Genomic DNA, 57671 nt, shown 5'->3' on the forward strand with positions numbered 1-57671 from the left:
TTCGAAGGCCCAGACCCCGCTCGAGAAGATTTCCAAGGAGATGAAGCGCACCGGTGGTTCGCTGCGTCAGAAAGCCATCAAGCTCGGCATTCCGCTCGGTCATCGCCGCCGCAAGGCCAAGAAGGTTGCCACGAAGGCCGCCAAGGTGACCAAGACTGCGAAGGCCAAGAAGGCCAAGAAGTAAGCTTACGTACTGAACGAAGCCGGCCTGAAGCGCGTTAGCGCTTCAGGCCGTTTTCTTGGGTGGAGCGATCGATGAGAACCCTGCTTTTGAAGGTCTTGAAGCGGAAATCCTTCGCCGCTATCGCTATCGCTGTGGCTGCGGTTATAGTAAGCCTCGGTGCCATCGCACCTGCATTTGCGGTTCCTCCGACGGTCACCCCCTCGCCGGGTTATGATGCCCGGCTTGCCGAGCAGCGGCGTGCGGCTGAAGTGCAGGCGCCTGCCCATGCCCGCAAGCCGCTGCCGCGACCTCCTGCGCAACGTCGTCGGTATAGTTATTGAAGCTGACCCGTGAAGCGATTGTCATGAATTACAGCCCCATAAGGTTGTTTGTGCTGTGTGGCGCGTTGATCGCGGCAACCATGGTCGAGGCCAGAGCGGCTGATTATGCGAGCCAGATCAGTGCCTTTCGCCGGGCGCACAAACTCTCCTCTGTCACGCTGGACAGCAAGCTGAATGCGGTCGCGCTTGCTCAGGCGCAGGCGATGTCATCAAGTGGCAAGGTCAGCCACGAGGTCGGCGGTGTTTTCTCCGCGCGTGTGGGGAAGCTCCGCAAATCCAAAGCAGCAGAAAACATAGCGGCGGGCTTCCTGACATTTCCCGAAACGTTGAAGCAATGGGAAGAGAGCGCAGGTCATCGCGAGAACTTGCTCATGCCCGGCGCACGCAAGGTCGGCGTCGCTTACGTCGCCAATCCCAAGTCGCCATACCGGATGTTCTGGGCGATGGTCATCACGGATTGATACTTGACGGGTTTTTATGGCTCAGGTGCGCTTGGTCTTGGCCGGCGCGGGCGTGCCGAACAGCGCGTCCTTGATGTCTTTCAACCCCGATGACAATTTGGACCATCCGCAGGCAAGCGGTTCGATCGCGCAGCCCGGCTCCTTGGTGCGCACTTTGGGCCGAGGCCGAGGTAGCACGACAGGTTTCACGTCGCTTGGGGTTTCCGCGGTCTGCCGAAAGTCCGTTTCGAGCGCAGCCTGGGTTTGCGCCTCGCGCTGCTTTTCAGCGAAGGCCGCGACGATGACGCTGCGACGCTGATTGTCCAGATAGGTCTTGTACTGCTCGTCGATCGCCTTCTGTTCGGTCGTGGTTGGGTTCGGGCCAGCGATATCGAAGCTGCGGTTCTGCATGAAGTCGTGATACGTATAGCCGCCACCGCGCTTGCGCCGTCCCGCGAATTTGCTTTCGCAATCCGACAGCGCCGTAGCCTTGGCGTCTTTTGAAACCGTCGATTTTTCGATGCGCTCGGCGCAATCTTCATAGTCCGCAGGAGCGGCAGTCCACCATTGCGCAAGAGCAGGCGAAGACGCGAGACCGGAGAGTGACGCGGTCGTCAGTAGCGCAAATATGAGTGACTTGTATGCGGACGAATGAGCCACGTGGGTTCCGATGTAGGTAACAAACCCAATTCTCGCCATTTGTGGGCCATTTTTCAACCTCGGATGTGTTACTTCTCCCCGCTTTTGGAGCAAGTGCAACATGACTGCATCAGTGCCGTCATATGGTCAGCAGATCGGTGCTATTTCGCGATACAGCGCTGATATGGAAGTGTTTTCAGGCAGAGATCTCTTGCTGCTCTCATATCACTGAAATTGATGACCTCACAATTTTGAGTCGTTCTTGACAGTAGATGGCGCGTCGCGCTGCTACTCGACGTGCAATCACCTACACGGGACCACACGTAGTTCGCGAAGCGATGGGCTCCGTCCGATGAAACGCTGTCGCCTTTTCGCTTCGTGCGCCTGGGACTCTATCCGATAACAGGCACGAAAAAGGCGGTCCGTTTGGGCCGCCGTTTTTCTCAGCTGTCAGTTATACTACTGGCAGAGATGTCGTCGGCCATCCTCGCCGCGGAACCAGGTTCCCGGCTGACACACGAAGCCCATGCGCTGGGCGTAGGAATCGCGCGGGACGCCATTGTAGCCATCATAGGAATTGTAGCTGTTCCGGAACGGCGCAGTTGCGATGGCGCCGGCGGTGCCCACAGCCGCACCCGCTACACCCACGGCGCCGCCAACCACGCCTGCCGCTACGTCACCCGGCCAGAAGCCCGAATCACGATAGCGTTGGTCGACCGCGCTGGCTCGATATTCCTGCGTGGCCTGTGCGCGGCGATTCATCGAATCCTGTGCCATCGCTGGCGTAGCCATCAAGCCAGAGACCACGGCAGCAGCAGCGAGAAGTTTCATCCTTGTCATGTGGGATTCTCCATCGTTATGACAGCGAGCCAACGATGGGCGGTACGAGACGTTCCGCAATAAATGTCCCGATCTTTTAAGGCATGTGACGCCGGTTCCGGGCCCCGTCCTATTTGAACGGTCAACGGGTAGCGATGATCGAACGGCTCTGGTATGGAACTGTCCATGCCCGGTGTTCCTGACCGGGATCGCGGTCCCGTAGCTCAGCCGGATAGAGCGACGGTTTCCTAAACCGTAGGTCGCATGTTCGAGTCATGCCGGGATCGCCAGCTTTCCTTCCTGTTTAATCCGAAAACGGCCATTTCGCGACGACTTCAGACCTGCTGGCGTCAGGCGACAGCGATCTCGCGCTTCTGGAGCATGGCGCGAATCTCTCGTGACGGCTTGGCGGCACTGAAAAGAAAACCCTGCATCTGGGTACAACCGAGCATACGCAGTGCGTCGAGTTGATCAGCTGTCTCAACGCCCTCCGCCGTGGTGATCATGTTGCGGGCGGCAGCGATGGTTACAACCGCCTGTACGATCGATGACGATCCGCCGGGCGCCACGATGTCGCGGATGAAGCTGCGGTCGATCTTGACCTTGTCGAACGGGAATCGCTGCAGATAGCTGAGCGACGAATAGCCGGTCCCGAAATCGTCCAGCGCAATCCCGACACCGATGCCGCGGAGCTGATGGAGGATCGCGAGCGCCATCTCGTCATCGCGGATCAGCACTGTTTCCGTAACCTCAAGTTCGAGCCGGTGAGCTGGCAAGTTTGCTGCCACGAGGGCTCGAGTGACATTCAAGGCCAGGGTTTGCGTCGTGAATTGAATCGGCGATACATTGACAGCGAGCTTGATCGGCACCGGCCAGGAGGCCGCCTCAGCGCATGCCGTTCGCAATACCCAATTGCCGAGTTCGGTAATTAGGCCGGTTTCTTCGGCGATCGGAATGAACTCTGCCGGTGAAACCATGCCGCGAACCGGATGCCGCCAGCGGAGCAACGCTTCGCAACCAGTAATCTCGTTGCTGGCGATATCGACGACGGGTTGATAGTGAACCTCGAGTCCGTCTTCCGCGAGCGCCTTCCGCAGATCCTGCTCCAGCGCGCGCCGCGCCCTTGCGTCTTCATCCATGGCAGGCTCGAAGAAGCGAAAGGTGCGCCGTCCAGCGGCCTTGGCACTATACATTGCAAGGTCGGCATGTCTCAGTAATTCGTCGAGATCGGAGCCGTCATCAGGGGCTACAGCGATTCCGATGCTGGCATCGGTCGTGATCTGGTGACCAAGGCATTCATAGGGCAGCCGGATGGCGTCATAGAGCGGCACCACCAGGTGGGTGACATCGCTGCGGCGAGCAATTCCCGTATGCACGATGGCGAATTCGTCGCCGCCAAGTCGCGCGACAAAGCCCGCATTACCGACACAGCTGCGCAGCCGCGTGGCCACAATTTTCAGCAGTTCGTCGCCGATCGCATGACCGAGCGTGTCATTGACGCTCTTGAACTCATCGATATCGATATAGAGAATCGCAAATCGCGCGCCGTCATGCAGCGTTGCGATTTCCGCTTCGAGGCGATCACGGAACATCACCCGATTGGGGAGATCTGTCAGAGCATCGTAATGCGCAAGATGGGCGATGCGCTCTTCCGAACGTTTGCGATCGGTGATGTCCTCGAGCGTCGAGGCCCAGCCGCCGTCCCCCGATCTCTGAACGAGGATCTGGATCGAGCGACCGTCAGGCGTAGTCAGCAGCGTATCGTGGACGGGGCCTTCAGCAACGCTTCGCAAGAACGACGTGCAGTATTCGTCGACATCGCCGATGAAGGTTCCGTTCTCCTTGCGATGCTGGATGAGGTCGCGGAAATAGCAGCCTGGCTTCACGATCCTGTCGGATAATCCGAACATGTCGATGAAGCGCCGATTGCAGACGACCAGCCGGCCATAGGCATCGAACAAAAGCAGGCCCTGCGTCATATTGTTGATTGCAGTATCGAGATGTGTCGATTTTTGCGCCAGCATCCGTTCGGCCGAGCGGTGCTGGCGGTTCAGCTGCCGGACGATCAGGAACAGCGTCGCCAGGATCACCAATGCGGCAAGCGTCGCACCGATGATTTGATATTTGGTCTGCTCGCGCCAGTCATGCAGGGCCGCGGGCATACTGGTGGTCGCGACGATCATCACGGGAGCCGCCGCGAGGCGTCTTGCGGAGCCCAATTCGTCTTCCCCGTCGATGGGGCTGATATAGTGCCCCGTCGAGGTTCCGCCCGTCGACCAGAGGTCCTTGAAGACTGAGCTGTTACTGAGGTTCTGGCCGATAACGGTCTCGTTCTGCGGATAGCGAGCAAGCACGGTGCCGTTGCGGTGGATCATCAAGATCTTGGCGCCTTTTTCGAGCGCGAGGGATGCGAAGAAGCTCTCGAAGTGAACCGGCTCGACGCCGCGGCTGATGATGCCCATGAATTCGCCATGGCGTCCGATCAGCTTGCGCGAAAACACGGCGGTCCATGCACCAGTCACCCTGCTGATGACGGGTTCGGCCAATACGACCGTGGGCCCGTTGTCGGCCTGCAGCGTCTGGAAATGCTGACGGTCGGCAATGTCGATGGCAGGCACCGGCCAGGTTTCCGACGAATTGAGCAGCTTGCCTTCGGAATCGAACAGGTTGATGCCGCCGATATAGGGTAGGCTGCTGAGCTTGGTGCGCAGCATGCGGTGGACGTCGATCCCCGACATTAGATGCTGGTAGGCGGCGCTGTTCTGGATGTTGGCCGACTTCATATAGGTGATGACGTCGTTCTGGATGCCCTGCAGGTCTCCGAACTGCTGGTCGAAGTGTCGCGCGACCAGCAGAACCGTGTTGTCCAGTTCGCGCTTCTTGCTCTCGATGGCGCGGTCTCTGAAATGGACGGTGATGTAGGCCGTGCCGATGGCGATGGCGGTAATCAGCAGGCAGCCGCACAGGATGAGGCCTTGGATAGGCCCGCCTTGAAATCGGAAACGGAGCAGCGCGGCGAAGCCAGCAAGGCAGCCAGCGCCATTAGACCGTTCCCCCGACTTTGCGTCGTTTTGCCCCATGCGTAGTTTTGTACCGGGGGGACCGCCAACACGCCGTTACGAACTTCGGTGAACGATGGGTTAAGATGCTGCGCCATCACGACGATTTCGATACGACGGCGGCGGCCTATCCCGCCGCCGAACCGCTGACGATATCGGCCTGCTCGCCGCGCTCGATCAGCGATTTGACCAGCGAGGATTTCACGCCGGAGACGTGTTCGCGCATCAGTACCTCCGCGCGCCAGGGCTCGCGGGCCATAATGGCGTCGTAGATCCGGTGGTGATCATCGTGACGCCGGCGCACGTCGCGATGCTCGAAGGCGACGATGTTGCGGCTCGATGACATCGGCACGTGGTGGCAGATCCGGATCATCTCCGCCAGCATGCGGTTACGGGCGGCGCCCAGCAGGGTGTCGTGGAAGTCGCCGTTGATGCCGCGATAGATGGTGAGATCGCCTTCCGCGAACTCACCGCGCGCCAGCAATTTGTCGCCGGCGACAAGGCTTTCCTCGATGATGGCGCGCTCCTCGGCGCTCAGTCCACGTTCGGCGGCGAAGCGTGCGGCCACGCCTTCCAGCGATGCGCGAATTTCATAAGCATCGACGATGGCGGAGAGCGGGAATTCACGGACGGTGAAGCCGCGATTGGGGGCGTAGTCGAGCAGCCCTTCGCCGGCCAGTGCCTGCAAGGCGGCCCGGACGGGAGTCCGCGAGACCTCCAGCGTCTTGCTGAAGCGAACCTCGTTGATCCGCTCGCCTGCGCTGACCGTGCCATCCAGAATGGCGTCGCGGATCTGATCCGTCACCGACAGCGACCGGTTGGCGACGCGGCCAGGGCCAGTAGCTTCAGGCAGCGGCGAGAGGGATGAGTCGGGCATCGGTGGTGCTCCGCAGCAAAGTGAATACAATTAAATCCGAGTGTGGCGGGTCTTTGCTACTCAGCATACAGGAAAGCGCAATTTTGCTGCATAAATATCGCGCATAAAGGGGAGGCAATTCGCGGAAATGATGAGCATCGGAAAAAGTGTATGTAATTCCGATTGACTCATGACCCGAACCCGCAATGATGCGGTCACGTTCACAAGAAGCAGGCGGTACGCGTCTCATGGCAGCAGGGAAGTCGATCGGCGAAAACGCCATCGAGGAGATCACGGCGGATCGCGCCCCGCACTATGAGCCGTTTGGCTGGCATCACTGGCCCGAGCATCCATGGCTTGCCTATCAATTCCGCCGCGGTCTCGGTGAGACCCAGGAAGGCGGGGGCAGCGTGTCCGAGGTGATGCTGGCCGGTTCGCGGATGATCCCGGGCGATCTCGAAAGCTGGCATAAGGAGTGGATGGTGATCGCGGATGCCAATTGGCGGCGCGGCCTTTCCGAAGAAAAGCTCGGCCACATCCGCACGGCGATGAACTGCTTCCTGCGGGCCGCCGATTACTACCGCCAGGCAGAATTCCATCTCGAGCCGACCGATCCGCGGCGGCTGCCGACCTTCGAGAAGATGGAAGCCTGCTCGCACAAGTTCATTTCCTATCTTAATCCGCCCGGCGAAGTGGTCGAAATCCCTTATGAGCCGGGCAAGCCGATCTGCGGCTACTTCATCCGTGCGCCATTTCCGGGCGACAAGCTGCCGGTGCTGATCTGCATGGGTGGTCTCGACTCCATCAAGGACGAGATGTGGTTCATGCAGGCCCATGGTTGCCTGCAGCGTGGCATCTCGGTGCTGATGGTCGATCTGCCCGGACAGGGCGGTACCTTGCGCCGCCACGGTCTTGCGACCCGCGCCGATACGGAAGTGCCGGTCGGCAAATGTATCGACTGGCTCGAAAAGCGCGCCGATGTCGATAGCTCGCGCATCGCGGTCTGCGGCTCCAGCATGGGCGGTTACTACGCCGCGCGCGCCGGCTGCTACGAGCATCGCCTTGCTGCGGTGATCTCGCACGGTGCCGTCTGGTCCGTCCACGACATGTGGGGTCAGAAGGGCGACGACTTCGGTCTGGCGATGCATATCCGCTGGGTATTTGGCGCCAAGACCATGAAGGAGGCTCATGAGCTGATGAAACCCTTCACGCTGAAGGGCCATCTCGAACATATGAAATGTCCCTATCTGGTGCTGCATGGTGGCCACGACGTGCTCACGGTCACCGCAGCGCGCTCGACCTATGATCACGCGATTGCCAATGGTGTTGATGCGACATTGCGCGTGCTTGAGCCGGACGAGACCGGCGCCGAACATTGCCAGCACGACAATCCGACGATTGGTCAGGAAGTGCTTGCCGACTGGCTCACCGATAAATTCAAGATCGATCAGCGTACGCTGCTGAAGACCTCATTCAACCCGCTGGTGTGATCATGAATCTCGGCGTCAATCAAATCAAGGCAGCCGTCGTTGCGATCGACCTGCATCGCGGTCATCTCGACATGTCGGTGGCGACCATGCCGACGACGCCGGATGTGGCGAAACAGGTCATTGCCTCTAACAAGCGGTTGTTTGACTGGTGCCGTAGTGTCGGCATCCCCGTGATCCATCAGGTCACCTCCTATCGCGACGAAGAAGAAATCCGCGCCAACCCATTCTGGCGGACCCGCGCCGAGGATCCAAAAGCAACGCGCAAGAATGTGATGCGGCACAATATAATGGGCGGCCCCGGCTGTACCGTGATGCCGGAGCTGCTGGACCCCAGCGACTTCATCGTCAACACTAAGAAGCGCTACGACTGTTTCTTGGGCACCGATCTCGATTTCGTGTTGCGTTCGCACGGCATCAACACGCTGCTCGTCACTGGCGTAAACACCAATTCCTGTGTGCTGGCGACGACGACGGCTGCCAATGTGCGCGACTACTCGGTGATCGTCGTCGAGGACTGCGTCGACAGCATGGACGGGCCGGAGTTGCATGCCGCCGGCCTCGCCTGCATCCGCACCGCCTTCGGTTTCGTGATGGATACCGACGCGGTGATGCAGCTCGATGGCCTCAAAGGTGCAGGACGCGCCGCATGATCCCCTGCAATCTCTCACTTTCGAAGGGCATCCAGCCATGACCGCTCCCATGCAGCCGCGCGAGCGTTGCGACTATTCCGCCATCGTCGATCGTCCCAAGCTGAAACTGCCGGGCAACGCCCGCATGATCGTCTGGACCATCGTCAATCTCGAGGTCTGGGATATCGCCAAGCCGATGGCGCGTCAGGTGCTGCCGGCGCCGACCGGCATCCCGCTGCTGCCCGATGTCGCCAATTGGGGCTGGCACGAATACGGCATGCGTGTCGGTGTCTGGCGTTTCTTCGATCTCTACAAGAAGCTCGGCATCAAGCCCACGCTGTCGATCAATGCGCGTGTCTGCGAGGACTATCCACGCGTAGCCCAGCAGGCGAAGGACGCCGGCTGGGAGTTCATGGGCCATGCCTATGAGCAGGGGCCCATCCACAAGGAGGCCGACCAGAAAGCGATGATCAACCGCTCGATGGATGTGATCGAGAACTTTACCGGCAAGCGCCCGGTGGGCTGGCTCGGGCCGGGTCTTACGCAGACGCTGGAGACCCCGGAACTCCTCGTAGAAGCCGGCGTGAAATATATCGGTGACTGGGTTTATGACGACGAACCGACCGTGATCCGTACCGAGAAGGGGCCGCTCACAACGCTGCCTTACACGGTGGAGATGAACGACATCCCGATGATGATGGTGCAACATCACGAGAGCACGCAGCTCCTGAACCGCGCCAAGGACCAGTTTGATCGCCTCTATGCGGAGAGCGTGGAGCGGCCGAAGATCATGTCGATCGCGATCCATCCGTATATTTCGGGTCAGCCGTTCCGTATCAAATATCTCGAAGCGATCTATGATTACGTCAACCAGTTCGAAGGCGTGGTGCATTGGAATGGCGCCCAGATCCTCGATTGGTACAATACCCAGGTGGCGAAGTGAGCGTGACGTCCCAGCAGATGCTGCCTGCAATTCCCGTCACCGGCGTACCGGTCGTGGGTGGTGGTTTTTTCCCTGTCCGCCGCGTCTATTGTGTGGGGCGTAACTATCTCGACCACATCCGCGAGATGAAGGAAGCCGACGAGCGCGATCCGCCGTTCTTCTTCCAGAAGCCGCGCGACAGCGTGGTGCCGGACGGCGCGCGCGTGCCTTATCCGACTTTCACCGAAGACTTCCAGTTCGAGGTTGAGCTGGTGCTCGCGATCGGACGCGGCGGCCGCGATATCGCGGTGGAGAATGCGCTCGATCACATCTGGGGTTATGCCGTCGGCATCGATCTCACCCGTCGCGACCGCCAGCGCGATGCCCGCGATATGCGACTGCCTTGGGAAATGGGCAAAAGCTTCGACGCGTCCGCGCCTTGCGGCGAAATTGCGCCGGCACGTGATGCCCGGCATTTCAACAATTGCGTGATCACACTGTCGGTGAACGGCGTCGAGAAGCAGCGCGGTGATATCGGCCAGATGATCTGGAGCGTGCCGGAGATCGTAGCGCAGCTGTCGAAGCAGATGAAGCTCGAGCCGGGCGATCTCATCTATACGGGAACGCCTGCCGGCGTGGGTCCCGTCGTTCCGGGCGATGTCATCGACGCGCGGATCGAAGGCCTGCCGTCGCTCGGCATCACCATCGTTGCGCCGGAGGCCTGATCATGTTGCCGACCGAGCGCATTTCCTACTCGCCGATTGACGTCCGCCCGCCGCTGAAGCTGCCGAATGGCAAGCGCATGGCCGTATGGATCATCGTCAATGTCGAGGAATGGGACGCCAAGCAGCCGATGCCGCGCACGGTGCTGACACCGCCGGCCGGCGGCTCGCCTTCGCCGGACGTTCCGAACTGGGCCTGGCACGAATACGGCAATCGTGTCGGCTTCTGGCGCATGCTGAAAGTGTTCGACGACTACAAGCTCCCCGCCGCGCTGGCGATCAATGGCTCGGCAATCGCCGCTTACCCGCCCATCGTCGAGGCAGCCAAGGCGCGCAACTGGGAATTCATGGGTCATGGTTTCACCCAACGCAATATGCAGAAGGTGGAGAACGAACGCGAGGATATCCGCAAGACTGCCGAGGTGATCGAGAAGGCCACCGGCAAGCGGCCGCGCGGCTGGCTCGGGCCGGGTCTGACCGAGACCTGGGAAACGCCGGACCTGCTGAAACAGGAAGGCTATGACTACGTCGCCGACTGGGTACTCGACGATCAGCCGGTATGGCTCAAGACCACGACGACACCGATCGTCAACGTACCCTATACGCAGGAATGCAATGACGTCGCGATGATGCTGATCCAGCATCACAAGGCGTCGGAATATTACGACCGGGCCATCGACCAGTTTGAGCAGATCTACGAGGATTCCAAGAACTCGGCCCGGGTCATGGCATTGGTTGTGCATCCCTACATCATGGGGGCGCCGCATCGTCTGAAGCACTTCCGCCGGATATTTGAGACCATCCAGAAGAAATCCGACGTGGCCTTCATGACCGGCGAACAGATTCTCGATTGGTATCTTTCGGTCGGACCGAAAGCGCCAGAAGCATAGATCAGGCAAGCAGCAGGGCATGAGTCTCTTTCAACTCCTCAACGGCCTGACCTTCGCCGCGCTGCTGTTCGTTGTGGCGAGCGGCTTCACGCTGATCTTCGGCCTGCTGCGTATCGTCAATCTCGCGCATGGTGCGCTGTATCTGTTCGGCGGCTATATCGGCTATAGCGTTGCGGTGAAGACCGGCAGCTTCGTCGTCGGTGGTATCGGCGCCATGGCGGCGATCGCGGCCATCGGCTTCGTGCTCGATCAAGGACTGCTGCGCTTCGTGCGCGGCAACGAATTACGACAGGTGCTGCTGACGCTCGGCGTCGCCTTTTTTCTCAACGATCTCGCGCTGGTGATCTGGGGCGGCGACAGCTTCACTGTGCCGATCCCGGAAATGCTGCGTGGCGGCACGCGGGTGTTCGGCACCTTCTATCCGATCTACCGGTTGTTTGTGCTGGGGATGGGCATCTTCGTCTTCATCGGCCTGTGGGTGCTGCTCAATCACACAAGGCTCGGCGCGCTGATCCGCGCCGGCGTGGACGATGCCGAGATGGTCGAGGCATCCGGCGTGAATATCCGCCGTGTCTTCCTCTTCACCTTCCTGTTCGGCTCGGCACTGGCCGGCCTTGGCGGCCTGATGGGAGGCGCGTTCCTGTCGCTCTATCCCTCGGCAGACGCGGAAATCCTCACCTTTAGTCTCGCCGTCGTCATCATCGGTGGGCGTGGCAGCCTCGTCGGCGTCGGTGTCGGCAGCCTGCTGGTCGGGCTTCTGAATACGCTCGGCCAGGTGATGTTCCCCGAGCTCGCTTATTTCGTGATCTTCGGCCCGATGGCGGTGTTGCTCGCATTCCGCCCGCTCGGCCTGTTCGGACGTGCCACATGACGCAGCCCGTATCCAAAACGTCAGTTCTCGCCGGCATGACCAGCCGTGCGCTCGTCATTGCCGGGCTGGTGGTAATCGTCGCGGCCTGCCTGCCCATGGTGCTGTCGAGCTATCAGGTCGGCCTCGCCACCGAAGTGTTGATCTTCGGAGTCCTCGCCATGTCGATCGATATTCTCGCCGGCTTTGCCGGTCGGACTTCCCTCGGGCATGGCGCCATCTTCGGTGTCTCGACCTATGTCGTCGTCTACGCGACTGGCCAGGCTGGCCTGTCGCCTTGGACGGGCTTCGCGCTTGGTGTGCTGGCGGCTACCGCGGTGGCCTCGGTATTTGCGCTGCTCGCGGTGCGCACCTCCGGCGTCTATTTCCTGCTGCTGACGCTTGCGCTCGGCATGATCGTGTGGGGCGTCTGCCTGCGCTGGACGCAGGTGACCGGCGGCGAGAATGGCATGCGCGCCGATGTGCGGCCGGCGGCCCTGATGAGCCACAGCGCGTTCTATTGGGCGGTGCTCGCCGGCGCCGTCATTGTATCTTTTGCCATGTGGCGGTTCGTGCGATCGCCGTTCGGCCTGACGTTGCGCGGTATCCGCGACAGTGAAAGTCGCATGCGCAGCCTCGGCTATAATGTGCCGCTGCATCTGTTCATCGGCTTCACGGTGTCCGGCATCTTCGCCGGCATCGCCGGGGGGCTCTATGCGATGTTCAACAATTTTGTCAGCCCCTCGACGGTTGCGCTCGCGCAATCGGTGGAGGGCGTCTTGATGATGATCGCCGGCGGTGTCGGCACGCTGTTTGGCGCCTTTGTCGGCGCAGCGGCGATCATCGTGCTGGAGAACATCGTCAGCTCCTATACCGAGCGCTGGCTGATGGTGCTCGGCATCACTTTCGTTCTCATCATGATCTTCGCCCCCGAGGGCATCATAGGCAAGCTGCGCGCGATCACCTCGCGCAAGGCGCGATAAGTCGGTTTCACGTTTCAATCGGGTTGCTCACGAAAGGACTTCGAGATGGATCGCAGGCAATTTCTTAAGAACACTACGGCGGCTGTCGCTGCCGCGGGCGTCGGCGTCGCTCCGTGGCGCTCCGCACAAGCTCAGGCCGGCCCGATCAAGATCGGTCTGCTGGCGCCGCTGACCGGCGTTGTCGCTTCGGGCGGCAAGGAAATGGTTGAGGGCGTGCAGTTCTATCTCGATCAGGTGAAGAACGAGATGGGCGGCCGCAAGGTCGAGCTGGTGATCGAGGACGATGCGTCGAATCCCGACACCGCTCTGCAGAAAGCGCGCCGTCTGGTCGAGCAAGGCAATTGCCACATGCTGATCGGCAACCTGCTCGCCAATACCGGCCTTGCTGTCGCCAATTACGTCAAGGGCACCGGCACGCCCTACTTCATTCCGATTATTGCGGCTGACGATCTCACCCAGCGCGCGCGCATCAAAAACGTGATCCGCGTCGCTGGCTATTCTGCCAGCGCCTTCACCCATCCGTTCGGTGATTGGGCCCTGAAGCAGGGCTACAAGAAGATCGCCACCATCAGCCAAGATTACACCTTCGGCCATGAACAGTGCGGCGGTCTCGCCCAGGTCTTCACCGAAGGCGGCGGGCAAATCGTGCAGCAGTTCTGGCATCCGCTGAACACTGCCGACTTCAGCCCCTATCTCGGCCAGCTCGCCGACCTCAAGGTCGACGCGATTTTCGCGATGGAGACCGGCGCGGACTCGACTCGTCTGATCCAGCAATATGCGTCGTTCGGTCTGAAGGCGAAGACGCCGCTGCTGATGGCGATGAACGGCACCGACCAGTCGGTGATCCGTACCATGGGCGACGAATGCGATGGCATCATCGCAGCGGCGCATTTCGCCGAAGGTTCGGACGTCCCGACCACGGCGAAGTTCGAGAAGGATTACGAGGCGAAGTACGGCAAGATCCCGTCGCTCTACGGCTTCTCGATGTATTCCGGCATGATGTGGATCGACGCTGCATTGAAGAAGATGGGTGGCAAGGTCGAGGATCGCGAGACCTTTATCGATACGGTACTGAAGACCGAGCTCGACAATTCGCCGCTCGGCAAGACCGTGAAGTTCGACGACTACGGCAACCCGATCTACGACGTCTACATTCGCAAGGTCGTCAAGCGCGCCGATGGCAAATACTGGAACGTGCCGATCGAGACCTATCCCAATGTCTCGCAATTCTGGAAGTACGATCCGGCGACCTATCTGAAGCAGCCGCCTTACTCGCGGACCTTCCAGGGCATCAAGAAGACCTGATTCAATATTGCTGACATCGAGGCGCGGCCGTGTCGCCGCGTCTCGTTCACTGGGAATTATTCGTGTCCGAACCGATCCTGACGCTGACAGATGTGGTAGTGGCCTTCGATGCCTTGCGGGCGGTCGATGGCGTCAGCCTGATTGTGCCGCGGGGCCAGCGCCGCGCCATCATCGGCCCTAATGGCGCCGGCAAGACCACGTTGTTCAACGCCATCGCCGGTGCGCATCCGCCGACCTCCGGCAAGATCAGGTTCAATGGACATGACGTGTCCAGACTGCCACCACACCGGCGTGCGCAGCTCGGCATCTCGCGCACCTTCCAGATCACCAACCTGTTCCCTACGCTGAGCGTGCAGGACAACATGATGCTGGCGCTGCGCGGATTGAAGCCGAAGAAGTTTTCGCTGTTCGGCTCGCCGGATCCGGACGACAGCGAGGCCGCGCGCATCGCGGCCGCGCTGAACGCTGCGCGGATTGCTGGGCGGGCCGAGATCATCGTCAAGGAAATGTCCTATGGCGAGCAGCGGCAGCTCGAAATCGCGATTGCGCTGGTGACGACGCCGACCATGTTGTTGCTGGATGAGCCCGCGGCCGGCCTGTCGCCGTCGGAGCGCTCGATGATTGCCGAGGTGATCCGCTCGCTCGACCCGGCAATTACCGTGATTCTGATCGAACACGACATGGATCTGGCGCTCGGTCTGGTTGACTACGTCACCTGTATGTTCGAAGGCCGCGTGCTGGTGGAGGAGTCGCCGGAAGGCATTCGCCGCAACGCCAAGGTCCAGGAAGTCTATCTCGGGAAGCCGCGTCATGCTTGAGGTCAAGGATCTGCACAGCGGTTACGGCGACGCGGTCGTGGTGCGCGGCGCCTCGCTTGAGGTGCGTCCTGGCGAGATCGTGGCGCTGCTCGGACGCAATGGTATGGGCAAGACCACCTTCATTCGCTCGATCATGGGCCTGACGCCGCCACAGGTGCGCTCGGGCACGATCACCTGGCGCGACGAGAGCCTCGTTGGTCTGCGTCCTCACGATATCGCCAATCGCAAGATCGCCATTGTGCCGCAGGGCCGCCGGTTGTTTCCGTCGCTGACGGTGACCGAGCATCTGACCATGCTGAAGAGCGCGCGCGCCAAGGATGGCTGGACGCTCGATCGCGTATTCGGCATTTTTCCGCGGCTTGCTGAGCGCCGCTATCACCGCGGCGGTCAGTTGTCGGGCGGTGAGCGCGGCATGCTGGCTGTGGGTCGTGCGCTGATGATCGATCCCGAATTGATCCTGATGGACGAGCCGTCCGAAGGCCTCGCGCCGGTGATGGTGCAGCATCTCGAGAGCATCATTCTCGATCTCAAGAAGGAAGGGCTGTCGATCCTGCTGGTCGAGCAGAATCTCTATAGCGCGCTGGCCGTCGCCGATCGCGTCTACATCATGGAGACCGGACAGATCGTGCATCATGGCACGTCGCAGGAAATGAATGAGCAGACTGATGTGCTGTTCCAGCGCCTCGGCGTGCATTGAGGTGATCATGAGCGAAGACCTGTTGCGTCAAGTCGCCGCCGAATTGAACAAGGCGCCCGGCGCCGCTGAACGCACACCGCGCATGACGGGGCTGGTCGTGGAAAATAACACGCGCGTCGCGACTGCGGCTGTACATGGCATGGCGTTCGATTCGACGCCCTACGCCTATCAGGCGTGGCTCGCTGGCATGGACAAGCGCTGATGCAGAGCGCGATTGCAGCCCTTGATCTCTGCGCCCTCGCGGATGCCGTCGCTAAAGGCGAAGTTACGTCCGTGAAGGCGACAACGGTGGCGCTGGAACGGCTCGATCTGATTGGCCGCAAACTGAATGCCGTGGTGCGGCTTGACGACGAACGGGCGCTGGACGCGGCCGAAGCCGCCGACAAGTTGCGCGCATCGGGAGCGGCATTGCCAGTACTGCATGGCGTGCCCCTTGCACATAAAGACCTCTTCTATCGCGCCGGTGATCTGTCCGGTGGCGGCTCAAAAATCAGAGCGGACTTTCGCGCCGACGTGACAGCCACGGTGATCGCTCGGCTCGATGCCGCCGGCGCGCTCGATCTTGGGCGGCTGCAGCTCGCTGAATTCGCCATGAGTCCGACGGGCTATAACGAATCGCTGGGGCATGCACGCAACCCGTGGAACCCGGCACATGTGCCAGGCGGCTCGTCCTCCGGTTCCGGCGTCGCCGTCGCCGCGCGCCTCGTGACCGGCTCGCTCGGGACTGATACTGGCGGTTCATTACGCCACCCCGGCGCGATGTGCGGCCTGATCGGGTTGAAGCCGACCTGGGGACTGGTTCCGACTGATGGTGTGATGCCGCTATCTGCCTCACTGGATTGCACGGGACCTCTGGCCCGTACCGCGCGGGATGCCGCGCGACTGCTGTCGGTAATCGCGGATCGCGACTATGAAGCGATGCTCGATACGGGTGTGACCGGGATGCGCATTGCAATTCCCGGTGGGTACTACCGCGAGCTCGTGCATCCGGATGTGGCGACTGCGCTGGACGAAGCCGTGAAGACGTTGCGGTTGCTCGGCGTCACCATCGTCGAGACCTCGCCGCCGGACATGGCCTTGATCAACGCGCTGATGCAGGTCGTCATGAGCGTCGAGGCCGCGACGATCCATCGCCGCTGGCTGATCGAGCGGCCGCAGGATTATGCCGATCAGGTACGCTCGCGTATCGAGCCCGGCCTGTTCTATCCGGCGACACGTTATGTGGAAGCGCTGTCGCTGCGTGCGCAGATCACCCAGCAATGGATCGCATCCTGCATCGGATCCGCCGATCTCGCGCTGCTGCCGGCGATCTCGATTCCGGTGCCGACCATCGCGGCGACCACCGAAGGCGATCCTGCCGACGTCGCTGCCGTGATCGGCCAGCTTACCCATTGCACCCGCGGCATCAACTATCTCGGTCTACCCGGAGCCTCAGTGCCGTGCGGCTTCGATGCGGCAGGTCTGCCCATCGCGTTCCAGCTGGTTGGCCGCCCCTATGCGGAGGCCGATATCCTGCGTGCCGCTCACGCCTATCAGGGCGCGACCGACTGGCATCAGCGAGTCCCCGCCGGTGCCGAACTGAACTGAGAAGAGATTCGAATGCCCATCATTGACATGCATACCCATGCTCTCAGCAAGCGCGTCGAGCCGCTGGTGGCCGGACATTACGATCCGATGGACAATCCCTATCGGCGCGACATGTCGCCGGCGAGCCGCGAAACTGATGCAGAACAGGGCAAGCTGCTCCCGGACCTGATGCTCGACATCGCCAAGCGCCGCGAGATGATGGAGAAGATGAGCGTCGATTTTCAGGTGATCGCGCCGGCACCGGCGCAACAGAACTACTGGGCGGACGAAGATTTGCAATGTGCGCTGTCGCGCGTGCAGAACGAAGACATTGCCGCGCTCGTGACGCAGGATCCTGCACATTTCGCCGGGATGGGCACGTTGCCGATGCGGTTCCCCGCGCGCGCGGTGGAGGAGGCGGTTCATGCAGTCGAGCAACTCGGCCTGCGTGGCTTCCAGATCGATACCCGCGTCGAAAACCTCGAACTGTCTCATGCCGCCTTCGATCCACTCTATGCGCGGCTTGCCAATCTGCGCATACCGCTGTTCGTGCATCCCCTGGGCTTCTCTCATGGCCAGCGGCTCAGCGATTTCTTCATGGTCAACAGCGTCGGCCAGCCCATTGAGGAGACCATTGCGATCGCCCACTTCATCATGGGGGGCATTTTAGACCGGCATCCGGATCTCGACGTGGTTATCGCTCATGGCGGTGGTTTCTACCCATTTTACGCAGCCCGACTGGATCACGCCTGGAAGGTGCGTCCGGAAGTACGCCGGCTTACGGCAGATGCGCCGTCGACCTATCTTAAGCGGCTCTGGTTTGACACCTGCGTGTTCTCTGCGGAGCTGATCGAAAATCTCGTCAAGACGGTGGGCGTCGATCGGGTCATGATGGGCTCGGACTACCCGTTCGACATGGGGGACCCCGATCCGGTGGGGCTGGTCAACAAGGCCAAGCTATCGGACACTGATCGTCGGAAAGTCCTGTTCGGCAATGCGAGCCGGCTGTTCAAGATCGGATAAGCTCCTGCCTCGTTGCGGCAAGGTGCAACTGATGAGGCAAGATTGGCGATGGTTCATTTTGACTTTGCGAAGCTCAGTGGTCCCGAGCGTTACAAGTTGTTGTGCGGTCTGGTGGTGCCGCGTCCGATTGCGTTGATTACCACCATCTCAGATACCGGCGTGGTCAATGCAGCGCCGTTCTCGTTCTTCAATGTGTTCTCCGAAAAGCCGCCGTTGGTGGTGGTCGGCCTGCAGGCCAGGCCCGACCTGTCGGTCAAGGACACGACCCGTAATGTGCGCGCCAATGGGTTGTTTGTTATCAACATGGTGGATGAGGCCCTCGCCAACGATATGGTCGATTGTTCGATCAGCTTTCCATCCGACATCGGCGAGCTTGACGCTCTGCAGCTTCCAATGACGGCTGGCATCAATGTGCCAGTGCCGCATTTGGCGAAGACGCCTGCGGCACTGGAATGCCGAAAAGTGACGATGATGAACTTTGGCGCAGAGCGCGACTTACTGGTCGGAGAGGTCCTGGGCATTCAGGTTCGCGATGGTGTTGTCGACCCCGTGACCTTGCGTACGGACTATGACCACTATCTTCCAGTCGCACGCATCGCGGGAACCATGTATGCACGGATGCAAGATCGTTTCGAGATCAAACCCGACAGTTTCGACACCTGGCAACTCCGCGGCGCCCGTTGAGAGTTTTTTTTGTCGGGGAGTGCGTCGGAATGCCGGTGGTAGTTCTCTACGTGTTGGATTAACCGTCAGAGGTGAGAAATTGCCGCTCCTGCGGTTGCATGGGATATGACTGCTGGATGTATCGGAAAACCGTCATTGTTGTCGCGTGGACTACACTTGCATTGATTGCTTTTGCGACTCTGTCACCGATCGGGCTGCGGCCGCATTTTGGCGATGTCAGTCTTGAGCGCTTCGGCGCATTCGCACTTGTGGGCCTTTTGTTCGGTCTCGCTTATCCCCGCCATCTCTGGCTTTTCCTGACGCTCGTTGGCGGGGCGGCAGTCGGGCTTGAGGTGCTGCAACATCTGACGCCTGACCGGCACGGCGAGGCGCGGGATGCGCTGGTCAAACTTGCAGGCGGCGTCACCGGCATCGGGATATCGCTCGCGCTCCATCAGGCTTTAAAGAAATTTATCACCTTAGGTTGAGAATAGCCATCAGCTGTTCCGCGAATCGCGTTTGCTGAGTTCCAGCCTGTGAAGCGCTGTTCTGGATGCTCTGCATCTCGCAGCTTTATAAAATACGCGCAACCACGGTAGCGTTCTACCCGCGTGCCCTCTTTGGGACAGCGAATGGCAGAAATCACACATGCCTCCGCGTGAAAGTACTTGGCATGTGTAAAAGGACACCGATACAACTTGCAGGAAGGTGTGTATCGCGGCGTCTACAATTTCAACGATCCTAAGAAACGCTTCGGTCAGGTTGGTGTAGATGGCCGGTGACTTTGGTGTGACGTCTCGAAGCGGGCAATTCCGTTGCGTGGAGAAGACGTCGATCTCAAAGGACAACGTATTATGCATCGGCGGTACCAGCATTCGAGCATCCCAACCGAAATCATGCGATCGGTTGTTGGTATTTCCGAAGCCGGGAGCATCACCAAGGCCGCCAAGCTGCTCGGCCTGAGCCAGCCTGCCATCAGCTCGCAGATCAAGCGCATTGAGCACGCGGTCGGCGGCAGTATCTTCCAGAAGTCTGCCAATGGCTCATCGACGACAGAGCTCGGAAAGCTCGTTCTGATCCAGGCCAGGAAGATTCTGGAGGCGAACGACCAGTTGCTCTTGCTGCGTGGCGCTTCGCCCGACGATCAAACTATTCGGCTAGGCTTGGCCAACTTCTATTCGCAACGCGCAATGGAAGGGATGAGCAAGGCGGCGATGAGCAATGTCTGCATCTATGCAGATAATTCGGCTGAGATCGCAAAAAGCATGCTCGACGGCTACGTCGATGTCGGCGTGTTCCTCAGTATCTCCAATATGCTCGTGGATGCAGCCGTCGATATCGTCGCGCAACGCGACGATGAATTGACCTGGGTCCGATCTAGGGATTTCACGTTAAGTCCTGGCGCGCCCATTCCGTTGCTGACTTGGCCGGGGCAGATCGCGCATGACGTCATGATTCAGGCGCTTGAGCGCAAGGGTATGATCTATCGCATCGCATTCTCCAGCCCGGACTATCATGCACGGATCGAAGCTGCGAAGGCAGGGGTCGGTTTGACCCTGCTACCAACGGCTCTGATCCCTGCGCCGCTCTTGGCGGCCAATGAGTATTATCTTCCAAAGCTGGCGATACCCAAACTCGTGCTATGCGCGCGCGAGGGCATTCGCAAGAAACACAGCATTCTAATCGAGGAACTGTACGTTAAATTCTTCGGTATATAATTCTCTCATCGGCGCGCGTATCAGAAAACATGATCCCCTCATCAAATCCAATGCCGTCATTCAACACTATCCGGGCATTGGAGATGATCGATACCACCAGGTGGTAACAGAAGTTGTATAGGTAGTTTTCACGCGCTTTTGCGAATCTCAGTGCATGTTGAGATTCGACGCCAGCATGAGAAAACTCCTGTCGTGTCGACGCGGTGCTTCCGCAGTCGAATTCGCGATGCTGCTTCCCGTCTTTCTGTCGATCATTTTCGGCATCGTCGTCTTCGGATCATATCTTGCAGTTGTTCACGGTGTTCAGCAGCTCGCCGCCGAAGCAGCACGTTCCTCTGTCGCCGGACTGACCGAGACCGAACGCGGCTCGATCGCGTCGACCTATGTCACGTCGAACGCAGCGACTTATCCGCTGATCAATGCGTCGAAGCTGAGCGTCAATGCGGCGACATCGTCGTCGAATGCAAACGTCTTCGTGGTCACGGTCAACTACGACGCATCGACCATGTTCATCTATTCGCTTCCTTTCGTGCCGATGCCTCCATCGCAAGTCACGCGATCTGCCGCCATTCCCTACGGAGGGTTTTGAGCGATGGAGCCGATGCGCGCGCTTCTCAAGAAGTTTCGCACCGACCAGCGCGGAAATATTGCCATCATGTCTGCGGGCGGCATGATCCTGGCCATTTGTTGTGCTGCACTGGGTGTCGATATCGGGACCATTGCTGCCGACCGTCGCAAGACACAGGCCGCTGCAGATCTTGCCGCGATCGTTGCCGCAAGCAACCTGAACAATGCGGTGAACGCCGCACAGGCGGCAGTCACCAGCAATAACTATCCGGCCAGTTCCCTCGTCGGTGTAGAACTCGGAACTTACACAGCCAATTCGGCCGTCGCTGCGCAAAGCCGCTTTGTCACGCCAGCGACTGGAACAGCCAATGCGGCGAGGGTCAGTCTTCAGACGGCGACGCCGCTTTACTTCAGCCATTTCTTTACCGGCAGCAACAATTTCACCATCAAGACGACGGCGACCGCAACAACGACGGCCATAGCGTCATTCTCGATCGGCTCGCGGCTGGCGTCGTTAAATGGCGGCTTGTTGAATAGCGTTCTTGGATCGATGCTGGGCACGACCCTGTCGCTGTCAGTCATGGACTACAATGCGCTTCTTGGCGCGCGTATCGATGCTTTCACCTTCCTCTCGGCGCTGGCGACGCGTGTCGGTCTGACCGGCGTGACCTATGACACGTTGCTGAAATCGAACATCAAGATCGGAGATATTCTGTCCGCGGCGTTGAGTGCGCAACAGGCTGCCAATGGCAGCGGGACGGCGACTACCGCGCTCTCGACGATATCGCAGGCTTCGGCATCTGTGATGACCAAGATTGCGCCTGGTACATTGATTGATGCGGGCCCTTACGCGAACCTGATCGTGGGCGTCAAACCAAAAGACGGTGTGAGCGTCTCGCTCTATGACTTGCTACAGGCAACGGCTGGAATCGCTAACGGCACCAACCAGATCGCCGCATCCGTCAATTTAGGTCTGCCGGGTATTGCCAGTGCGTCACTTACGGCGACCATTGGCGCACGGCCACAAGGATCCGGCTGGATTGCCGTGGGTACGCAGGGCGTCAGTGTTCATACAGCTCAGACACGGGTTCTGCTATCCATCCAGTTGATCGGAAGTGGTTCGGCGTCATTGGTCAATCTGCCGGTTTATGTGGAGGTTGCGTCGGGTACAGCGACGCTGAATAAGGTCAATTGCGGCTATCCCAACGTCAATACATCGAGCGTCACGCTTGGCGTCACGCCGGGCATTGTCGATGCATGGATAGGTAACGTCACTGTAGCCGATCTCAACAATGTTACGACCAAGCCGAATCCAGGGCCGGCGCCGCTTGTGAATCTCCTGGGCATTCCAATCGTGACGGCAAAGGCCCATGCGGGCATGGGCAACACCACGCCGGTCAGCGTCAACTTCAGCTATTCGGATATCACGTCGCAGACGAAGAAGACCGTGAACACGACGAACTTTACGTCGTCCCTGACGGGCAGTCTGCTTGGTGACCTCAGCATCAGTGTTCTTGGATTGGGTTTGGCGATCCCGGGTCTCGGCGGACTCGTCACCAGCATCATCAGCGCGGCAACCAGTTCAATCGATCAATTGCTGGCGGCAACGCTGGCAAGTCTCGGCGTCGGAATTGGACAGGCCGATGTGTGGGTATCCGGCATTCGCTGTGACGGCGCAGTGTTGGTGAACTGAATCAGTAACGCGTGAATTTCAATGCCATCTTTAACAGAAGAGGACTGATAAAATGGGATACGAAGCCGCAATGAACCGCCCCAACGTTAACCGCAAGCGCTCGGTTGTCGTCTCGAAGAAGCGCACCAGCGTCAGCCTGGAAGACAGCTTCTGGGCCAGCCTGCAAGCGATCGTTCGCATGGAGAATACCACCATCGAACACTATATCGAGAAGATCGAGCGCAAGCGCGAAACGCCAAATCTGTCGTCCAACCTGCGTATCGCTGTGCTCGAATATTTTCAGCAGATTGCTGCACGCAGCTTGACGGCCGGTACCGCCGATCAGCCTGCTGCGAGCAGCAATGCCAAGCTGCATGACAACCACAACCAGCTGGCTGAAAAGGTCGCGGCCTATTGGGGGCGCGTGGGATCACAGAATCAGCAGCTGGTCGACTAGGTCAGCTGCTCGAACCTTCCAGTTTATTTGATTTGAGGAAACGACGCGCAGTGCCGCGCGACGTCGTATCGCCGACTATTTTACGACAACGGCCGTTTTGGCCACGGAGCGACAGATGTTTAACCGACAGAGCAAGACCGATTTGCAGAATGCATTGGCGCAAGCGACCGCCATCAGTCGCTCTCAGGCCATCATAGAATTCAATCTCGATGGCACGATCATCAAGGCGAATGAAAATTTTCTCAAGGCGCTCGGCTATGCTCTCGATGAGATCAAGGGTAAGCACCACGGCATGTTTGTGGAGCCTGCCGTACGCGAGAGTGCCGCTTATCGGGAGTTCTGGGGTAACCTTAACAGGGGTGAATTTCAGGTTGGGCAGTTCAAGCGGGTCGCCAAAGGCGGCAGGGAGATCTGGATCGAAGCCTCCTATAATCCGGTCATGGACAAGAGCGGAAAGCCGTTCAAAGTCATCAAATTCGCCACAGATATCACGGCGCAGAAACTGGAAAGCCTTGAGGCTTCCGGAAAAGTAGCCGCGATCAGTCGCGCACAGGCGGTTATCGAATTCAATCTTGATGGCTCCATCATTGTCGCCAACGAGAACTTCCTGAACACGGTTGGTTACGCGCTGTCTGAAATACAGGGGCGGCATCACAGCATGTTCGTGGAAACCGGTGAACGCGATGGCGCAGCCTACCGTGACTTCTGGGCGCGACTCGGCCGGGGTGAGTATCAGGCGGCCGAATACAAGCGTGTCGGAAAGGGTGGCAAGGAAATCTGGATTCTCGCGACCTATAATCCGATTCTCAATGATGCCGGCAAGCCGTTCAAGGTCGTGAAATTCGCGACCGACGTGACCCAGCAAAAGCTGCTTGCCGCTGATAGCAACGGCCAGATGGCGGCTATTCGCAAGTCGCAGGCGGTCATCGAGTTTCGCATGGATGGCACCATCCTGACGGCAAACCAGAATTTTCTTGATGCGGTCGGCTACACGATCGACGAAATCCGCGACCGACATCACAGCATGTTCGTTGATCCGGTAGAGCGATCTGGCGCGGCCTATGTGGAATTCTGGGCGAGCCTCAATCGCGGGACCTATCAGGCCGCGGAATACAGGCGTATCGGGAAGGGGGGGCGGGAGATCTGGATTCAGGCATCCTACAATCCGATTTTCGATCTCAACGGCAAGCCGTTCAAAGTGGTCAAATACGCTGCCGATATTACGGCGCAGGCCATGGCTCGCCTGAAAGCGGAGCGCGCTCGTTCTTTGATCGAGTCGGTCGCAGCCGGCAGCGAAGAGATGAATGCATCGATCCGCGAAATCTCCGAGACGATGGTGAAGTCCCGGCAGACGGCAGAGTCCGCGGTGCAACAGGTGGAGACGGCGGACATCCAGGCGCAGCGGCTTACCTCGGCGGCTCATGCGATGGGTGGCATCGTGGGGCTCATCGGCGACATTACCGGCCAGATCAACCTGCTTGCTCTCAACGCGACGATCGAATCGGCTCGCGCTGGTGAGGCGGGGCGGGGCTTTGCGGTGGTGGCGGCGGAGGTCAAGAATTTGGCCAACCAAGCCAAGCAGGCGACCGACAAGATCAGCAGTGAAATCGAGGCCCTGAACGGCATCTCCGGTGACGTGGTTGGCGCGCTGGTCTCGATCAAGCAGGCGATCGAACATGTCAACGAGTTCGTGACTTCGACGGCCGCCGCCGTCGAAGAGCAGAGCACTGTGACCAGTGATATGTCGGACAACATGCAGCGCGCGGCATCCGAACTGGCCTAATGCACTGAATTCTTGCGGCTTTGTCGGATCATCCGTGATTGTGCTATCAATCGTGGATGATCCTGCCGTTCAATGCCGCCACCCGAGAACTAATCGAGACACGCGTCGCCGCATTCACGCGGACCGACGAGGGCCGGTACGCCTCGGGGCTGAAGCGCGCGGCGGTGGCCCTCGTGATGGCTGAGGCGGCGCCCGAATTGGAGACGTCGCTGTTGCTGACGTTACGCGCGTCCGGTCTGCGCGCTCACAGTAATCAATGGGCGCCTCCTGGCGGTCGCTGCGATCCCGGCGAGACACCCGTGCAGGCGGCAATCCGCGAGTTGCATGAGGAGCTCGGTCTGCAGCTCACGCGGGACGATGTCATCGGTGTCCTCGACGATTATCCGACCCGCTCCGGCTATCTGATCACGCCAGTCGTCATGTGGGCGCAAGACAGCGTTCAATTGATGCCGAACCCCGATGAAGTCGCCTCGGTTCATCGCATAGCGCTGTCGGAGCTCGCGCGGCCGCAGGCGTTCGATTTCATTGCCATTCCCGAGAGCGACCGGCGCCTGATCCGCTACAGTCATTTTGGCCACTTTATTCACGCACCGACCGCCGCGCTGATCTATCAGTTCAGCGAAGTTCTTGCGGGGCGCATCACCCGTGTGGCCGAGCTGGAGCAGCCGGTCTTCGCCTGGAAGTGATTCTACCCCCGGCGCGACTTGTCAGCACAGGCAGCGACAGGCCTTGGAAAGACATTGTTCACCAAACTCATCCAACGTCATTTTAAGCGGGTATGTTCGACCCGCCTGGGACGGGCGCGGGGCGGCGTCCCGCCTCATTCCTCCGCATTGCCGGCTATGCCGGCAGCCATCTCGACAGGTCCCATGTCTCGTTTGATTCGCGCCTTTACTGCCACTGTCCCGCTCGCGGCATTTTTGTTCATGCCGGTCGCGTATGCGCTGGATTCTGCCCAATTACCAGCAGGTTTTGCCAATGCGATGGCGCAGGGTGCTTCGCCGCAAGCCATCGCTGAATACCGACGCAAGCTCGCAGAATATCAGGAAGCGCGCGCGGCTTTCGACCAGGAGGCCAGTGCCTATTGGGATGCGATCTCCGAAAAGCGGAAGATCCGTAATGCCAAGCGCCGCGACCGCCAGCAGATCACGCTTAATGACTACGTGCTGGAACAGGCGCCGCTTTATGAAGGACCAAAACGTCCGGTGAATCCGGAGCCCGAGGATAGTGGTCCGCGCGTGCGCAAGGACCTTCCGGTGGTGGCGGATTTCCTCGCGGCGGCGAGGGAGCAATTCCAGTTCGTGCCGCAGCGGCCTGCCAATGAGATGGAGTTCAAGCGCGCTTATGCTCGTGCCGCCCTGCAGGCCGGCCTGACACGCGACATTGCTGTGCGCGTCTATTCCTTCGAGACTGGTGGCAATGGCGGCCATGACATGCAGTCGGGCCTGAACCCGTCACGTCCAGGGTCGCGCGCGATCTCCACCGCTATCGGCTACAATCAGCTGCTCACAGCCAATACGACGACGCTCGTTGCCGAACAGGGGTCTCAGATTTTGAAAGTTCTGACCGAGAAGGCATCGACACTCTCGGGCCCGCAGCGCAAGGCGATGGATCACAAGATTGCGGTCTTCAAGCGCATGCAGGCGACTGTGCGCACTGTTCCGCAAAACTGGAGCGCGCTCGAGAAGCTGGGCACAACCCCACAGGGCTGGGCCATGCATGCGCTGGTGCTGGACATGGATATCGGTCCACAATTGCAGGTCCACAAACTACTGACCTCTGTGATTTTTGCGCGCACCCGTGGCTTCGATCGTCCGCTCAGCGCAGCCGAGCTCGAGATGATGAATCTCACGGGCGACGGCAACGGCTTCGATATGGTGACCATGCCGCTGGCGATGCGTGAACAGGTGCCGACGGCGAACTTCTTCCAGCGTGGCGGCTATGAGCGCAATCCGGTGGCGATTCGCCACAATACCGTAGCCAAGCTGCTCGCAGTCACCAATGCGCGGATGGATAGCAACAGCAATTTGCCAGGCGCAAAAGAATTGGCCGCGGCTTTTTGAGCCACGGCCAATCTACGCCTCGTGATGTGCGCTCTCGCCGGAGAGCGGCTGGGCTTATGAGTTGCCCGGATTGAAATCGTCGCTCGGTGCTTCTGCTGGCGCGCCAGCTGCAGCAACGTCGGGACGAGGACCGTGCGGACGGCGGCGGCGACGCGGCGGGAAGCGCTCTCCACCAGCATTCTGTTCGAAGCCGCCTGGAGCAGTACCCGGCTGAGGCTGCGCACCACCCGTGATGAAAGAAGGCAGACGATCGACACCATCGCCGACCGGCATCATCGGCTGCGGTTGCGGCTGATATTGCGGCTGGCCCTGCGGCTGATTCTGCTGACGGTGTTCGCGATTATTGTTCTCGCGGGGCTGATAGGGCTGTTCGCCGCGCTGCTGATAGGGCTGACCACCCTCACGCTGCGGAGGCTGCTCGCGCTGCGCAAAGGGCTGCTGTTGTACTGGCACGAAACCAGGCTCGGCGCCGAAGTTCGAGTAGCTCTCGCTCTCGTCATCGTTGTCCTCAGGCGGCATCTCGTTTTCGGTGCGCGGTTGCGGCTGATTCTGTCGGAACTGCTCCTGTGCGGCGGCGATCAGGCGGAAATAGTGCTCGGCGTGCTGATAGTAGTTCTCGGCAGCAACGGGATCACCGGAGCTGCGCGCATCGCGGGCGAGCTGGACGTATTTCTCTGCGACGTGGGAGGCGGTACCGCGGATCTTGATGTCGGGGCCATTCGATTCGAAAACCCGAGTCATCGGGTTCTGGCCGCGCCGATTGTTGTTGTTGCTATTATTATTGTTGCGGTTGTTGTTGTTATTCCGCATCCGCTTGTTGTTGTTCTGACCGTTTCGCATGTGTCGCCTTCAGTTATCGATCCAGAGTGTCACAGAGCTATGTTTCAAAGAGATGATTGCCGCAGCACATTGCGGGATGCGGACGCGTCAAGCGTCCGAATCGTCGTGCAGATCTTTGCTGCATCGATCTTGCCGTCATTCGCGTTCAACAAAGACGCGTTCCCCAACCGCCCGCTGACCGTGCCAGCCGGACCAAATCACTCACCTGCCGAAACAAGGTCAGGCTTCTGTGCGTGAAGTTTAAAGCGCAATATCAGGCTTTCGTTCGCTTTGCGGTCGCGAGCAGCGCAGCTCTTTCAGCCATCGCGCTCAACCAAACCTGCCTGTTGGAACCTTTCACCCGGACGGGCTCTCTAGCGAGAATTCTGGCTTCCAGCCGTAGATCTACGGGGCGAGCCAACCCTGAACCGATGTTGTACCAAGAAGGTAGTCGCTCCCCGGGGATATTCCAAGCGGTTTTTTCTGTCGTAAGAAGGCTTTATCAGGGCTTTTTTTGCCCCGATACCGCCCTCCGGATGCCTCCCAGATCAGCTTTTGGGGGGGCTGGCAGGGTTAGCCCGGATGCCACCATCAGACCGGCGACATCGTCGCTCTGGTCGTGGCCCACCTCGACCACCAGGAGGCCGCCGGGCGCCAGCAACCGCGCGGCTTCGGGGGCGATTATCTGATAGGCATCTAGTCCGTCTTTTCCACCATCCAGGGCGCGGAGCGGGTCGTGGTCGCGCACCTCGATGTCGAGGTTGGCGATGTCGGCCGAGGGAATGTAGGGCGGATTGGAGACGATCAGGTCGAAGCCACCGGCCAGGGCCGAGGCATAGTCGCAGACAACGAAATGGGTGCGCTCGATCAAGCCGAGCTGCGCAGCGTTGGAGCGAGCCGTCCGCAGGGCGTCGAAGTTGATATCAGTTGCGATTCCGGTGGCATTGGTTAACTCCGACAGCAGCGCCAGCAGGATCGCGCCGGAGCCAGTGCCGAGATCGGCGATCAGAAGCGGACGGTCGCGCGGACCTGTCGCATCGAGAAATTCGAGCGCTGCCTCGACGAGGGTTTCGGTATCGGGGCGGGGCACCAGCGTATCGGGCGATAGCTGCAGCGGCAGGCCCCAGAATTCTTTCATGCCAAGGATGCGGGCGACGGGTTCGCCATCGATGCGGCGCTGTGCGAAGCGGGCAAGTTGGGCCGCTTCATTGGACGTCAGGATGCGCTTTGCAGCCGAGATCAGCCCGGTCAGATCGAGTCCGAGCGCGGCGCCAGTCAGCAAGCGCACGTCGAGTTCCGCGGAATCGATGCCTTGGGTGCGGAGCAGATTGGTCAATGAGCGTCGTGCGTTCTCGACGCTCTGTCCGGCGAACATGTCGCCGGCGCTCACGCCGCGTCGCCTTGGGCAGCGAGCTGTGCAGCCTGATGCTCTGTCGTCAGCGCATCGACCAGTTCGCCCAGCGCTTCGCCGGCGATCACCTGCGGCAGCTTGTAGAGCGTGAGGTTGATGCGGTGGTCGGTGACGCGGCCCTGTGGGAAGTTATAGGTGCGGATGCGCTCCGAGCGGTCGCCGGAGCCGACCTTCTCCTTGCGCTCAGCCGAGCGGGCGGAATCGATACGCTGCTGCTCGGCGTCATAGATGCGCGAGCGTAGGATGTTCATCGCCGAGGCGCGGTTCTTATGCTGCGAGCGGCTGTCCTGCATCATCACCACGATGCCGGTCGGGATATGCGTGATGCGGATCGCCGATTCGGTCTTGTTGACGTGCTGGCCGCCCGCGCCCTGGGCGCGCATGGTGTCGATGCGCAGGTCGTCCTGCTTGATGTCGACATCGACTTCCTCGACTTCCGGCAGCACCGCCACCGTTGCTGCGGAGGTGTGGATACGTCCCTGTGTTTCAGTATCAGGCACACGTTGGACGCGATGCACGCCGGATTCGAATTTCAGCTTGGCGAAGGCGCCGCGGCCTTTCACCTCGGCGATGATTTCCTTGTAACCACCCATGGTGCCTTCGGACGCCGAAATCACCTCGACCTTCCAGCCGGCCAGCGCCGCAAAACGCTCATACATCCGGTACAGGTCGCCGGCGAAGAGTGAAGCCTCGTCACCGCCGGTGCCGGCACGGATTTCCAGCACCACGTTGCGCTCGTCCATCGCATCCTTCGGCAATAGCGCCACGCGGATTTCCTGCGCCAGCGCCTCGATGCGTTCTTCCAGCGCCGGGCGCTCGGCCTGCGCCATCTCGCGCATCTCCGCATCGGTCGAAGTGTCGGCGATCATCGCATCGATATCTTTGATCTCTGCAAGCGCACCGCGATAGGTCTTGACCGCGTCGATCAGCGGATTGAGCTCGGACAGCTCGCGCGTCATCTTCACATAATTCTCGGCGCTGACCTGACCCATCAGTTGTGCCTCGAGCGAGGCATGATGGGCGAGGAGAACATCGAGTTTGGTTTCGGGCAGCATGGACATGGGGACGTCTCGGAGATCGCAGAAAGGGAAAGGTACGTCGTGCGGGCAAGAGCCTCGCTACAACGACAGCCCTTCGGCTTCGGCGAATTCGGTGAGCTTCTGCCGGATCGAAACGCTGCCCGAGGGGGCGTCGAGCAGTTGTGTCATCAGCGCCTCGGCCTTTTTGGCATTGAGGTCGAGAATCATTGCCTTCACGGGACCGTGTGCGGTGGCCGACAGCGACAGCGAGCGATAGCCCATGCCAATCAGCGCCAGCGCGCCGATCGGCTGTGAGGCCATCTCGCCGCACAGCGAGACGTGACGTTTGGCGGCGTCGCCCTTTTGCACGATCTCACGCAGTACGCGCAGGATCGGCGCCGACAGCGTATCGAAGCGTTCCGACACCTTGGCATTGCCGCGGTCGACAGCGAACAGGAACTGGAACAGGTCGTTGGAGCCGACCGAGACGAAGTCGACCTTCTTCAGGAGTTCGTCGAGCTGATAGACCAGCGCAGGCACCTCGATCATGGTGCCAACATCGATTCGCTCCGGCAGGGCATGACCATGCTGGCGCAAATAAGTCAGCTCGCGTTCGATGATCGCCTTGGCCTGATCGAATTCGGCCACTTCCGAAATCATTGGGAACATGATGCGCAGCGCCCGCCCGCCGCCGGCGCGCAGCAATGCGCGGATCTGGCCGCGCAGCAAGCCGGGTCGATCGAGGCCAAGACGGATCGCGCGCCAGCCGAGCGCCGGGTTTTCCTCGACGATGGTCTCCATGTATGGCAGCGCTTTGTCGCCGCCGATATCGAGGGTGCGGAATGTCACCGGTTTCGGGCCGGCGGCATCGAGCACGGCGCGATAGAGCGCCAGCTGATCGCTGGAGCGCGGCAGGCTTTCGCCGACCATGAATTGCAGTTCGGTACGGAACAGGCCGATGCCCGCCGAGCCGGTGTCGTCGATATGCGGCAGGTCGATGATCAGGCCGGCATTGATCAGGAGGTCGACCTTCTGGCCGTCCTTGGTGACGCAGGGCCGATCACGCAACGCTGAATACTGCGCCTGTCGCCGCGCGCGGAACCGCACGCGTTCGGCATAAGCGGATTCGATCTCGGCGGAGGGCCGAATATAGATCGAGCCCGAGGTGCCATCGACGATGACGGCGTCGCCGGGATCGGCAATGCCCGGCGCGTTGGCGACTTCGCCGATGGCGGGAATGCCGAGCGCGCGTGCCACGATCGAGACGTGCGAATTGGCCGTACCTTCCTCCAGCACCAAGCCACGCAGCTTCTTGCGATCGTAGTCGAGGAGGGCGGCCGGGCCCATCGCGCGTGCGATCAGGATCGCATTGTCCGGCATCTGCTCGCGCGAAGGCGCGTGATCCTGGCCGACCAGCTGCCGCATCAGGCGATGGCCGAGGTCTTCAAGATCGTGCAACCGGTCGCGCAGATAGGGATCGGTGGAGCGCAACATGCGTGCACGGGTATCCGACTGCACACGTTCGACGGCGGCTTCCGCGGTGAGGCCGGTGGCGACGGCTTCGTGCAGCTTGTGCGACCAGCCGTGGTCATTGGCGAACATGCGATAGGCTTCGAGCACGTCGCGGTGTTCGCCACTATCGGCGACGTCGCCGCGTTCCAGCATGCGGTCGAGGTCCGAGCGCAGCTTGGTCAACGCCGTATCTAGCCGTTTGATTTCCTTCGGCAGGTCTTCGGCGATGTAATTGGTGATGACGACGCGCGGCTCATGCAGAACCACATGGCCGAGCGCGATGCCATCGGAGAGAATGGCGCCGGTCTTGTGCAGGGAATGCCGCGCAGCGGGCTCGGCGCCCGGCTGCGCCAGCGCCGATAGCTCGCCGGAGGCGATCATCTCGGCGAGCACCATCGCCGTTGTCTGCAGCGCCTCGACCTCTTCCTCGACATAAGTGCGCTTGGCGCGGTTCTGCACCACCAGCACGCCGAGCGTATTGCCGGCGCGCAGGATCGGCACGCCTAGGAACGAGTGATAGATCTCTTCGCCGGTCTCCGGGCGGAACGAGAACGCCGGATGGCTCTGCGCGTCGTTGAGATTGAGCGGTGTGGCTTCGGAGGCGACCAGACCGACCAGGCCCTCATGGGAGCTCAGCACGGTTTGGTGGACGGCGTCGCGGTTGAGGCCTTCGGTGGCGTAGAGCTCGAGTGTATTGTCGACGCGCAGCACGTATGTCGAGCAAACTTCCGCCACCATATTGGCGGCGATCAGCACCACGATCTTGTCGAGGCGTTCCTGAGCGCTGACCTGCTCCGCCATCACTTCGCGGAGCCGTCTCAGCAAGACTCGGGGGCCACCCGACGCGCTCCGCATGTGCCGACACCCTCCCCACGAGGCCGACACCTGACAAAAGCCGTGCGCCGACGCTAAGCCTCAGAAAACAATAGAATTTGCACCGCCGCGCAACAAGAGGCGCAGCGACAGAACCGTATCAGATTGTCCGAAACGGCGCCCTCAGCCGCAACGGCTGCCATGCAGGCCGTATAGCGAATTGAGGCTTGTTTTGCCAAGCAAAACACCTGCCAGACAAGAAACACACCGTTCACATCAAAATAACGGATGTTTCAGGAAAAATTTTCTACGCTTTGTCCAGACCATACAGCGTGTGCAGGGTGCGAACCGCCAGTTCCGTATAGGCCGTATCGATCAGGACCGAGAACTTGATCTCGGACGTGGTGATTGCCCGAATATTGATCTGGCGCTCGGAAAGGGCTGCGAAGGCCTGCGCGGCGACGCCGGCATGGCTGCGCATGCCCGATCCAATTACCGAGACCTTTGCGACATCGGTGGCGCTGTCGATGCGGGCATAGCCGATCTTGGCCTTGGCCGCCGTGATGGTCTCCTTGGCCCGGGCATAGTCGGAGGCCGGCACGGTGAAGGTCAGGTCAGTGGTCTTGCCATCTTCCGAGACGTTCTGGACGATCATGTCCACATTGATGTTGGCTTCGGCCAGCGGCACGAAGATCGAGGCGGCGACGCCCGGCTTGTCCTCGATCTGCCGGACGGAAATCTGGGCCTCGTCCTTGGAAAAGGCGATTCCGGTAACGACGTGGCTTTCCATGATTTCCTCCTCGCTGCAGATCAGCGTGCCCGGCGGGGTGCCGTGCGGGTCGATGTCTTCGGGTTTGTCGAAACTTGAGCGCACGAAAATCGGCATGTTGTGGGTCATGCCGAGTTCCACGGAGCGGACCTGCAGCACCTTGGCGCCCTGCGACGCCAGTTCCAGCATTTCCTCGAACGCCACCTTGTTCATGCGTTGTGCCTTCGGCACGACGCGCGGATCGGTGGTGTAGACGCCGTCCACGTCGGTATAGATGTCGCAGCGGTCAGCCTTGACGGCGGCGGCAATTGCCACTGCCGAGGTATCGGACCCGCCGCGGCCGAGCGTGGTGACGCGGCCGGTCTCGGCATGGATACCCTGGAATCCGGCGATGACGGCCACTTCCTTGCGCTCCTTGAAGCGCTTGATGAGCTTGTCGCCGTCAATCTCGTCGATCCGGGCCGAGGCATGGGCGTCCGACGTCTTGATCGGGATCTGCCAGCCCTGCCAGGAGCGGGCCTGGATGCCGATGGTCTGCAGCGCGATCGCCAGCAGGCCGGCGGTCACGAGCTCACCGGACGCGACGATGGCGTCGTATTCCCGGGCGTCGTGCATCGGCGAGACTTCGGTGCACCAGGCGACCAGTTCGTTGGTTTTGCCCGACATAGCCGACACCACGACCGCGACCTCATGACCGGCATCGACCTCGCGTTTGACGTGCTGCGCGACGTTGCGGATGCGGTCGATGTTGGCGACGGACGTACCGCCGAATTTCATTACGAGCCGGCCCATGACGAGTGGTGCATTCCCTGACGACAGTGGGTAAAGATACCGCGCACTAAGCACGCGGACGAAAACGCGCGTATACATAGCGGCGAGGGTGGGGGCAAGCAACCCGGGTTCCTGGTCCCTTAGAACGAGCCGAGACAGGGCATTTTGGACGGTTTATGGGGCGCTATATCGACGATATCCTGCAGCCGGGCGAGAAGGTGCTGTATTCCAGCAACTTGCACTGGGTGGTCTATGCCCCGGCCATCGCGGCCTGGATTGTCTCGGCGGCTTTGCTGGTCCTGACGCGTTACGCGATCAACGAAACCCTTGTTCTGCTCTGCCTGGCATCCTCGGCCGTAGTGGCCTTCGCGGCGCTGTACTGGTCGATGAAGGGCTGGTTCCAGCGCTGGACGACCGAGACGGATGTCACCACGCTGCGGGTCGTGCACAAGGAAGGCTTCATCACGCGCAAGACTTTCGAGATCAGTATCGACAAGGTCGCGAGCGTCAGCGTCAATCAGAGCATTCTGGGACGCATCTTGAATTATGGTGACATCGCCATCGAGAACATGGGTGATGATGAAGAGGTCATCAAGATGATCGCGTCACCACTCGCATTTCGCAGCCACATCACAGCGCGATAGGAAAACGGCTCCACAATGGCCATGCAATCCAGCTATTCCGACGCTTCCGCATCTTCCGTCGATGCCAGCGAAGTCGCGAAATTCTCCAAGCTGTCGGAGGAATGGTGGGACCCGCGCGGCAAGATGGCGCCCCTGCACAAGATCAACCCGCTGCGCCTGACCTATATTCGCGACGCCGCCTGCCGCAAGTTCGATCGCAATGTTCGCAGTCTCAATTGCCTGAGCGGATTGCGCATGCTCGATATCGGCTGCGGAGCGGGTTTACTCTGTGAGCCGTTCACGCGGCTCGGCGCACAGGTGATCGGTATCGATCCCTCTGCCACCAACATCGCCGCGGCCAAGTTGCACGCAGACAAAGGGCATCTGTCGATCGATTATCGTTGCACTACCGTCGAGGAGATGGATGTGCGTGAGCGCTTCGACATCGTGCTGGCGATGGAAGTCGTCGAGCATGTGGTCGATGTTGGTGCTTTCCTCGATCGCTGCGCGTCGATGCTGAAGCCCGGTGGCCTGATGGTGGTCTCGACGCTAAATCGAAACTGGAAGAGCTTTGCGCTCGGCATCGTCGCCGCCGAATACGTGCTGCGATGGCTGCCCCGCGGCACCCATCAGTGGGACAAGTTCGTTACCCCGGACGAACTCGCGCATCACCTGTCGCGCAACAAGCTTGAAATCACCGAACAATCAGGCGTGGTCTACAATCCGCTCGGTGACCGCTGGACGCTGTCGTCCGATATGGACGTGAACTATATGGTGGTCGCGGAAGAGGTCTAGCGTTTCAGTTCCTATCTGCTTCTGCCTCGCCAAGTCGTCAAACCCCGTTGAGAATAATCACCGTCGGTGCCTTGGGCAGCGCATTGAGTGATATCGTCAGCGTCTGGGCGCTGCGCTGGTCGATTTCGAAATCTTTTCCGATCTTCGTCATAAAGTCGCTGAGTGGTGTCATGAAGCGATGCATTGGCAGCACCACTGAGGCGCGCAGCCGCTTGGTGATCTCGGATACGCCGTCAAGGGACATTGTGTAGCTGCCATCGATCGGCACCATCACGATGTCGAGGCGACCGATCGCGGCGAAGTGACTCTCGTCGAGTTTGTGATGCAGATGGCCGAGATGGCCGATGCACAGGCCGGCAACCTCGAAGATGAAGATCGAATTGCCGTCCTTCACCATCTCGCCGCCCGCGTCATCGCCATAGTAGCGGCGGATGTCCGTCGTGACGTTGCGGATCAGCACGTCGCCGATGCGCTCATGGATCTGCGCCGGCTGTCCAGTCTCACCCCATCCGTGCAGCACAGTCTTGATGCGCGGGTCGGGATGCAGTGTGTAGTGGGTGCTGTGCGCCCGGTTCATCGTCACCACGTCCGGGATGCGATCGAGCTTGTAGATGCCGTTATAGTCGGTGGCGATGGTCACGCCGCCGGGGGTGTCGATGTAATAGGTCGAGTGCCCGGCATAGGTGATGGTGACCTCATCGGCCTTCGCCGCAGTCCGGCGCAGACTGACCGGAACTGCGAGTGGTGGCCGTGTGGCCATTGCCAGACACTCACTGCCGCGCGGGGCATTTTGTGCGAGTGCGGGTGTGACGAACCAACTCAGTACCCAACAAGTCAGGGCGCTGAGGACAACAGGCAGAAATCGCAGCATGATCCGGCAGTCTCCGAATGCGCTTTGCTTCAATGTATCGCCAAAAGCGGACGCTGCAATGCTGGTTGTGGCGCCGGAGACTGCCCAAGATCGCGGCGCATCGCACGATGTGGATGCCCGGGCGCCGCGATGGAATCGTCGTCATGCTGCGGGGATTGACACGTTGCCGAAGGTAATATGGTTGGGTAGATCTTGTGATCACTACCGCGAGCATTGCAGTTGTCATCCAATTCAGTCCAGCCCTGGGAATTCGTCAGCCGCGATGATCGTGTTGCGGCGTCGCAATCGGGCTGGGTGTTCGACGCGGCGATGCTGCTGCTGACGCGGCCACTCGATGCGGCGATTGCCGAGATACTCCAAGTCATAGGCGCGGACGCCGAAGCAGATCGCGCATGGATGTTCGAATACGACGCCGACCATCTGCGCTTTCGTAACACCCATGAGTGGAGTCGCGGCGGGATCGGATCCTTTGTGCAGGATCTGCAGCACGTGCCGGTGACCATGATTGGCTGGCTGCATCAACGGTTGGTCCTGGGGCAGGCTGTGATGGTCAATGACGTCGAGGCACTGCCACGCAGCGCCGGTGCGTTGCGCGCTGAGTTTATCCGGCAGAACAACAAAAGCGTACTCAGCGTGCCGGTGTTTCATGACGGCAGGCTCGTCGCCTGCATCGGGTTCGATGCGGTCGCAGCATCGCGCCAGTGGTCGGATGAAATCGCGGATCTGTTTCGTTGTGCCGATCTTATCGCGGCGGCGCGTTATGGCCGGTCGCCGATCACCTCTCGTGGGGAAGATTCGCAGGCTGCATATCCTGCATTAATCTACTTACGCCGCGCGCACGGCATTCTCGGCACGCCATTGACCGAAATCGTCGGCCTGCGCTCGTCGAAAGACTATACTGAGGTGTGGCTGGTGGATGGCGCGATGGTACTCGATCCAAGGCCGCTGACACAGTGGCTGGGCCTGATCCCGCCGGGCTGGTTCGTTCGCATTCATCGCACGGCCGTCGTCAATCATCAGTTCGTGCGCGAGGTCGTGCGCCGGTCGAGCGGGGCATGGCAATTGCGCTTGCATGACTATGAAGACCACTGGCCGGTGTCGCGCGCCGGCCGAGCTGAGCTACGCGCGCATCTTGGCGTTTGATCTACACCAAGCGAGATGAATGCGAGCACGTTGGCGACTCATATTCCGGTGCCGATTGCTATCAATCGCGTGCTGATCACGACTTAACAAATCGTTAGCGACGTTAGTGTGTTGAGTGTTTTTCGCGTGGTGTGTTGCTGCGTTTCAACACGTGAAAAACCTGCCGGGCGTTCGTCGAACCCATAGGTCGATTCGTCGATCTTTGATTGCGACTCGTCATGCGATCGCGTGTCTCATGGAACTTCACTCGCGTCGATCTGCGAGCTGGAGTCGAATCGTGAAGCTCCCAGTATTTTTGGTCGTCAGCGCAGCGTGCCGCAGCGGCTCGGACAGGAGCAGCGGCACCGGCGTGCACCGTGCTAACAGGTTGATGTTGTCGACAGCGATGACGCTGCCGTTGCTGTCGCTTGCCGGCCCGGTGCTGGTGGTTGCGACGATTGTCTCGTCGCAAGCGGTTCATGCGCAGGCTTCGGGCGTCGGCGGAAATGGCGGAGCACATGCATCCAGCAATCCGAAAGCGGGCGGAATAGGCGGTGTGATCGACCCCGCCAATGGAGGCGGAGGCGGCGGCGGCGGCGGCAGGAATGCCAAGAACGAGTCGCTGAAGAACGCTTATATCGGCAATGGCGGCAAGGGCGGCAGTGGTGCGCATGCCCATGGAGGGGGAGACGGCGGTCAGGGGGGAGCTCCGGGCTTCAACGGCTCGCAACTCCTGGGCGGCCAAATCCAGGGAGGCGCGGGATCGCCCGGGAAGCGTCCCCAGCGGCTCAAGGGTGGAGATGGCAGCAACTGGTTTCACGGAATGGGCCATGACGGCGGTAGCGGCGGCGGTGGCGGCGGTGGCGGCACCGGCGCGATATTCAGCGGGTTGTTCGTTCCGGGCAACCAGTTCATTGCGGGCGGTGCAGGTGGCAGTGGCGGCGCAGCCGCCGATGGTGGCGATGGTGTTGTGGCGTATTACGGAACCTTCATGGCCCCCGGCTACGGCGGCGGTGGCGGAGGAGGAGGAGGTGGTGGTGGCGGCGGAATAGGCCTCTACGCATCCGGACAAACCCTGGAAACGCTCGCGCCCGCTATCAAAGGCGGTTCGGGCGGTTGGGGTGGCGCCGGCGGCAATGGAGGCACGGGCGCGCCGGATAGTATCGGTAACTATTGCCCGGGCGGACAGCCGCCCTGCATCACCACCGCGACCGACGGCGGCGTCGGCGGCGATGGCGGCAGTGGTGGCAATGGTGGCAATGGCGGCGCCGGCATCGTCGTCGAAAGCGCGCGCATGACCGTCATTAGAAGCGGCGCCTCGGTGTCCGGCGGGACCGGCGGGACCGGCGGGGCGGGTGGATCGGGTGGCCAAGGCGTTTCCGGCGGCAATGGTGGCAATGGCGGCAACGGCGGTGCCGGCGCCACCGGCGTCGTGTTGGTGAGCCCGGGCACTGTGCGCGTCGACAATGGTGGACTGGTGCAGGGCGGCGATGCCGGAGCGGGCGGGACAGCCGGCCCGGGCGGCGGCGGCTGGGAGCTCGGCAATGGAAGCAACGGTCACGCCGGTGCGAATGGAGCGGCGGGAGTCGCCATCCTTGGGCAAAGCGCCGGCATAACGGTCGTTGCGGCCGGGACGATCGAGGGTGGGCGAAACGTCGACGGATCGCGCGCTGCGGCGATTCTGTTCTCCGGCGGCGGCAACAGGCTGGAGTTATGGTCCGGCTCGAACATTACCGGCGATGTCGTCGTTGGTTTGGACGCGAGCAATCCGAATATCTTTGCGTTGGGTGGCTCTCAGGACGGAATTTTCGATCTCTCCGCACTCGGCACGAAGTATCGCGGCTTCTCGGCGCTGGAAAAAAATGGTGACGCCGTCTGGACGCTGGCGGGAACATCGACGTCTTTCGACGGTGATCTGCGGGCCAATGCCGGCACACTGGTCTTCGCCAGCGGCGCCAGGTTAACGACAGCCAATGGTTATGTCGGCTATGACGGTGGCACTGATGCGAATGTCACCGTCGCGGGCACGGGCGCATCCTGGCTCAATGCCAATCTGTTTGTCGGCTATCGTGGCAATGGTTCTTTGCTGATTGCGGATGGCATGCATGTGACTGCAGCGACCGCTTCAATTGGCAATGATGCGTCTTATGTCACGCACGGCACGGTGAGGGTCGATGGTGCAGGGTCTGTGCTCGATGTCCAGACCCTGAAGATCGGCGCAGTTTCAGTCGGGGCGCTGACGGTGAGCAGTGGGGGCGTTGCGAAAGCGCGCACGATTCAAGTAGGCGCCTCTGGTGCCAGCGGTGCGTTGAATATCGGATCCGAGCCCGGGGCAGCAGCTCTGGCGCCTGGTGTTGTGACAGGCCTGGTTGAACTCGCACAAAGCGGCACGCTCAATTTCAACCATACGAGCGGCGATTATCTCTTCAACAATCTTATCACCGGCAATGGTGCGATCAATGCGCTGTCAGGCACCACGATCCTGTCCGGCCGCAGTGTGGCTTTCACGGGCACCACGGAAATCTTAAGCGCAACGCTTGGCGTGACCGGACAACTCGGTGGCACGGTCAATGTCGATGCGGGCGGACGCCTCACCGGCAATGGCTCCGTCGGTGCCACCACGGTGCTCAATGGTGGCACCCTCGCGCCGGATGGCACGGGCCGTCTGACGGTGAACGGCAACCTGTCGATGCTTACTGGCAGCGCCTTTGATTTCAATCTTGGTCATCTTTCGAGCGGAGCAGCCTCGACGACGTCAGCGAGTGTCTTCGTTAATGGCGATGTTTCGCTTCACGACGTGACGTTCAACATTAGTGGTACGGGCGATCCTGCGGTCGGTTACTATCGCATGATCAGCTATACCGGCGGTTCGTCAATCTCCGGACTAACTACTGGCACGACGCCTCCGATCTCGGGACTGTTTCCCGTCACCTATTCGATCGACAGCTCGCGGTTCCATGTGGTCGATCTCGTTGCTTCGCCCAATGGCACCGACATCCTTCAACGTTGGGATGACGCGACAAGCGGTACCGCGGGTGGCAGCGGAACCTGGAATACGCTTAACAACAACTGGTTTGATTTGGGCGGTGTTGCCAATACTCAGTGGGGATCCATTTATGGTGTCTTCAATGGTCCGGGTGGCACGGTCGCAGTGGATGGATCGCAGAAATTCTATGGGCTGCAATTCGTCGGTGGCCTCTACAACCTTGTTCAAGGCACTGGCGAACTGCGGCCAACCGCGCTGGACGGTTCGGACGGCATTGGTGAACTGCGTGTCCTGTCGGGCGAGACAGCGACGATTTCGGCTCCGATTGTAGGTGCTGGCGGTGTGAACAAGACGGGTGGCGGCACGCTCGTGCTCGCTGGCACCAGCACCTATACCGGCGGCACGACCATCAGCGGAGGTACGCTGCAGATTTCGTCGAATGCAAATCTTGGCGCCGCGGCGGGGGGCCTGACTTTCGACAACGGCATCCTCCACACGACGGCCAATATCAATTCGGCACGCAATGTGTCGTTGCTTGGCATCGGCCAGATCGATACCGACGCCGCAACGGCGCTGGTGCTCACCGGCACGGTGTCCGGCGGAGGCAGCCTGATCAAGGCCGGCGACGGCACACTGGTATTGTCGAGCGTCAATAGCTGGACCGGCGGCACCATGCTTGAAGCCGGCACGCTGCAGCTTGGCGCTTCCGGGGCACTGCCCAATGGCAGTGACGTGATCGTCTATAGCGGCAAGCTCGATCTCAACGGTTACAATACCACGACGAATTCGCTGATCGGCTTCGGCGGCGAGATTGCGCTCGGCAGTGCGCAACTGACGCTCAATCAGGCGAGCGATACAGTCATCGCAAGTACAATCACCGGTGTAGGCGGCAGTCTCGTGAAGACCGGTAGCGGCACGCTGCTGTTGTCTGGAACGAATACATATACGGGCGGCACGACAGTTTCCGGCGGCGCTGTTGCAGTTCTCGCGGACGCTAATCTCGGCACGGGCACGCTGACGCTCTCGGGTGGCACGCTGCTGACGCTCGCCGATATCACGTCCGCGCGAAGTATTGCGCTTTCCGGCAGCGGCACAATCGAGACCCTCTTCGGTACAACATTCACGACTACAGGAAGTATCTCGGGCGCCGGCGCATTGACCAAGGACGGCTGGGGCACGCTGGTTCTGGCAGGCGCCAACTCCTTTAGCGGCGGCATGACGATCAATGCCGGTACGCTGCAGATCGGCAATGGCGGGACGTCTGGCACGCTCACGGGTAATGTCGGCAACAATGGCGTGTTGTCCGTCAATAGCTCCAATACTCTGTTCTACAATGGTGTGATTTCAGGCGCCGGCTCATTGGTGCAGATGGGAACTGGCACCACCGTGCTTCAGAACGACAGCGTCTATAGCGGCGGCACGTTGATATCTGCTGGTACTTTGCAGCTCGGCTCCGGCGGTGCTGTCGGCTCGATCGTCGGTGATGTCGTCAACTACGGGACACTCCAGATCTTTCGCTCCGATATCTACACGTTCGGCGGCACGATCTCTGGCAGTGGCCAACTCCGGCAAGTCGGCATCGGCACCACGGTCCTCACCGGCGACAACACCTATAGCGGTGGCTCGGTCATTACGAATGGGACCCTGCAGATTGGCAATGGCGGGCTGACAGGCTCGCTCCTCGGCAATGTCATCAACAATGGCGCGCTGATCGCCAACCGTGATGGTCTGCTGACGCTGGCGGGCGTGATCTCCGGCATTGGTTCATTCGCGCAAAGCGGCCCAGGCACAACACGGCTCGATGGTATCAACTCCTATACTGGCGCCACGGACGTCAAGGCGGGAACGCTCAGCGTCAACGGCTCGATCGCCGCGTCGTCGCTGGTGAGCGTCGAACGCGGCGCGACGCTCGGCGGCAACGGCATCGTCAGCACCACACAGATCCGGGATGGCGGCATGCTGTCGCCCGGCAATTCGGTCGGGCTGCTGTCAGTACAAGGCAATCTGACGTTTGCCGCGGCTTCGAGCTACATGGTCGAAGTATCCGGTCTGGCGTCGGACCGGACCAATGTCACAGGCACCGCGTCGCTGAACAATGCGGGCGTTCGCGTCAGCTTCGATCCTGCATCCTACGTGCGCGAACGCTACACCGTTTTGAATGCCGCGGGTGGCCTCGCGGGCACGTTCAGCCCGAATATCGTCAGCGACGAGCCGCCCTCGTTCATCACGACGCTGAGCTACGATGCCCAGAACGTTTATCTCAATGTCGATTTGAAGCTGACGGGTCTCAACATCAATCAGAACAACATCGCTTCGTCGCTGAATGCCTATTTCGGCAGCCATGGCGGCATCCCCTATGCGCTCGGCGCGATGGCGCCGGAAGATCTGACGCAGTCGTCGGGCGAACTCTCGACCGGCGTACAGCAGAACACCGTGCAGGCTATGACCCAGTTCATGGGCGTGCTGACCGATCCCCTCGGTGCCAATCGCGGCCTCGCAACGGTGGGCACAGATTCAAACGCGTTCACGTCGGCCAATCGTTCCGCGACGTCGTGGCGCGACGCCTACGGTGCGATCACTAAAGTGCCACCTGCGACGGCGAGTTTCGAATCGCGGTGGGACGTCTGGGCTGCTGGCTTCGGTGGTGGTCAGGCGATCGACGGCAATACGGTCGTTGGTTCGCATAACAGCAGCAGCCGGATCGGCGGGATCGCCGTCGGTGCCGATACCTGGCTGTCGCCGCAGACGCTTGCCGGCTTCGCCGTGGCCGGCGGCGGCACCAGTTTCGGCTTGTCGGACAATCTCGGGTCAGGTCATTCGGACCTGTTTCAGATCGGTGGCTTCATGCGCCATCACCAAGGCCCCGCTTATATCACAGCCGCGCTCGCCTACGGATGGCAGAACATCACCACCGAGCGGCTGGTGACCATCGTTGATGCTGACCGGCTACGCGCGAACTTCACCGCGCATGCTTTCTCGGCGCGCATCGAAGCCGGCCATCGCAACGTGCTGCCATGGCTCGGCGCAGTCGGCGTGACGCCGTATGCAGCTGGACAGGTCACCAATATCGACCTGCCTGCCTATGCAGAGGCGCTTGTCTCTGGCGGCAATGATTTCGCGCTCAGCTACACCGGACGCAACGTTACTGCCACGCGTAGCGAGCTTGGCTTCCGCACCGATAAATCCTTCGCTCTCGACGCCGCGTTGCTCACGTTGCGCGGGCGCGCCGCCTGGGCGCATGATTTCAACCGTGACCGCATCGCGCAGGCCTCGTTCCAGTCGCTGCCTGGCGCGAGCTTCGTCGTGAATGGCGCGGCGATGGCAGCCGATGCGGCACTGACCAGCGCGAGTGCGGAGGTCATGCTCGGCAGCGGGCTGTCGCTCGCTGCGACCTATGAGGGCGAGTTCTCCAACCTCACCCGCAGCCATGCCGGCAAGGGCATCGTTCGCTTCGTCTGGTAAGCTACGTCGGAGGCGACGCGATCGCATCGCAGGCATGGGCGCAGGCCGCTTGACCCTGCGGCGTGACGCAGTCAGGTTCCGCGCCATCGCTCGCGGACCCGTCCTGCCTCATGTTCACCGTCGCCTCGCTTTGGATCCCCTTCACGATCATCGCCTCGCTGGGGCAGGTGGCGCGCAATGCCATGCAGCGCTCGCTCACCGGACCATTGGGCACCTGGGGCGCGACCAATATCAGGTTCCTGTTCGGCTTCCCGTTTTCGATCGTCTTTTTCGTGGTGATCATCCTGGCGACGGGCGACAAGGTGCCGTGGCCATCAGCCGAATTCTGGCCGTGGCTGCTACTCGGCGCGCTGAGCCAGATATTTGCCACGGGGCTCATGCTGGCGGCGATGAATGATCGCTCCTTTGTGGTGACCACGGCCTATCTTAAGACCGAGGCGATCCAGACCGCGATTTTCGGTTTTGTCTTTCTCGGCGATCATCTAACGGTGCTGAAGGTCACGGCGATCCTGATTGCCACGATCGGAGTCGTCGTCACGGCGCTGCGGCCCGGTGCCGCGCGCAACATCGCCAGCATCCGGCCTACCGTCCTTGGACTGGTCGCGGCTGCCGCTTTCGCACTGTCGGCCGTTGGTTTTCGCGGCGCCATCATCACGGTGCCCGGTGTCAGCTTCGTCACGGCGGCGTCCTATGCGCTGGTCTGGGCATTGTTCGTGCAGACCTTGATCCTGACCATCTATCTGCTGGCCCGCGCACCCAAGGTGCTGAGCGCTATCCTCGGCCTGTGGAAGCCATCGATGCTGGCCGGCTTCATGGGGGCGGCAGCCTCGCAATTCTGGTTCCTGGCCTTTGCGCTTACGGCCGCCGCCAACGTGCGGACGCTGGCACTGGTCGAGGTGCTGTTCGCGCAGGCTGTCGCCTACTATTCGTTCAAGCAGCCCCTTTCGGCGCGCGAATTGTCGGGGATCGCGCTGATTGTCGTCGGCGTGGCGATGCTGGTTGCAGTGTGACGGCGCAGTGCGCGTGATGTCTCTTTCGTGAGCGCGCCTGCTGCGATAGGACTGATCGCAGCCCTCCCGTGCCGATCCCGAGACCAGATTGATGCGTATCCTTTCCCTGCTCTTCCTGCTGCTTGTCGCCAACCCGGCCTCGGCGGTCGAAGCCATCGTCAAGGACGGCGACACCATCCAGATCGGCAATGTCGCCTACAAGCTCGCCGGCCTGGACGCGCCGGAGGTGGATCAGCCCTGTGTCGACGAGCATGCCGACAACTGGGCCTGTGGCGTCGAGGCAAGGGACCAACTGGTGAAATTGATCGGCAAGCGCGAGGTTCGCTGTGAGGACCTTGGCGAGGACAAGATCTACAAGAACCGTCGCACCGGTCTCTGTAGTGTCGTTGGCGAGACGGGTAGTCTCAATCAGGCGGTGATCCAATCGGGCTATGCGGTGAGTATAGAACCGTCGGACAAGGTAAGCGCCAAGACCAGCTTCAAGCCCGATGAGACGGTTGCCAAGGACAAGCGCCAAGGGCTGTGGCGCGGGTGCTTCGTGATGCCCGCGGAGTTCCGCAGCAAGGCCGCCGACAGCCCATTGCTCGGCTCGGCCTGCCGGAGCGACAAGGACAAGGAGCTGCGCGCGGCGCTGTTTCCCACCGATCTCGCGATGCCGGCAGGCTGCAATATCCGGGCGAAACAGGTCCGCCGCGCCAAGTTTACAGGACATGTCGGCGTCTATCTCATTCCCCAGTGCCAGAACTATGCGACCCAGCCGAAGCCGGATCGCTGGTTCTGCAGCGAGGACGACGCCCGCGCCGCGGGGTACCGCAAGGCGCTCAACTGTCAGGCCCCCAGTCGCCGCAACTGAGCGATGAGCCGGTGGCGCTGGACGCCGCGGGCTGAACCACGTAGCAAATCAGGACGCCGGAATGAGCCGGGCGCAGGCGCGGTGGCTTATTCCAGTATGCGAAATCCGGAGTGAAGCGCGTGGCCGAGAACACCAGTTCAGCATCGATCGAAGCCGTTGAGCGCAGCCTGGCCTCCGCCGGCTATATCGCCAGCCGGCAGATCGCCACCGCCGTCTATCTTGCCGAGAAGATCGAGAAGCCGATCCTGGTCGAAGGCCCGGCCGGCGTCGGAAAGACCGAGCTTGCCAAGGCGATCGCGGCGTCGCGCGGTCTCGAGATGATCCGCATGCAGTGCTATGAGGGCCTCGACGAGGCCAAGGCGCTGTATGAGTGGAAATACGCCAAACAGCTACTTTACACCCAGATCCTGAAGGACAAGCTCGGCGAAGTGCTGGGCGGCGCCGATACGCTCGCCAAGGCGCTCGACCAGCTGCACGATTTCGGCGACGTGTTCTTCTCCAAGGAGTTCGTCGAGCCACGCCCGTTGCTACGCGCGCTGGAACAGCCGATGGGCTGCGTGCTCCTGATCGACGAGATCGACAAGTCCGATGCCGAATTCGAATCGCTATTGCTCGAAATCCTGTCCGACTTCCAGGTCACGATCCCCGAGCTTGGCACTGTCGTAGCCCTCGTACCACCGACCGTGATCCTAACCTCGAACGGCGAGCGCGATCTTGGCGACGCGCTGAAGCGCCGCTGCCTGCATCTGCATATAGGCTTCCCCGAGCCCAAGCTCGAAGAGCGCATCGTCGAGACTCGCGTGCCTGGCGTGTCCACCACCTTGCGCAAGCAGCTTGTCGGCTTCGTCAATCAGGTCCGCACGCTGGACCTGAAGAAACTACCGTCGGTCAGCGAGACCATCGACTGGGCCAAGGTGCTGGTGTTGCTCGGCGCATCCGAACTCGGCCACGAGATGGTCAAGGACACGCTCAACGTACTGTTAAAGTATGAGGGAGACATCGAAGCTACGCTGCCACAGGTCTCGGGTTTTGTCGCCAAGTCCGGCCGGCAAGGCGTGTTCGGTTAGCCGATGCGTGACACCCTGCATCGTTTCTTTCGGGCGGCGCGCGGCGCCGGGGTGAGAATCTCGCCCGCCGAAAGTATCGATGCGATGCGCGCGGTCGCCGAGGTTGGTCCCTCCGATCGCGGCATCCTGCGCGATGCGCTGCTGCTGACGCTGGCGAAATCCGGCGACGACAAGGCCGCGCTCGGCGCCTGTTTCGATACCTTCTTCACCCACCCCGATTTCGAGCAACCTCCAACGGCAAATGACGACGACGCGGAGGATGCGGACGAAGGTGTGAGCGAAAGCGGCACCGAAACTGTGGAAGGCACGGCGTCCGGTCAGGCCCCTGCCGAACTCGGCGCTCTCGCGCAGATGCTGCTCGCGCAGGACCGCGCGGCGATTGCTGCGGCACTGTCGAGTGCTTCGAATGCCGCCGGCCTGACCGATGTCCGCGTCTTCACCCAGCGCGGGTTGTTTGCCAGCCGGGTGCTCGAACAGTTGGGAATCGCGCAGTTGCGCGATGATATCGACGCGCTCAATGCCCGGAATTCGGCGGATGCCGAACGGCTCACTGCGGCGCTCGGTAGCCTGCGCGAGACCGTCAGCGAAATGGTCGCGCAGGCGCTGCTGCTCTATGGCCGCGAAGAGAAAGAGGCGTTGCGCAATGAGATCTTGCGCAACGCGCCGATGGCGCGGCTGGAACAGCGCCAGATCGAGCAGATGCGGGCACTGATCCGCAACATCGCACGGCGGCTGCGTGAGCGTTTCAGCAAGCCGCGCAAACGGCAACGCCGCGGCCACCTCGACGTGCGCCGCACCATCCGCCGCAATGCTGCATGGGGTGGCGTGCCGTTCATGACGGCATGGAAGCGCCGCCATCGCGACAAGCCGAAGATTGTTGCGATCTGCGACGTCTCGGGCTCGGTCGCGCAGGTCTCCGACTTCTTCCTGCTGCTGATCCACAGCCTGCATGAAGTTGTGTCCGACGTGCGCTCCTTCGCTTTTTCCGGCAACCTGATCGAAGTCAGTGAAGTCCTGGAGAAGAACAAACCCGAAGAGGCGATGAAGCAGATCATGTCTTCGGTCGGCTATGGTTCGTCAGACTACGGTCGCTCTTTCGTTGACTTCGAGAAAGGCTTCATGAGCGCAATCACGCCGCAGACCACGGTCATTGTTCTCGGCGACGCCCGCAGCAATAATCTGGATCCGCGCGCTGACATCCTGCGCCGCATCGGCGAGCGCTCGAAGCGGTTGGTCTGGCTCAATCCCGAGGGTCGCATGGGTTGGGGCTTCGGCGATTCCGAAATGCCGCGCTATGCGACCTTCTGCAATGTCGTGCGCCAATGCGCGACGGCGCAGCAACTCGAGCGCGCCGTCGCGGATATCGTGGCGACCTATCAATAGTCGTCGTCATCAGCCGAAGGTGAAGGCATAGGCCCGCACGCCCGGATCGAGGAATTCGATTCCGAATGTGCGGTCGGCGACGTCGCCGGCCTGCCGCACCAGCTGATACAGCTTCGCATCCGTCACGGTTCCGTACCCATCGGCATCGGTATCGGTGCCGTGGCTGGCGCCGGGCGCCGCGCCGTCGATGGTCACGCGGAAGCGCACCGGCTTACTGTCCCGTGATGGGCCGAGAACCAGATGCAGGTCGCGGGCGTGGAAACGATAGGCGATGCGACCTGATTGATCATCGAGCTGCGCATATTCGCGGCCGATGGTCCATGTGCCGCCCAGCGTCCAGCGGTTCAGTGGCAGCATGTCGATGCCGCGATAGAGGCTTGGCACGTCTTCGCGTGCGCCGCCCGGTGACGTGAAGCCGCTGGCCTGCGCATAGCCGAGATAGGTTTCCGACGAACGAAGTTGTTCTTCGTCCGCGGCGACCTGCGTGCCTTCCGCCTGGACCGTCGCAGCCTCGACAGTCGGCTTGTGGCCGGCTTCTGCGAGCAGTTGCTGGATCACCTGTTCGGACGTCGCGTAATTGCCTTCGCCGATCGCCTGATGGCGGGTGCGACCATCGGCACCGACGAAATAGAGGGCAGGCCAGGCATTGTTGCTGAAAGCGCGCCAGACCCGGAAGTCGTTGTCGATCGCGACGGGATAGCCGACGCCGAGCTTCGTCGTTGCGGTGCTGACATTGCCGACGTTCTTCTCGAAGGCGAATTCCGGCGTGTGCACGCCGATCACGACGAGGCCCTGATCGCGATATTTCTCGGCCCAGGCACGGACATGCGGCAGCACGCGCAGGCAGTTGATGCAGGAATAGGTCCAGAAATTCACCAGCACGACCTTGCCCTGCAGGTCTTCAGCCTTCAGCGGCGATGTGTTGAGCCATTGCCTGCTGCCGACGATGGATGCGAGCGGACCCGATAGTGACGCATGGGGTGTGGCATTACCGATGGACGTCCCGGCCTGCGCGGATGGTGCGGGCTGCAGCGTGTCGATCAGCTTGCTTTCAAACGCCGTCGTTGACGGCAGTGATAGCTGCGTCAGCAGGCGCGTATCCAGCCCGGCCCAGATCGCGATGGCGCCGAGCACCACTGCACCACCCAGCGCGCGACGCACGCCGTCGCTCCATGGCATCAGCTCGCGCGCCCTGGTGAGCAAGCGTCCGCCTAGCAGCATCCCGGCGGCGAGTGACGTTGCCGCACCAAGGCCATAAGCGAGCAACAGCAACACGGTGTCGATTCCGGGCCCATGCAGTGCTGCGCCGGTAAGGATCAGGCCCAGCACCGGTCCGGCACAGGGTGCCCAGACGAGGCCCGTCGCGATGCCGAGCAGCAGCGAAGCGACCGGTGTGCGGTTGGCGTTTGCATCATTCTGGCCAGCCCAGCCGGACAGCTTCACGCCGAGTAGCACCAGCGGCGCCATCAGTCGCGTGGCGAGAGTCGGCAACAGCAGTGCCAGGCCGAACAACGTCATCACGATGAGGGCGATGGTTCTGCCATAGCGATTTGCCTCGATCGCCCAGTTGCCGGCGACAGAGGCGAGACTGGCGGCCACCGCGAAAGTCAGTGTGAGGCCGATCAGCAAGGGCAATCCGCTGCGGCGAAACGGTTCGTCCGCGCGGGCGAGAATGATCGGCAGGATCGGGAAGATGCAGGGCGATGCGATGGTGAGCAGGCCGGCTGCATAAGCGAGGATGAAGAGCGTCACGGTGATCTCCAAAAATACACGAGTGAAGCCGGCGACCGTTCGGGGGAGCGCCGCGATCCGCGGACCGGTTGACGGTCCGCGGAAGAAGGTGAGGGTCAGATCAGGTTGATCGCGACATTGATGTTGCCGCGCGTTGCCTTGGAGTAGGGGCAGATCTGATGCGCAGCATCGACCACCTGGCGAGCGATCTCCGGTGCCAGGCCGGGTAGACTGACATTGAGGCGGGCCTGCAGAAAGAAATCACCGCCGGTGGTGCCGAGATCGACTTCGGTATCGACGGCGACATCCGCCGGCAGCTTGACCTTCAGATTGCTGGCGGCGCGCCCCATGGCGCCGATGAAGCAGGCGGACCAGCCGGCCGCGAACATCTGCTCGGGATTGGTGCCAGCGCCGGCCGAGCCGGGAGGCGACAGCTTGACATCGAGCCGGCCGTCGGAGCTGCGCGACGCGCCATCGCGGCCGCCGGTGGTGTGGGTCTGGGCGGTGTAGAGAACCTTTTCGATGGTGGTCGAGGTCATGATCGTCTCTCCTTTTATATCGTATACGATTTAATCGAGTGCGATATAAATAGCGGCCTGGGTGTTCTTGTCAACTCTTCCGATCTAATCGCATCCGATATATATGGGTCCGATAGGTCACGTTCTCGTGTCCCTGACGGAGTGCAAATATGCCATCCACCAAGCCCAAATCGATTGAACAAACCTCCGCCGATTCCGGGCAGGCCGGGCCGAAACTGTCTGATTTCCTCTGCTTTTCGATCTATTCAACCAATCTGGCCTATGGCCGGGCCTACAAGCCGATCCTCGAAAAGCTCGGCCTGACCTACACCCAGTACATCGCCATCGTGGCGCTGTGGGAGCAGGACCGGCAAACTGTCGGCAGCCTCGGAGAGAAGCTGTTTCTGGAGTCGAACACGCTGACGCCGATCCTGAAAAAGCTGGAAACCATGGGTTATCTGCGCCGGCAGCGCGATCCCGAGGACGAGCGACAGGTGGTGATCAGCATAACCGACGAAGGCCGGCGGCTGCGCGAGAAGGGGCTGACCATGAATCTCGTGAAGGCATCCGGCCTTGAGCCCGACGAATTCAAGAAGATGCAGCAGGGCGTTGCCACGCTGCGTGACAACCTCATCAAGGCTGCGCGCGAAAGCTGATCCGCACATCGGCTATGCAGTGGCCGGCATGTGGATGCACGCTGCGCCGTCCTCCTGTAACCTCACGGCAGCAGATCGGTCCGAGAGGTTGGCGTGAGCGACATCGACAAAATTTTTACGCGGGCGAAATTCGCGGACGGCAGCCTCAACACGATTGCGGTCAGTGGCGGTCTAATCACGGGGATCACATCCGGCAGCGATCCAGCACCGACAGCTGCAGAGACCGTCGATCTCGGCGGCACGCTTGTGATCCCGTCCTTCGTCGAAGGCCACATCCATCTCGACACCAGTTTCTACGGTGATGTCTGGCGGCCGCATGTGCCGTATTCCAATGGCTTCAACGTGCAGGAGCGCGTTGCCATCCAGGCAGATAACATGGCCAAGGCGGCGCCGATGGCCGAGCGGGCGAAGAGCCAGCTTGAGCTTTGCCTTGGTCACGGCAGCACGCGGATGCGCAGCCATGTGATGGTGGATGGCTCTGTCGGGCTGAAGTCGCTCGAGACCATCCTCGCCGTGCGCGAGGCGTATCGCGACGTCATCGACATCCAGCTCGTGGCCTTCCCGCAAAGCGGCATCCTGCGCAGCCCTGGCACGCCGGATCTGCTCGATGCCGCCTTCGATCTCGGCGCCGACGTGATCGGCGGCCTCGATCCCGGCGGTTTCGATCGCGATGTCGAAAAGCATCTCGATGTCGTGTTCGGCATCGCCGAGCGCCGCGGCGTCGATATGGATATCCATCTGCACGATCCCTCGATGCTCGGCATTTTCGAGATCGAGCAGATCTGCGCGCGGACGCAAGCACTCGGCATGCAGGGGCTTGTCGCCATCAGCCATGCCTATTCGCTCGGGGATGTCGCGGCTGATGTGGTGCAGCGGACTGCCGCATTGCTGGCGAAGAGCGGCGTCGCCATCATGACCAATGCGCCAGGTGCGCGGCCGTTTCCACCGGTGAAACTGTTGCGCGCGGCGGGCGTCACCGTGTTCGGTGGCTGCGACAATATCCGCGATAGCTGGTGGCCCTATGGCGATGGCGACATGCTGGGCCGCGCGATGATGATCGGCTACCGCTCGGGCTTCAATACCGATGAAGACTTGACGCTGGCCTTCGACATCGTCACCGCCGGTGGTGCCACGGCGTTGCGGCTGGAGGATCACGGCCTGCGTGTCGGCGCCAAGGCCGATTTCGTTGCCATCGATGCGCCTGAAGTGCCGCAAGCGGTGGTCGATCTGCCTAAGCGCCGCGCGGTCTACAAGAATGGCCGGCTGGTGGCGCGCGACGGCAAGGTCGTCCGAAAGGCTTGAATCATCGGCCAGACCCGTTACGACTGCGCCCAACGATCCACTGGCATGCCAGACACTCTGGAGACGATGAATGCTTGAAACACCGCGCGCGCGACGAGGCATGGTGACCTCTCCTCATCACCTGGCGTCGCAGGCCGGCCTCGATGTGCTGAAGGACGGCGGCACGGCCGTTGAAGCGGCGATTGCCACGGCAGCAGCGCTGGCGGTGGTCTATCCGCATATGACCGGCATCGGCGGCGATGGCTTCTGGCTGATCGCCGAGCCCGGCAAGGCGCCGATCACGGTGGATGCCTGCGGCCGCGCCGGTGCAGCGGTGGATCTCGCCTACTATGCGGCGAAGGGCGCCGCGACGATTCCGTTCCGTGGCCCGCTCGCGGCCAATACCGTCGCGGGCACGGTGTCCGGCTGGCAGAAGGCGCTGGATGTTTCGAAGCATTGGCAGAAGCCGCTGTCGCGCGAACGCCTGCTGGACAGCGCAATCTATTATGCCGACAGCGGCATCGTGGTTACGCGCAGCCAGTCTGAGTTGACCACGGAGAAGTCCGCCGAGCTGAAGGACCAGCCGAATTTCGCCGGGACTTTCATGCCGAACGGTCAGGCGCCCGCCGAAGGTGATGTGATGAAGCTTCCCGCGCTCGGCGCGACTCTAAAGCGTCTGGCTGCCGAGGGCTTCGAGAGTTTCTACCAAGGCAAGCTCGCCGATAGCATTGCCGCCGATCTTGCCACGGTGGGGTCGCCGGTCACCGCTGCCGATCTGCAAAGCCATCAGGCCAGCGAGCGTCCGCCGCTGTCGACCACGGTGCGCGGCGCGCAGCTGTTCAACATGGCGCCGCCGACGCAGGGTCTATCGTCGCTGATGATTCTCGCGATGTTCGATCGGCTCGGTGTGACGCAGGCCGAAGGTTTCGATCACATTCACGGCCTGGTCGAGGCCACCAAGCAGGCTTTCATCGTCCGCGACGAGCATGTCGGCGATCCCGATCACATGACGGTGGATCCGGAGTCATTCCTCGACGATGCGAAGCTTGACGAACTGGCACGCCATATCGATCGCAAGATTGCGCTGCCATGGCCGCATGTGCGCAAGCCCGGCGATACCATCTGGCTCGGCGTCATCGACGGAGAGGGCCGTTCGGTGTCGTTCATCCAGTCGGTCTATTTCGAATTTGGCTCCGGCGTCGTGCTGCCGGAAACCGGCATCTGCTGGCAGAATCGCGGCGCCTCGTTCCGGCTTGCCGAGAGTGGCTGGAATGCGCTGAAGCCGGGCCGGAAGCCGTTCCACACGCTCAATCCCGCGATGGCGATCTTTGATGATGGCCGTCGTATGGTCTATGGAAACATGGGCGGCGAAGGGCAACCGCAGACGCAGTCGGCGGTGTTCTCGCGCTACGGCATGTTCGGCATGCCGCTGCAGCAGGCGGTGACCGCGCCGCGCTGGTTGCTCGGCAAGACCTGGGGTGACGAGAGCGTCACGCTGAAGGTCGAGGACCGCTTCTCACCCGCATTGATCCAGCAGCTTCGCGATGCCGGTCACGTGGTCGAGGTACTCGGCAGCTATACCGGCACCATGGGCCATGCCGGCGCCATCGTGCTGCACGCCAACGGCGTGCTCGAAGGCGCGACGGACCCGCGCTCGGACGGTGCTGTCGCCGCCTGGTGATCAGCTCGCCATCATCTTGCGTAGCTCGGTCTTGAGGATCTTGCCGTTGGCGTTGCGCGGCAGCGGCTCCTTCAGGAAGGTGATGCTGTCCGGCACCTTGTAGTCGGACAGCCGCTCCGCGCAGTATTTACGGATATCGGCCTCATCGCCGCCATCGGGGCTATAGACGAAGGCGTGTACGCGTTCGCCCAGCACTGGATCCGGTTTGCCCACCACTGCGCTTTCGAGGATGGCGGGATGATGTGACATCACGTTTTCGACCTCGGTGCAGTAGATCTTGAAGCCGGCGCGATTGATCATGTCCTTCTTGCGGTCGACCACATAGACATAACCCTCCGCATCCACGCGGCCGATATCGCCGGAGCGCCAGTAGCCGCCGACGAAGCCGGTGCGAGTCGCATCCGGATTGTCCCAATAGCCCGGCACGACCATCGGACCGGCAATCAGCAATTCGCCGTCCTGACCGGCCGGCACCTCGCGGCCGTCGTCATCGGCGACCACGATATGCGCGCCGGTTACGGGGCGCCCAACCGAATTGATTTTGCTGACGGGCGAGCCGGGCGGAAACATCGTCGCGGGTGATGAAGTCTCAGTCGAACCATAGGCATTACAGAGATTAAGCTTCGGCAGCACCTCAGCGAGGCGCGTGATGGTCGCTTCGGGCATCGGCGCGCCGCCGAAGCCGGCGATGCGCCATGAAGACAGATCGTGACGATTGAAATCCGGCTGCAGCAGGCAGAGATTATACATTGCCGGCACCATCAGCGTGTAGGTCATGCGCTCTCGCGCGGCGACGGCGAGAAACTCCGGCGCCTTGAAGGCTGGCAGGATCACGGTGGTGCCGGCGACATTGATGGTCGCAAGGATCAATGCCACAAGCCCGGTGACATGCGATGCTGGCACCGCCAGCATCGTGACGTCACCGTCGTGCAGGCCATAGCCGTGCTGGAAGTTGAGCAGGGAGTGGATGATGCTCGCATGGGTGAGCATCGCGCCTTTCGGGTTGCCAGTGGTGCCTGACGTATAGAGCAGAAAAACGGTGTCTTCCTGATGGAGTTCGGGAAGCGCAGCGGCAGGCGCACCTTTCGTCAGCTCCGCAAACGATGGCGCACGCCCGCTGCCGACCACCCACTGATTGCGCAAGTCCGCACGCGGTGCGGGCAGGTTGGCCTCGCAGTCGGCGTCATAGACGAGCGCTGAAGCCCCACACTGCTGCAACACATAGTCGATCTCGGGTGCACGCTGCCGCGTATTGAGCGGGACGACGATCATGCCGGCGCGGACGGCGCCGAGCGCGCAGAAGATGAATTCCAGGCAGTTGCCGAGCAGCATCGCGATGCGTTCGCCCCTTTTGAAGCTGGAGGCGATCAGATTGCGAGCGATATTCTCTGCGACGCGGTCGAGCTCCGCATAGGTAACTCGTGTTTCGCCGAGCACCAGCGCAACGCCATCAGGCTTCTGCGCGACTGCGGCGCGCAGCATGGCGTCGAGGGTCGGCGGGCGATCGGAGAAACAGGTGACAACGCGTTCGCCATAGAGAACTTCATGGTGGGTGGCCGGCGTTGAGGTGTCCGGCGCGATCTGTCCTTGCATGTCCGTCCCAGACGTTTTTTTGCGCGCCGCAATCGGCACGCCCCGCCATTTGGCTGGCGATGATGACGTCAGGTTAATCAGCCAAGCGGCGAATGCCAACCCGCTTCGCCGCATGGCTCGTAACGCGGGAGATGTGCGTCCGGTGCTAGCGCGCTTCCACAGTCACGTGCTGCAATTCATTCACGGCGGCGAGGCGCTGGCGCACGGCCTCGGCACTTGCGGCACCGGCAAAGCCGACAATCGCGGCATGCGCACCGGGGCCGACGCGCCAGACGTGGAGGTCGAAGATGCGGGCATCGCCCGGACGCTCGACCTCGTCGCGGATTTCCTGTTCGAGATGCGGATCAGACGTGTCGAGCAACACGGCCGCCGTGTCGCGCAGCAGATTCCACGCCCAGGCGGCGATGACGATGCCGCCGACGATGCCCATCACAGGATCGAGCCAGACCCAGTTAAGATAGCGGCCGGCTAGCAGCGCGGCGATGGCGAGCACCGAGGTCAGCGCATCGGCCAGCACATGCATGAAGGCGGAGCGCATGTTGTTGTCGTGATGATGCGCGCTGTGGTGATGGTCGTGGTCATGACCGCGATGATCGTGGCCGTGGTGATGGTGCCCGCCGCTCAGCAGAAATGCGCTGGCGATATTCACGATCAGGCCGATGACGGCGATCACCGTGGCTTCGCCGAAGGCGACCGCGGACGGATTGAATAGCCGCTGCACGGATTCGACGGCGATACCGATGGCGATGATCGCCAGCACCAACGCGGAGGCAAAACCGGCGAGATCGCCGACCTTGCCCGTGCCGAAAGTAAAGCGGCGGTTATGTGCGTTGCGGCGTGCATAGGCATAGGCGCCCGCAGCAATGGCGAGCGCCACGGCATGTGTCGCCATGTGGAAGCCGTCAGCCAGCAGCGCCATCGAGTTGAAGACTGTGCCGGCGACGATTTCGCCGACCATCATCAGCGCCGTAAGGACGACCACCCACAGCGTACGTCGGGTGTTCTCGTCATGATTGTCGCTCAGAAACATGTGCTCGTGGGACAGGTGGTCGATGTCGGCGTGGGTGCGCATGCTGCCGGTCCTTATTTCGCGTAGCGCCGGATGGCGGCGATGAGTTCTTCGGCTCCAGCCGCACGGTCGTCGGCGCTGAGGCCGGGATGGGCGACATGCTCGCGGACATGGTCCTCGATCAGTTCATCCATCAGCCCGCTCACGGAGCCGCGCACGCCTGCGACCTGATGCAGGATTGTGGCGCAGCCGGCGTCTTCGGTGATGGCCTTCTCGATGGCTGCCATTTGGCCGGCGAGCCGACGGACTCGGGCGAGCAGCTTGGTCTTGTTAGCGGTGAGATGAGACATAGGATAGCCCCCTACCCTATATTTCATCCAAGCGAAAGTCCCCGCCCGGCAAAAAAACCGGGCAGGGGAAGTTTACGGGAGGAGACGGAGGGATCGATCAGGCGGCCGCGGCCATCACGCGAGGATGGGCGACGTGTTCCTTGAGCACCAGGCCGGAGGCATCGACCTCGGCAAGCGAGACGTCGTAGCTCCAGAGATCGGCGAGATGCTGCAGCACCCGCTTTGCGTCGGCCTCGTTCAGCAGGGCGCCATTGAGCACCGAGTGCTTCAGCATCAACCGGCGATCGCCGGCGAGGTCGACGTCCACCACTTCGATGTTCGCATCGATCAGGCCGACATCGTACTGACGGGCCAGCACACGTCGGACGCGACGATAGCCACGCTCGTCATGGATGGCGTCGACGCGGATGCCTTCCGACACGGCCGGATCGTCA

51 protein-coding genes and 1 tRNA gene (2 of these 52 only partly in view) are annotated in these 57671 nt (G+C 61.2%); 36 read left to right on the forward strand and 16 right to left on the reverse strand.

Annotation, left to right across the window (positions count from 1 at the left end):
- Both AB8A33_RS00780 and AB8A33_RS00785 read left to right on the forward strand, forming a co-directional pair.
- Positions 1 to 184, forward strand: the 3' portion of a protein-coding gene (locus tag AB8A33_RS00780) for a hypothetical protein (protein WP_246664137.1). Its footprint begins 74 nt before the window's first position; 184 of the gene's 258 nt are visible here — the last part of the coding sequence; the start codon falls outside the window, past its left edge; it ends in the stop codon at positions 182 to 184.
- A 316-nt stretch (positions 185 to 500) separates the two neighbouring features.
- Positions 501 to 965, forward strand: coding sequence for a CAP domain-containing protein (locus tag AB8A33_RS00785; protein WP_439091026.1), 465 nt, complete (start codon positions 501 to 503; stop codon positions 963 to 965).
- Between the two features lie 21 nt (positions 966 to 986).
- Here the strand turns inward: AB8A33_RS00785 and AB8A33_RS00790 are convergent, their stop codons facing one another.
- Complete coding sequence (locus AB8A33_RS00790) at positions 987 to 1604, reverse strand: hypothetical protein (protein ID WP_439091027.1); 618 nt, start codon at positions 1602 to 1604, stop codon at positions 987 to 989.
- Positions 1605 to 2042: 438 nt separating this feature from the next.
- On the reverse strand, positions 2043 to 2423 hold the full coding sequence (locus AB8A33_RS00795; RefSeq protein WP_439091028.1) for a hypothetical protein: 381 nt from the start codon (positions 2421 to 2423) through the stop codon (positions 2043 to 2045).
- A 192-nt stretch (positions 2424 to 2615) separates the two neighbouring features.
- Here AB8A33_RS00795 and AB8A33_RS00800 point away from each other — a divergent pair.
- Positions 2616 to 2692, forward strand: a tRNA-Arg gene (locus tag AB8A33_RS00800).
- A 60-nt stretch (positions 2693 to 2752) separates the two neighbouring features.
- Here AB8A33_RS00800 and AB8A33_RS00805 read toward each other — a convergent pair.
- Both AB8A33_RS00805 and AB8A33_RS00810 read right to left on the reverse strand, forming a co-directional pair.
- The gene (locus tag AB8A33_RS00805) at positions 2753 to 5482 is read right to left on the reverse strand and encodes a bifunctional diguanylate cyclase/phosphodiesterase (protein ID WP_439091029.1); all 2730 of its coding nucleotides are present in this window, start codon (positions 5480 to 5482) and stop codon (positions 2753 to 2755) included.
- 106 nt (positions 5483 to 5588) lie between these two features.
- A complete protein-coding gene (locus tag AB8A33_RS00810; protein ID WP_439091030.1) occupies positions 5589 to 6338 on the reverse strand; it encodes a GntR family transcriptional regulator in 750 nt (249 codons plus the stop codon).
- 227 nt (positions 6339 to 6565) lie between these two features.
- Between AB8A33_RS00810 and AB8A33_RS00815 the strand changes: the two genes are divergently transcribed.
- From AB8A33_RS00815 to AB8A33_RS00920, 22 genes are all read left to right on the forward strand, one after another.
- A complete protein-coding gene (locus AB8A33_RS00815) occupies positions 6566 to 7807 on the forward strand; it encodes an alpha/beta hydrolase family protein (RefSeq protein ID WP_439091031.1) in 1242 nt (413 codons plus the stop codon).
- Positions 7808 to 7809: 2 nt separating this feature from the next.
- Entirely contained in the window at positions 7810 to 8457 is a 648-nt protein-coding gene (locus AB8A33_RS00820; RefSeq protein ID WP_439091032.1) for a cysteine hydrolase, read from the forward strand.
- Between the two features lie 37 nt (positions 8458 to 8494).
- Complete coding sequence (locus AB8A33_RS00825; protein ID WP_439091033.1) at positions 8495 to 9379, forward strand: polysaccharide deacetylase family protein; 885 nt, start codon at positions 8495 to 8497, stop codon at positions 9377 to 9379.
- Positions 9380 to 9381: 2 nt separating this feature from the next.
- Complete coding sequence (locus tag AB8A33_RS00830; protein ID WP_439095819.1) at positions 9382 to 10083, forward strand: fumarylacetoacetate hydrolase family protein; 702 nt, start codon at positions 9382 to 9384, stop codon at positions 10081 to 10083.
- 2 nt (positions 10084 to 10085) lie between these two features.
- Entirely contained in the window at positions 10086 to 10970 is an 885-nt protein-coding gene (locus AB8A33_RS00835) for a polysaccharide deacetylase family protein (RefSeq protein WP_439091034.1), read from the forward strand.
- 19 nt (positions 10971 to 10989) lie between these two features.
- Positions 10990 to 11841, forward strand: a complete 852-nt coding sequence (locus AB8A33_RS00840) for a branched-chain amino acid ABC transporter permease (protein ID WP_149530020.1) — start codon at positions 10990 to 10992, stop codon at positions 11839 to 11841.
- A complete protein-coding gene (locus tag AB8A33_RS00845; RefSeq protein ID WP_439091035.1) occupies positions 11838 to 12800 on the forward strand; it encodes a branched-chain amino acid ABC transporter permease in 963 nt (320 codons plus the stop codon). Before AB8A33_RS00840 ends, AB8A33_RS00845 begins: the two co-directional genes overlap by 4 nt.
- Before the next feature lie 45 nt (positions 12801 to 12845).
- Positions 12846 to 14105, forward strand: coding sequence for an ABC transporter substrate-binding protein (locus AB8A33_RS00850; RefSeq protein ID WP_439091036.1), 1260 nt, complete (start codon positions 12846 to 12848; stop codon positions 14103 to 14105).
- A 62-nt stretch (positions 14106 to 14167) separates the two neighbouring features.
- Positions 14168 to 14923, forward strand: a complete 756-nt coding sequence (locus tag AB8A33_RS00855) for an ABC transporter ATP-binding protein (RefSeq protein WP_439091037.1) — start codon at positions 14168 to 14170, stop codon at positions 14921 to 14923.
- Positions 14916 to 15620, forward strand: a complete 705-nt coding sequence (locus AB8A33_RS00860; protein ID WP_439091038.1) for an ABC transporter ATP-binding protein — start codon at positions 14916 to 14918, stop codon at positions 15618 to 15620. Before AB8A33_RS00855 ends, AB8A33_RS00860 begins: the two co-directional genes overlap by 8 nt.
- A gap of 7 nt (positions 15621 to 15627) precedes the next feature.
- Positions 15628 to 15822, forward strand: coding sequence for a hypothetical protein (locus tag AB8A33_RS00865; RefSeq protein WP_439091039.1), 195 nt, complete (start codon positions 15628 to 15630; stop codon positions 15820 to 15822).
- A complete protein-coding gene (locus tag AB8A33_RS00870; RefSeq protein WP_439091040.1) occupies positions 15822 to 17207 on the forward strand; it encodes an amidase in 1386 nt (461 codons plus the stop codon). The genes AB8A33_RS00865 and AB8A33_RS00870 overlap by 1 nt, the downstream gene beginning before the upstream one ends.
- A gap of 12 nt (positions 17208 to 17219) precedes the next feature.
- The gene (locus AB8A33_RS00875; RefSeq protein WP_439091041.1) at positions 17220 to 18209 is read left to right on the forward strand and encodes an amidohydrolase family protein; all 990 of its coding nucleotides are present in this window, start codon (positions 17220 to 17222) and stop codon (positions 18207 to 18209) included.
- 48 nt (positions 18210 to 18257) lie between these two features.
- On the forward strand, positions 18258 to 18893 hold the full coding sequence (locus AB8A33_RS00880; RefSeq protein ID WP_439095820.1) for a flavin reductase family protein: 636 nt from the start codon (positions 18258 to 18260) through the stop codon (positions 18891 to 18893).
- 116 nt (positions 18894 to 19009) lie between these two features.
- Positions 19010 to 19360, forward strand: a complete 351-nt coding sequence (locus AB8A33_RS00885; protein WP_439091042.1) for a VanZ family protein — start codon at positions 19010 to 19012, stop codon at positions 19358 to 19360.
- Positions 19361 to 19687: 327 nt separating this feature from the next.
- Complete coding sequence (locus tag AB8A33_RS00890; RefSeq protein WP_439091043.1) at positions 19688 to 20590, forward strand: LysR family transcriptional regulator; 903 nt, start codon at positions 19688 to 19690, stop codon at positions 20588 to 20590.
- Positions 20591 to 20744: 154 nt separating this feature from the next.
- Entirely contained in the window at positions 20745 to 21179 is a 435-nt protein-coding gene (locus AB8A33_RS00895) for a TadE/TadG family type IV pilus assembly protein (RefSeq protein ID WP_116660051.1), read from the forward strand.
- A 12-nt stretch (positions 21180 to 21191) separates the two neighbouring features.
- On the forward strand, positions 21192 to 22850 hold the full coding sequence (locus AB8A33_RS00900) for a pilus assembly protein TadG-related protein (protein WP_439091044.1): 1659 nt from the start codon (positions 21192 to 21194) through the stop codon (positions 22848 to 22850).
- A gap of 70 nt (positions 22851 to 22920) precedes the next feature.
- Complete coding sequence (locus AB8A33_RS00905) at positions 22921 to 23286, forward strand: ribbon-helix-helix domain-containing protein (protein ID WP_439091045.1); 366 nt, start codon at positions 22921 to 22923, stop codon at positions 23284 to 23286.
- 115 nt (positions 23287 to 23401) lie between these two features.
- Complete coding sequence (locus AB8A33_RS00910; protein ID WP_439091046.1) at positions 23402 to 25069, forward strand: methyl-accepting chemotaxis protein; 1668 nt, start codon at positions 23402 to 23404, stop codon at positions 25067 to 25069.
- A gap of 56 nt (positions 25070 to 25125) precedes the next feature.
- Entirely contained in the window at positions 25126 to 25755 is a 630-nt protein-coding gene (locus AB8A33_RS00915) for an NUDIX hydrolase (protein ID WP_439095821.1), read from the forward strand.
- Between the two features lie 240 nt (positions 25756 to 25995).
- Positions 25996 to 27132, forward strand: a complete 1137-nt coding sequence (locus AB8A33_RS00920; protein WP_439095822.1) for a hypothetical protein — start codon at positions 25996 to 25998, stop codon at positions 27130 to 27132.
- A gap of 54 nt (positions 27133 to 27186) precedes the next feature.
- Here the strand turns inward: AB8A33_RS00920 and AB8A33_RS00925 are convergent, their stop codons facing one another.
- From AB8A33_RS00925 to AB8A33_RS00945, 5 genes are all read right to left on the reverse strand, one after another.
- Complete coding sequence (locus AB8A33_RS00925) at positions 27187 to 27972, reverse strand: DUF4167 domain-containing protein (RefSeq protein WP_439091047.1); 786 nt, start codon at positions 27970 to 27972, stop codon at positions 27187 to 27189.
- A gap of 481 nt (positions 27973 to 28453) precedes the next feature.
- Complete coding sequence (gene prmC / locus AB8A33_RS00930) at positions 28454 to 29341, reverse strand: peptide chain release factor N(5)-glutamine methyltransferase (RefSeq protein WP_439091048.1); 888 nt, start codon at positions 29339 to 29341, stop codon at positions 28454 to 28456.
- Complete coding sequence (prfA, locus tag AB8A33_RS00935; protein WP_439091049.1) at positions 29338 to 30423, reverse strand: peptide chain release factor 1; 1086 nt, start codon at positions 30421 to 30423, stop codon at positions 29338 to 29340. Before prfA ends, prmC begins: the two co-directional genes overlap by 4 nt.
- 57 nt (positions 30424 to 30480) lie before the next feature.
- The gene (gene ptsP / locus AB8A33_RS00940) at positions 30481 to 32748 is read right to left on the reverse strand and encodes a phosphoenolpyruvate--protein phosphotransferase (protein ID WP_439091050.1); all 2268 of its coding nucleotides are present in this window, start codon (positions 32746 to 32748) and stop codon (positions 30481 to 30483) included.
- A 265-nt stretch (positions 32749 to 33013) separates the two neighbouring features.
- Positions 33014 to 34267, reverse strand: coding sequence for an aspartate kinase (locus AB8A33_RS00945; protein WP_439091051.1), 1254 nt, complete (start codon positions 34265 to 34267; stop codon positions 33014 to 33016).
- Between the two features lie 155 nt (positions 34268 to 34422).
- Here AB8A33_RS00945 and AB8A33_RS00950 point away from each other — a divergent pair, with 155 nt between their 5' ends.
- Both AB8A33_RS00950 and ubiG read left to right on the forward strand, forming a co-directional pair.
- Positions 34423 to 34890 carry a PH domain-containing protein gene (locus AB8A33_RS00950; RefSeq protein ID WP_175368067.1) on the forward strand — a complete coding sequence of 156 codons (468 nt, stop codon included), beginning with the start codon at positions 34423 to 34425 and terminating at the stop codon, positions 34888 to 34890.
- Between the two features lie 15 nt (positions 34891 to 34905).
- A complete protein-coding gene (gene ubiG / locus AB8A33_RS00955; RefSeq protein ID WP_439091052.1) occupies positions 34906 to 35664 on the forward strand; it encodes a bifunctional 2-polyprenyl-6-hydroxyphenol methylase/3-demethylubiquinol 3-O-methyltransferase UbiG in 759 nt (252 codons plus the stop codon).
- A 37-nt stretch (positions 35665 to 35701) separates the two neighbouring features.
- Here the strand turns inward: ubiG and AB8A33_RS00960 are convergent, their stop codons facing one another.
- Positions 35702 to 36535 carry an MBL fold metallo-hydrolase gene (locus AB8A33_RS00960; RefSeq protein ID WP_439091053.1) on the reverse strand — a complete coding sequence of 278 codons (834 nt, stop codon included), beginning with the start codon at positions 36533 to 36535 and terminating at the stop codon, positions 35702 to 35704.
- 309 nt (positions 36536 to 36844) lie between these two features.
- Between AB8A33_RS00960 and AB8A33_RS00965 the strand changes: the two genes are divergently transcribed.
- The 6 genes from AB8A33_RS00965 (at position 36845) to AB8A33_RS00990 (ending at position 48418) form a co-directional block, all read left to right on the forward strand.
- Complete coding sequence (locus tag AB8A33_RS00965) at positions 36845 to 37678, forward strand: LytTR family transcriptional regulator DNA-binding domain-containing protein (RefSeq protein ID WP_439091054.1); 834 nt, start codon at positions 36845 to 36847, stop codon at positions 37676 to 37678.
- Between the two features lie 277 nt (positions 37679 to 37955).
- On the forward strand, positions 37956 to 44105 hold the full coding sequence (locus tag AB8A33_RS00970; RefSeq protein ID WP_439091055.1) for an autotransporter-associated beta strand repeat-containing protein: 6150 nt from the start codon (positions 37956 to 37958) through the stop codon (positions 44103 to 44105).
- Positions 44106 to 44215: 110 nt separating this feature from the next.
- Entirely contained in the window at positions 44216 to 45115 is a 900-nt protein-coding gene (locus AB8A33_RS00975; protein ID WP_439091056.1) for an EamA family transporter, read from the forward strand.
- Between the two features lie 91 nt (positions 45116 to 45206).
- A complete protein-coding gene (locus AB8A33_RS00980; protein ID WP_439091057.1) occupies positions 45207 to 45968 on the forward strand; it encodes a thermonuclease family protein in 762 nt (253 codons plus the stop codon).
- A 119-nt stretch (positions 45969 to 46087) separates the two neighbouring features.
- Positions 46088 to 47035, forward strand: coding sequence for an AAA family ATPase (locus tag AB8A33_RS00985; RefSeq protein ID WP_439091058.1), 948 nt, complete (start codon positions 46088 to 46090; stop codon positions 47033 to 47035).
- 3 nt (positions 47036 to 47038) lie between these two features.
- The gene (locus tag AB8A33_RS00990) at positions 47039 to 48418 is read left to right on the forward strand and encodes a vWA domain-containing protein (protein ID WP_439091059.1); all 1380 of its coding nucleotides are present in this window, start codon (positions 47039 to 47041) and stop codon (positions 48416 to 48418) included.
- A gap of 9 nt (positions 48419 to 48427) precedes the next feature.
- On the opposite strand, the gene AB8A33_RS00995 is transcribed toward AB8A33_RS00990, so the two are convergent.
- Together AB8A33_RS00995 and AB8A33_RS01000 are read right to left on the reverse strand one after the other, a co-directional pair.
- On the reverse strand, positions 48428 to 50170 hold the full coding sequence (locus AB8A33_RS00995; protein WP_439091060.1) for a cytochrome c biogenesis protein DipZ: 1743 nt from the start codon (positions 50168 to 50170) through the stop codon (positions 48428 to 48430).
- A 95-nt stretch (positions 50171 to 50265) separates the two neighbouring features.
- Positions 50266 to 50688 carry an organic hydroperoxide resistance protein gene (locus AB8A33_RS01000; RefSeq protein ID WP_439091061.1) on the reverse strand — a complete coding sequence of 141 codons (423 nt, stop codon included), beginning with the start codon at positions 50686 to 50688 and terminating at the stop codon, positions 50266 to 50268.
- Between the two features lie 149 nt (positions 50689 to 50837).
- Between AB8A33_RS01000 and AB8A33_RS01005 the strand changes: the two genes are divergently transcribed.
- The 3 genes from AB8A33_RS01005 to AB8A33_RS01015 all read left to right on the forward strand — a co-directional run bounded on the left by AB8A33_RS01005 (position 50838) and on the right by AB8A33_RS01015 (position 54285).
- Positions 50838 to 51323 (forward strand): MarR family winged helix-turn-helix transcriptional regulator, encoded by a 486-nt coding sequence (locus tag AB8A33_RS01005; protein ID WP_439091062.1) that lies wholly within the window; start codon positions 50838 to 50840, stop codon positions 51321 to 51323.
- 93 nt (positions 51324 to 51416) lie between these two features.
- Positions 51417 to 52625 carry an amidohydrolase family protein gene (locus AB8A33_RS01010; protein WP_439091063.1) on the forward strand — a complete coding sequence of 403 codons (1209 nt, stop codon included), beginning with the start codon at positions 51417 to 51419 and terminating at the stop codon, positions 52623 to 52625.
- A 70-nt stretch (positions 52626 to 52695) separates the two neighbouring features.
- Positions 52696 to 54285, forward strand: coding sequence for a gamma-glutamyltransferase family protein (locus AB8A33_RS01015; RefSeq protein ID WP_439091064.1), 1590 nt, complete (start codon positions 52696 to 52698; stop codon positions 54283 to 54285).
- Here the strand turns inward: AB8A33_RS01015 and AB8A33_RS01020 are convergent, their stop codons facing one another.
- The 4 genes from AB8A33_RS01020 to AB8A33_RS01035 form a co-directional block, all read right to left on the reverse strand.
- Complete coding sequence (locus AB8A33_RS01020) at positions 54286 to 55878, reverse strand: class I adenylate-forming enzyme family protein (protein WP_439091065.1); 1593 nt, start codon at positions 55876 to 55878, stop codon at positions 54286 to 54288.
- 145 nt (positions 55879 to 56023) lie between these two features.
- Positions 56024 to 56950, reverse strand: coding sequence for a CDF family Co(II)/Ni(II) efflux transporter DmeF (gene dmeF, locus AB8A33_RS01025; RefSeq protein ID WP_439091066.1), 927 nt, complete (start codon positions 56948 to 56950; stop codon positions 56024 to 56026).
- An 11-nt stretch (positions 56951 to 56961) separates the two neighbouring features.
- Positions 56962 to 57237 (reverse strand): metal/formaldehyde-sensitive transcriptional repressor, encoded by a 276-nt coding sequence (locus tag AB8A33_RS01030; RefSeq protein WP_116660080.1) that lies wholly within the window; start codon positions 57235 to 57237, stop codon positions 56962 to 56964.
- 97 nt (positions 57238 to 57334) lie between these two features.
- On the reverse strand, positions 57335 to 57671 hold the 3' portion of the coding sequence (locus AB8A33_RS01035; protein ID WP_439091067.1) for a SpoVR family protein. Its footprint extends 1199 nt past the window's final position; 337 of the gene's 1536 nt are visible here — the last part of the coding sequence; its start codon lies beyond the right edge, outside the window — the gene reads right to left on this strand; it ends in the stop codon at positions 57335 to 57337.

Source organism: Tardiphaga sp. 813_E8_N1_3 (assembly GCF_051811025.1).
Lineage (GTDB): Bacteria > Pseudomonadota > Alphaproteobacteria > Rhizobiales > Xanthobacteraceae > Tardiphaga.

Coding starts and splice junctions, on each gene's coding strand:
- AB8A33_RS00825 (WP_439091033.1), top strand. CDS start 8,495: ATGACCGCTCCCATGCAGCCGCGCGAGCGTTGCGACTATTCCGCCATC.
- AB8A33_RS01020 (WP_439091065.1), bottom strand. CDS start 55,878: ATGCAAGGACAGATCGCGCCGGACACCTCAACGCCGGCCACCCACCAT.
- AB8A33_RS00945 (WP_439091051.1), bottom strand. CDS start 34,267: ATGGGCCGGCTCGTAATGAAATTCGGCGGTACGTCCGTCGCCAACATC.
- ubiG (WP_439091052.1), top strand. CDS start 34,906: ATGGCCATGCAATCCAGCTATTCCGACGCTTCCGCATCTTCCGTCGAT.
- AB8A33_RS00860 (WP_439091038.1), top strand. CDS start 14,916: ATGCTTGAGGTCAAGGATCTGCACAGCGGTTACGGCGACGCGGTCGTG.
- AB8A33_RS00865 (WP_439091039.1), top strand. CDS start 15,628: ATGAGCGAAGACCTGTTGCGTCAAGTCGCCGCCGAATTGAACAAGGCG.
- AB8A33_RS00920 (WP_439095822.1), top strand. CDS start 25,996: ATGCCGGTCGCGTATGCGCTGGATTCTGCCCAATTACCAGCAGGTTTT.
- AB8A33_RS00820 (WP_439091032.1), top strand. CDS start 7,810: ATGAATCTCGGCGTCAATCAAATCAAGGCAGCCGTCGTTGCGATCGAC.
- AB8A33_RS01000 (WP_439091061.1), bottom strand. CDS start 50,688: ATGACCTCGACCACCATCGAAAAGGTTCTCTACACCGCCCAGACCCAC.
- AB8A33_RS00895 (WP_116660051.1), top strand. CDS start 20,745: ATGTTGAGATTCGACGCCAGCATGAGAAAACTCCTGTCGTGTCGACGC.
- AB8A33_RS00965 (WP_439091054.1), top strand. CDS start 36,845: ATGCTGCTGCTGACGCGGCCACTCGATGCGGCGATTGCCGAGATACTC.
- AB8A33_RS00880 (WP_439095820.1), top strand. CDS start 18,258: ATGGTTCATTTTGACTTTGCGAAGCTCAGTGGTCCCGAGCGTTACAAG.
- AB8A33_RS00980 (WP_439091057.1), top strand. CDS start 45,207: ATGCGTATCCTTTCCCTGCTCTTCCTGCTGCTTGTCGCCAACCCGGCC.
- AB8A33_RS00900 (WP_439091044.1), top strand. CDS start 21,192: ATGCGCGCGCTTCTCAAGAAGTTTCGCACCGACCAGCGCGGAAATATT.
- AB8A33_RS01015 (WP_439091064.1), top strand. CDS start 52,696: ATGCTTGAAACACCGCGCGCGCGACGAGGCATGGTGACCTCTCCTCAT.
- AB8A33_RS00950 (WP_175368067.1), top strand. CDS start 34,423: ATGGGGCGCTATATCGACGATATCCTGCAGCCGGGCGAGAAGGTGCTG.
- AB8A33_RS00915 (WP_439095821.1), top strand. CDS start 25,126: ATGATCCTGCCGTTCAATGCCGCCACCCGAGAACTAATCGAGACACGC.
- AB8A33_RS00990 (WP_439091059.1), top strand. CDS start 47,039: ATGCGTGACACCCTGCATCGTTTCTTTCGGGCGGCGCGCGGCGCCGGG.
- ptsP (WP_439091050.1), bottom strand. CDS start 32,748: ATGCGGAGCGCGTCGGGTGGCCCCCGAGTCTTGCTGAGACGGCTCCGC.
- prfA (WP_439091049.1), bottom strand. CDS start 30,423: ATGTCCATGCTGCCCGAAACCAAACTCGATGTTCTCCTCGCCCATCAT.
- AB8A33_RS00850 (WP_439091036.1), top strand. CDS start 12,846: ATGGATCGCAGGCAATTTCTTAAGAACACTACGGCGGCTGTCGCTGCC.
- AB8A33_RS00870 (WP_439091040.1), top strand. CDS start 15,822: ATGCAGAGCGCGATTGCAGCCCTTGATCTCTGCGCCCTCGCGGATGCC.
- AB8A33_RS00805 (WP_439091029.1), bottom strand. CDS start 5,482: ATGGGGCAAAACGACGCAAAGTCGGGGGAACGGTCTAATGGCGCTGGC.
- AB8A33_RS00925 (WP_439091047.1), bottom strand. CDS start 27,972: ATGCGAAACGGTCAGAACAACAACAAGCGGATGCGGAATAACAACAAC.
- AB8A33_RS00795 (WP_439091028.1), bottom strand. CDS start 2,423: ATGACAAGGATGAAACTTCTCGCTGCTGCTGCCGTGGTCTCTGGCTTG.
- AB8A33_RS00815 (WP_439091031.1), top strand. CDS start 6,566: ATGGCAGCAGGGAAGTCGATCGGCGAAAACGCCATCGAGGAGATCACG.
- AB8A33_RS00840 (WP_149530020.1), top strand. CDS start 10,990: ATGAGTCTCTTTCAACTCCTCAACGGCCTGACCTTCGCCGCGCTGCTG.
- dmeF (WP_439091066.1), bottom strand. CDS start 56,950: ATGCGCACCCACGCCGACATCGACCACCTGTCCCACGAGCACATGTTT.
- AB8A33_RS00960 (WP_439091053.1), bottom strand. CDS start 36,535: ATGCTGCGATTTCTGCCTGTTGTCCTCAGCGCCCTGACTTGTTGGGTA.
- AB8A33_RS01030 (WP_116660080.1), bottom strand. CDS start 57,237: ATGTCTCATCTCACCGCTAACAAGACCAAGCTGCTCGCCCGAGTCCGT.
- AB8A33_RS01005 (WP_439091062.1), top strand. CDS start 50,838: ATGCCATCCACCAAGCCCAAATCGATTGAACAAACCTCCGCCGATTCC.
- AB8A33_RS00910 (WP_439091046.1), top strand. CDS start 23,402: ATGTTTAACCGACAGAGCAAGACCGATTTGCAGAATGCATTGGCGCAA.
- AB8A33_RS00845 (WP_439091035.1), top strand. CDS start 11,838: ATGACGCAGCCCGTATCCAAAACGTCAGTTCTCGCCGGCATGACCAGC.
- AB8A33_RS00885 (WP_439091042.1), top strand. CDS start 19,010: ATGTATCGGAAAACCGTCATTGTTGTCGCGTGGACTACACTTGCATTG.
- AB8A33_RS00975 (WP_439091056.1), top strand. CDS start 44,216: ATGTTCACCGTCGCCTCGCTTTGGATCCCCTTCACGATCATCGCCTCG.
- AB8A33_RS00835 (WP_439091034.1), top strand. CDS start 10,086: ATGTTGCCGACCGAGCGCATTTCCTACTCGCCGATTGACGTCCGCCCG.
- AB8A33_RS00810 (WP_439091030.1), bottom strand. CDS start 6,338: ATGCCCGACTCATCCCTCTCGCCGCTGCCTGAAGCTACTGGCCCTGGC.
- AB8A33_RS00875 (WP_439091041.1), top strand. CDS start 17,220: ATGCCCATCATTGACATGCATACCCATGCTCTCAGCAAGCGCGTCGAG.
- AB8A33_RS00905 (WP_439091045.1), top strand. CDS start 22,921: ATGAACCGCCCCAACGTTAACCGCAAGCGCTCGGTTGTCGTCTCGAAG.